Annotated in this window: 42 protein-coding genes and 2 pseudogenes (1 of these 44 running past the window's edge); 24 read left to right on the top strand and 20 right to left on the bottom strand. The window is 70.6% G+C overall.

What is annotated here, in order from left to right:
* The first annotated feature begins 12 nt into the window (after window positions 1-12).
* The 9 genes from CW362_RS20010 to htpG all read left to right on the top strand — a co-directional run bounded on the left by CW362_RS20010 (window position 13) and on the right by htpG (window position 20,665).
* On the top strand, window positions 13-4,884 hold the full coding sequence (locus CW362_RS20010) for an SDR family NAD(P)-dependent oxidoreductase (protein ID WP_276313684.1): 4,872 nt from the start codon (window positions 13-15) through the stop codon (window positions 4,882-4,884).
* A 92-nt stretch (window positions 4,885-4,976) separates the two neighbouring features.
* Window positions 4,977-10,640, top strand: a complete 5,664-nt coding sequence (locus tag CW362_RS20015; protein WP_103550875.1) for a type I polyketide synthase — start codon at window positions 4,977-4,979, stop codon at window positions 10,638-10,640.
* A gap of 160 nt (window positions 10,641-10,800) precedes the next feature.
* On the top strand, window positions 10,801-12,012 hold the full coding sequence (locus CW362_RS20020; RefSeq protein WP_103550876.1) for a hypothetical protein: 1,212 nt from the start codon (window positions 10,801-10,803) through the stop codon (window positions 12,010-12,012).
* Window positions 12,009-12,809, top strand: coding sequence for a DUF6182 family protein (locus CW362_RS43365; protein ID WP_162684151.1), 801 nt, complete (start codon window positions 12,009-12,011; stop codon window positions 12,807-12,809). The genes CW362_RS20020 and CW362_RS43365 overlap by 4 nt, the downstream gene beginning before the upstream one ends.
* The gene (locus tag CW362_RS20025; RefSeq protein ID WP_162684152.1) at window positions 12,788-14,404 is read left to right on the top strand and encodes a GH3 family acyl-acid amido synthetase; all 1,617 of its coding nucleotides are present in this window, start codon (window positions 12,788-12,790) and stop codon (window positions 14,402-14,404) included. Before CW362_RS43365 ends, CW362_RS20025 begins: the two co-directional genes overlap by 22 nt.
* Window positions 14,401-16,746 (top strand): phosphotransferase, encoded by a 2,346-nt coding sequence (locus CW362_RS44635; RefSeq protein ID WP_240657907.1) that lies wholly within the window; start codon window positions 14,401-14,403, stop codon window positions 16,744-16,746. Before CW362_RS20025 ends, CW362_RS44635 begins: the two co-directional genes overlap by 4 nt.
* A 1-nt stretch (window position 16,747) precedes the next feature.
* On the top strand, window positions 16,748-17,614 hold the full coding sequence (locus tag CW362_RS20035; RefSeq protein WP_103550878.1) for a hypothetical protein: 867 nt from the start codon (window positions 16,748-16,750) through the stop codon (window positions 17,612-17,614).
* A gap of 65 nt (window positions 17,615-17,679) precedes the next feature.
* Entirely contained in the window at window positions 17,680-18,456 is a 777-nt protein-coding gene (locus CW362_RS20040) for a thioesterase II family protein (protein ID WP_103550879.1), read from the top strand.
* Between the two features lie 307 nt (window positions 18,457-18,763).
* A complete protein-coding gene (htpG, locus tag CW362_RS20045) occupies window positions 18,764-20,665 on the top strand; it encodes a molecular chaperone HtpG (protein ID WP_103550880.1) in 1,902 nt (633 codons plus the stop codon).
* A 288-nt stretch (window positions 20,666-20,953) separates the two neighbouring features.
* On the opposite strand, the gene CW362_RS20050 is transcribed toward htpG, so the two are convergent.
* A complete protein-coding gene (locus CW362_RS20050; RefSeq protein WP_240657909.1) occupies window positions 20,954-21,484 on the bottom strand; it encodes a hypothetical protein in 531 nt (176 codons plus the stop codon).
* 400 nt (window positions 21,485-21,884) lie between these two features.
* On the opposite strand from CW362_RS20050, the gene CW362_RS20055 reads away from it, so the two are divergent.
* Window positions 21,885-25,661 (top strand): family 78 glycoside hydrolase catalytic domain, encoded by a 3,777-nt coding sequence (locus CW362_RS20055; protein WP_103550881.1) that lies wholly within the window; start codon window positions 21,885-21,887, stop codon window positions 25,659-25,661.
* Window positions 25,662-26,385: 724 nt separating this feature from the next.
* Window positions 26,386-26,856, top strand: coding sequence for a hypothetical protein (locus CW362_RS20065; RefSeq protein ID WP_240657911.1), 471 nt, complete (start codon window positions 26,386-26,388; stop codon window positions 26,854-26,856).
* A 930-nt stretch (window positions 26,857-27,786) separates the two neighbouring features.
* On the opposite strand, the gene CW362_RS20075 is transcribed toward CW362_RS20065, so the two are convergent.
* The 4 genes from CW362_RS20075 to CW362_RS20090 form a co-directional block, all read right to left on the bottom strand.
* Window positions 27,787-28,374 carry a DUF4383 domain-containing protein gene (locus CW362_RS20075; RefSeq protein WP_103550883.1) on the bottom strand — a complete coding sequence of 196 codons (588 nt, stop codon included), beginning with the start codon at window positions 28,372-28,374 and terminating at the stop codon, window positions 27,787-27,789.
* Window positions 28,375-28,633: 259 nt separating this feature from the next.
* On the bottom strand, window positions 28,634-29,254 hold the full coding sequence (locus tag CW362_RS20080; protein ID WP_103550884.1) for a sigma-70 family RNA polymerase sigma factor: 621 nt from the start codon (window positions 29,252-29,254) through the stop codon (window positions 28,634-28,636).
* Window positions 29,255-29,621: 367 nt separating this feature from the next.
* On the bottom strand, window positions 29,622-30,308 hold the full coding sequence (locus CW362_RS20085) for a YqjF family protein (RefSeq protein WP_103550885.1): 687 nt from the start codon (window positions 30,306-30,308) through the stop codon (window positions 29,622-29,624).
* A 112-nt stretch (window positions 30,309-30,420) separates the two neighbouring features.
* Entirely contained in the window at window positions 30,421-31,122 is a 702-nt protein-coding gene (locus tag CW362_RS20090; RefSeq protein WP_103550886.1) for an SDR family NAD(P)-dependent oxidoreductase, read from the bottom strand.
* Window positions 31,123-31,492: 370 nt separating this feature from the next.
* On the opposite strand from CW362_RS20090, the gene CW362_RS20095 reads away from it, so the two are divergent.
* Together CW362_RS20095 and CW362_RS44645 are read left to right on the top strand one after the other, a co-directional pair.
* Complete coding sequence (locus CW362_RS20095; RefSeq protein WP_103550887.1) at window positions 31,493-31,726, top strand: hypothetical protein; 234 nt, start codon at window positions 31,493-31,495, stop codon at window positions 31,724-31,726.
* Between the two features lie 19 nt (window positions 31,727-31,745).
* Window positions 31,746-32,096 carry a hypothetical protein gene (locus CW362_RS44645; protein ID WP_240657913.1) on the top strand — a complete coding sequence of 117 codons (351 nt, stop codon included), beginning with the start codon at window positions 31,746-31,748 and terminating at the stop codon, window positions 32,094-32,096.
* A 261-nt stretch (window positions 32,097-32,357) separates the two neighbouring features.
* On the opposite strand, the gene CW362_RS20110 is transcribed toward CW362_RS44645, so the two are convergent.
* Window positions 32,358-32,891, bottom strand: coding sequence for a COG4315 family predicted lipoprotein (locus CW362_RS20110; RefSeq protein WP_103550889.1), 534 nt, complete (start codon window positions 32,889-32,891; stop codon window positions 32,358-32,360).
* A 239-nt stretch (window positions 32,892-33,130) separates the two neighbouring features.
* Between CW362_RS20110 and CW362_RS45305 the strand changes: the two genes are divergently transcribed.
* Window positions 33,131-33,262 carry a hypothetical protein gene (locus CW362_RS45305; RefSeq protein ID WP_276313683.1) on the top strand — a complete coding sequence of 44 codons (132 nt, stop codon included), beginning with the start codon at window positions 33,131-33,133 and terminating at the stop codon, window positions 33,260-33,262.
* A gap of 152 nt (window positions 33,263-33,414) precedes the next feature.
* On the opposite strand, the gene CW362_RS44650 is transcribed toward CW362_RS45305, so the two are convergent.
* The 3 genes and pseudogenes from CW362_RS44650 to CW362_RS20120 form a co-directional block, all read right to left on the bottom strand.
* Window positions 33,415-33,624, bottom strand: a complete 210-nt coding sequence (locus tag CW362_RS44650; protein ID WP_240657928.1) for a hypothetical protein — start codon at window positions 33,622-33,624, stop codon at window positions 33,415-33,417.
* Window positions 33,573-33,851 (bottom strand): annotated as a pseudogene (locus CW362_RS44655) (transposase); the annotation flags it as partial. The pseudogene CW362_RS44655 and the gene CW362_RS44650, both read right to left, overlap by 52 nt.
* Window positions 33,852-33,884: 33 nt before the next feature.
* Window positions 33,885-34,274: a RidA family protein gene (locus CW362_RS20120; protein WP_103550891.1), complete on the bottom strand. Its 390-nt coding sequence runs from the start codon at window positions 34,272-34,274 to the stop codon at window positions 33,885-33,887.
* Between the two features lie 72 nt (window positions 34,275-34,346).
* Between CW362_RS20120 and CW362_RS20125 the strand changes: the two genes are divergently transcribed.
* Together CW362_RS20125 and CW362_RS20130 are read left to right on the top strand one after the other, a co-directional pair.
* Window positions 34,347-35,255 (top strand): LysR family transcriptional regulator, encoded by a 909-nt coding sequence (locus CW362_RS20125; protein ID WP_103550892.1) that lies wholly within the window; start codon window positions 34,347-34,349, stop codon window positions 35,253-35,255.
* Between the two features lie 198 nt (window positions 35,256-35,453).
* Window positions 35,454-36,371, top strand: a complete 918-nt coding sequence (locus tag CW362_RS20130; protein ID WP_103550893.1) for an NADP-dependent oxidoreductase — start codon at window positions 35,454-35,456, stop codon at window positions 36,369-36,371.
* A 358-nt stretch (window positions 36,372-36,729) separates the two neighbouring features.
* Here CW362_RS20130 and CW362_RS20135 read toward each other — a convergent pair whose 3' ends face one another.
* Both CW362_RS20135 and CW362_RS20140 read right to left on the bottom strand, forming a co-directional pair.
* Window positions 36,730-37,680, bottom strand: coding sequence for an SDR family NAD(P)-dependent oxidoreductase (locus CW362_RS20135; RefSeq protein WP_162684154.1), 951 nt, complete (start codon window positions 37,678-37,680; stop codon window positions 36,730-36,732).
* A gap of 155 nt (window positions 37,681-37,835) precedes the next feature.
* A complete protein-coding gene (locus tag CW362_RS20140) occupies window positions 37,836-39,032 on the bottom strand; it encodes a PucR family transcriptional regulator (RefSeq protein WP_103550895.1) in 1,197 nt (398 codons plus the stop codon).
* Window positions 39,033-39,138: 106 nt separating this feature from the next.
* On the opposite strand from CW362_RS20140, the gene lysA reads away from it, so the two are divergent.
* Together lysA and CW362_RS20150 are read left to right on the top strand one after the other, a co-directional pair.
* Window positions 39,139-40,392, top strand: a complete 1,254-nt coding sequence (lysA, locus tag CW362_RS20145) for a diaminopimelate decarboxylase (protein ID WP_240657915.1) — start codon at window positions 39,139-39,141, stop codon at window positions 40,390-40,392.
* Between the two features lie 42 nt (window positions 40,393-40,434).
* On the top strand, window positions 40,435-41,898 hold the full coding sequence (locus tag CW362_RS20150; RefSeq protein WP_103550897.1) for an amino acid permease: 1,464 nt from the start codon (window positions 40,435-40,437) through the stop codon (window positions 41,896-41,898).
* Between the two features lie 670 nt (window positions 41,899-42,568).
* Here the strand turns inward: CW362_RS20150 and CW362_RS20160 are convergent.
* Together CW362_RS20160 and CW362_RS20165 are read right to left on the bottom strand one after the other, a co-directional pair.
* Window positions 42,569-43,270 carry a hypothetical protein gene (locus tag CW362_RS20160; protein WP_162684155.1) on the bottom strand — a complete coding sequence of 234 codons (702 nt, stop codon included), beginning with the start codon at window positions 43,268-43,270 and terminating at the stop codon, window positions 42,569-42,571.
* A 146-nt stretch (window positions 43,271-43,416) separates the two neighbouring features.
* Window positions 43,417-43,647, bottom strand: coding sequence for a hypothetical protein (locus CW362_RS20165; protein WP_162684156.1), 231 nt, complete (start codon window positions 43,645-43,647; stop codon window positions 43,417-43,419).
* 54 nt (window positions 43,648-43,701) lie between these two features.
* On the opposite strand from CW362_RS20165, the gene CW362_RS20170 reads away from it, so the two are divergent.
* The gene (locus tag CW362_RS20170; RefSeq protein WP_240657917.1) at window positions 43,702-43,962 is read left to right on the top strand and encodes a transposase; all 261 of its coding nucleotides are present in this window, start codon (window positions 43,702-43,704) and stop codon (window positions 43,960-43,962) included.
* A gap of 98 nt (window positions 43,963-44,060) precedes the next feature.
* Here CW362_RS20170 and CW362_RS20175 read toward each other — a convergent pair whose 3' ends face one another.
* Together CW362_RS20175 and CW362_RS20180 are read right to left on the bottom strand one after the other, a co-directional pair.
* Window positions 44,061-46,883, bottom strand: a complete 2,823-nt coding sequence (locus CW362_RS20175; protein WP_103550900.1) for an FtsX-like permease family protein — start codon at window positions 46,881-46,883, stop codon at window positions 44,061-44,063.
* A 5-nt stretch (window positions 46,884-46,888) separates the two neighbouring features.
* Window positions 46,889-47,593, bottom strand: a complete 705-nt coding sequence (locus tag CW362_RS20180) for an ABC transporter ATP-binding protein (protein ID WP_225900152.1) — start codon at window positions 47,591-47,593, stop codon at window positions 46,889-46,891.
* An 87-nt stretch (window positions 47,594-47,680) separates the two neighbouring features.
* Between CW362_RS20180 and CW362_RS20185 the strand changes: the two genes are divergently transcribed.
* Complete coding sequence (locus tag CW362_RS20185; protein WP_103550902.1) at window positions 47,681-48,310, top strand: PadR family transcriptional regulator; 630 nt, start codon at window positions 47,681-47,683, stop codon at window positions 48,308-48,310.
* Between the two features lie 128 nt (window positions 48,311-48,438).
* Window positions 48,439-48,720 (top strand): annotated as a pseudogene (locus CW362_RS20190) (integrase core domain-containing protein); the annotation flags it as partial.
* Between the two features lie 90 nt (window positions 48,721-48,810).
* Here CW362_RS20190 and CW362_RS20195 read toward each other — a convergent pair.
* Window positions 48,811-49,629: a zinc-binding dehydrogenase gene (locus CW362_RS20195; protein WP_338069071.1), complete on the bottom strand. Its 819-nt coding sequence runs from the start codon at window positions 49,627-49,629 to the stop codon at window positions 48,811-48,813.
* Between the two features lie 149 nt (window positions 49,630-49,778).
* On the opposite strand from CW362_RS20195, the gene CW362_RS20200 reads away from it, so the two are divergent.
* Complete coding sequence (locus tag CW362_RS20200; protein ID WP_103550904.1) at window positions 49,779-50,177, top strand: winged helix-turn-helix transcriptional regulator; 399 nt, start codon at window positions 49,779-49,781, stop codon at window positions 50,175-50,177.
* 227 nt (window positions 50,178-50,404) lie between these two features.
* Here the strand turns inward: CW362_RS20200 and CW362_RS43370 are convergent, their stop codons facing one another.
* On the bottom strand, window positions 50,405-51,304 hold the full coding sequence (locus CW362_RS43370) for a DUF3396 domain-containing protein (RefSeq protein WP_162684157.1): 900 nt from the start codon (window positions 51,302-51,304) through the stop codon (window positions 50,405-50,407).
* Window positions 51,305-51,678: 374 nt separating this feature from the next.
* On the opposite strand from CW362_RS43370, the gene CW362_RS20210 reads away from it, so the two are divergent.
* The gene (locus tag CW362_RS20210) at window positions 51,679-52,614 is read left to right on the top strand and encodes an SMI1/KNR4 family protein (protein ID WP_103550905.1); all 936 of its coding nucleotides are present in this window, start codon (window positions 51,679-51,681) and stop codon (window positions 52,612-52,614) included.
* A 72-nt stretch (window positions 52,615-52,686) separates the two neighbouring features.
* Here CW362_RS20210 and CW362_RS20215 read toward each other — a convergent pair whose 3' ends face one another.
* The 3 genes from CW362_RS20215 to CW362_RS20230 form a co-directional block, all read right to left on the bottom strand.
* On the bottom strand, window positions 52,687-54,621 hold the full coding sequence (locus CW362_RS20215) for a hypothetical protein (protein ID WP_162684158.1): 1,935 nt from the start codon (window positions 54,619-54,621) through the stop codon (window positions 52,687-52,689).
* Between the two features lie 646 nt (window positions 54,622-55,267).
* Complete coding sequence (locus CW362_RS20220; protein WP_162684159.1) at window positions 55,268-55,732, bottom strand: hypothetical protein; 465 nt, start codon at window positions 55,730-55,732, stop codon at window positions 55,268-55,270.
* Between the two features lie 622 nt (window positions 55,733-56,354).
* Window positions 56,355-57,347 (bottom strand): LacI family DNA-binding transcriptional regulator, encoded by a 993-nt coding sequence (locus tag CW362_RS20230; RefSeq protein WP_103550909.1) that lies wholly within the window; start codon window positions 57,345-57,347, stop codon window positions 56,355-56,357.
* Between the two features lie 321 nt (window positions 57,348-57,668).
* Here CW362_RS20230 and CW362_RS20235 point away from each other — a divergent pair, with 321 nt between their 5' ends.
* A protein-coding gene (locus CW362_RS20235; protein WP_103550910.1) for a discoidin domain-containing protein crosses the window boundary here: on the top strand, window positions 57,669-57,671 show its 5' end (the start). 1,728 nt of this gene lie beyond the right edge of the window; only the first 3 of its 1,731 coding nucleotides appear in the window; it begins with the start codon at window positions 57,669-57,671; its stop codon lies off the right edge, out of view.

The raw sequence follows: 57,671 nt of genomic DNA on the forward strand, positions 1-57,671 counted from the left end.
GGGGCGGAACTGCTGAACCGGACCGCGTTCACGCAGCCGGCGTTGTTCACTTTGCACACCGCGTTGTTCCGGCTGCTGGAGTCGTTCGGTGTGCGGCCGGACCATCTGGTGGGGCATTCGATCGGTGAGCTGTCCGCGGCGCATGCCGCGGGGATGCTCTCCTTGGCGGATGCGGCCACGTTGGTCTTCCACCGGGCCCGTCTGATGCAGCAGATCACCACGCCCGGCACCATGCTCGCCCTCCAGGCCGGCGAGGAGATCGGGCAGGGTCTCGTGGCGGGGCGTGAGGACGTGGTCTCGCTCGCGGCGGTCAACGCGCCGGAGTCGACCGTCCTGTCCGGTGATCCCGAGGTCCTCGCGGACATCGCCGCACAGTTGGCGGAGCGGGGGATCAAGAGCAGGCGGCTCACCGTCAGCCACGCCTTCCACAGTCCGCACCAGAACCAGATCCTGGACGAGTTCCGCCGGATCGCGGCGAAGCTCACGTATCAGGCGCCGCGCATTCCCGTCGTCTCGACGCTCACCGGACTGCTCGCCGAGCAGGACCGGATCACGACCGCCGACTACTGGACCGAACAGCTGCGCCACACCGTCCGCCACGCCGATGCCGTCACCACCCTGCACGGGCTCGGCACCACCCGCTATCTCGAACTCACTCCCACTCCGACGCTGGCCACACTGGTCGCCGAGACCCTGGAGGAGAGCCCCGCGGCTCTGGTCCCGGTGCTGCGCCACGGACAGCCGGAGCACGGCGCCCTGCTGCGCGCCCTCGCGACCCTGCACACGAGCGGTGCCGACGTCGCCTGGTCGGCACTCCCCGGCCCTCGCTCCGCCGCTCTGCCCGAACTGCCCACGTACGCCTTCCAGCGCGAGCGTTACTGGCTCACGCCGCCCGCGCCGCGCGCCGATGTCACGCAGGCCGGGCTGGCGGGCACGCCGCATCCGCTGCTCGCGGCGGCCGTCGAACTGCCCGAGGGCGGCGGCTTCGTCCACACCGGGCGTATCGGCACGCTCACGCACCCCTGGCTCGCCGATCATGCGATCCACGGCACGACGCTGCTGCCCGGCACCGCCCTGCTCGATCTGGTGCTGCATGCCGCGCCGGACGGCGCGGGGGAGCACCCGGGCGTCGCGGAACTCGCGCTTCAGGCACCGCTGGTGCTGCCCGGCGAGCGCGGCGTCGACATCCGGGTGACCGTCCAGGAGGCGGACGAGTCCGGCCTGCGCGCCTTCGCCGTCCATTCGCGCCCGGCGCCCGTCGGCGACGACGCCTCCGGCCCGTCCTCCTGGACCCGGCACGCGAGCGGAGCCCTGGGACCCGCCGGGGCGCCCGACGCCGCGGACCGTGCACCGCAGTGGCCGCCCGCCGACGCGGCGCCGGTCGACCTGACGGACCTCTACCCCGCTCTGGCCCTGACCGGCTACGAGTACGGCCCCGACTTCCGGTTGCTGACCGCCGCGTGGCGCACGGACGACGACGTGTTCGCACAGGTCGAGCTGGGTGACGATGCCGCCGCCTCGGACGACGTGGACCGGTTCTCGGTGCACCCGGCGCTGCTCGACGCCTCGCTGCACGCCCTGCTGCGCAGCGGACTGCTCGCGGACGGGGTGTCCGGAACCGAGGCCTCGGGCACGCTGCTGCCCTTCTCCTGGGGCGACGTCGCCCTGCACGCGCTGGGCGCCACCGCGCTGCGGGTCCGGTTCACCCGGACCGGGCCGACCACCGTCCGCGTCGTCGCGAGCGATCCGTCCGGCGCCCTCATACTGACCGCAGGGGAACTGTCCCTGCGTCCCGTGGTGTTGGACCGGTTGAGCGACGGCTCCGGCACAGAGGCGGGCGGACCCCGGTCGCTGTACCACGTCGAGTGGTCCGCCACACCGGCAGCGGCACCGGTCGGCGCCGCGGCTCCGGACGCGCCGGAGCATTGGGCGCTCATCGGTCGGAGCCCCGTGCCCGATCCGGTCTCCACGCTGGCGGCTGAGGCGGTCGACATCCGCACGTACCCGAACCTCGACGCCCTGGTCCACGGCGTCGAGAACGGTGACCCGCACCCGTCCGTCGTGCTCGCCGATCTCGCTGCGCACGGAGCCGAACTTCCGGCGCACGAAGGAGAGCGGACGGGAGAGCACGAAGGAGGTGCGGCCGGCGCGCACGCCGTCGCCCGCCGCGCGCTCGCCCTCCTCACGTCCTGGCTCGACGCGCCCGCCCTCACCGTCGGCCGCCTGGTCCTCGTCACGCACGATGCGACGGCCGCGGCGACGGCGCCGGACGCACTCGGCCTGCCGCAGGCGACCGCGTGGGGCCTGGTGCGCAGCGCCCAGACCGAGAACCCGGGCTGCTTCACCCTCGTCGACATCGACGGCGACCCGTCCGACGGGTACGCCGCCCTGCCCGCCGCCCTGCGCACCGGCGAACCGCAACTCGCGGTGCGCGACGGCGAGGTGCTCGTACCGCGACTCGCTCGCACCGCGCAGGACGCCGACGTCCCGTGGCCCGCACCGGCCGACGTGGCCGAGCAGGCCGGGGCGGATCAGCGCGCCCCGCTCGGCACCGGTCAGGTGAGGATCGCGGTGCGCGCGGCCGGAGTCGATCTCCGCGCCCCGGTCCTCGCCCGCGACACACCGCCGGACCACGACATCCTCGGGCTCGAAGGCGCGGGTGTGGTGACCGAGACCGGCCCCGGCGTGTCCGATCTGGCCGTCGGCGACCGGGTGTTCGGCCTGCTCACCGGCAACTTCGGCCCCCAGGCCGTGGCGGAGCGGGACACCCTCGCCCGTATCCCGGCGGGCTGGACGTTCGCGCAGGCCGCGTCGGTGCCCGTCGCGTTCCTGACGGCCTATCACGCACTCGTCGAACTGGCCGCCGTCGTACCGGGCGAGCGGCTGCTGATCCACTCGGTGGCCGACGGCGTCGGCCTGGCGGCGGCGCAGCTCGCCCGGCACCGGGGCGCCGAGGTGTTCGGCACAGCGGGCCCCGGCGAATGGGCGGACCTCCGCGCACATGGGCTCGACGACACGCACCTCGCGCCGTCGCACACCCAGGAGTTCGCGGCCCGGTTCCGGGCCGCGACCGGCGGCGCCGGCGTGGACGTGGTACTCGACTGCCCGGCCGGAGACGCCGTGGACGCCTCGCTGCGGCTGCTGTCGTCCGGCGGCCGGTTCGTCGAGACGGGCAGGACCGACACCCCCGACTCCGAGGCGGTCGCCGCCCGGCACCCGGGCGTCGCCCACCGCTCGTTCGATCTGACGAAGCTGGAACCCGCGCACGTCGGCGCCATGCTGGGCGAGCTGACGGAGCTGTTCGAGCGCGGCGCGCTGCGTCCGCTCCCGGTCGCGGCGTGGGATGTGCGGCGCGCGCAGGACGCGTTCCGGCATCTGAGCCGGCCCCGGCACGTCGGCAAGGTCGTCCTCACCGTCCCGGCGCCGCTGGACCCCGAGGGGACCGTCCTGATCACCGGCGGCACGGGCGCGCTGGGCGGCAACGTGGCCCGCCACCTCGTCACCCGGCACGGCGTCAGACGACTGGTGCTCACCGGGCGGCGCGGCCCGGCCGCCGAGGGCGTGACCGAGATCGTCGCGGAACTGCGCGCGGCGGGCGCCGTCGAGGTGACCGTCGAGGCCTGCGACGCGGCGGACCGCACGGCGCTGGCGCGGGTCGTCGCCGCGGTCCCGGAGGCGCATCCACTGACCGCCGTGGTGCACGCCGCGGGCGTGCTCGACGACGCCCCGGTCGAAGCACTGACGCCGGAGCGGCTCGACACCGTGCTGCGGCCCAAGGCGGACGCGGCGTGGAATCTGCACGAACTCACCGCCCACGCCGACCTGTCGGCTTTCGTACTGTTCTCGTCCGTCGCCGGAGTGATCGGCCACGCGGGACAGGGCAACTACGCCGCCGCGAACGCCTTCCTGGACGGTCTGGCCGCATACCGCCGACACCGGTGCGGGCTGCCCGCGGTCGCCGCGGCGTGGGGCCCCTGGGAGCACGCCGCCGGCGGTATGACGCAGGCGTTGAGCACGACCGACCTGAACCGGATGGCACGCACCGGCGTACTGCCCCTATCCACCGACGAGGGCCTCGCCCTCTTCGACGCCACGCGCGACGCGGCGGTACCGGCCGTGGTGCCGGTACGGCTCGACCTCGCGGCCCTGGCCGAAAGCGCCGGTGGTGCCGGTGGTGCCGGGAGAGCGGGGGACGTCGCCGAGGTGCCGCTGCTGTTCCGGCACGTCGTACCGGCCCGGCCCGTGCGGCGTCTGCCGCAGGCCGCCGCAACGGCTGACGGCGCCCGCCTCCCGGCACCGCGGCGGGCCGCGGTGGACGCGGGACCGGACCTGGCCCGGCGCGTGGCCGAACTGCCGACCGAGGCCGCGCGACGAGGGATGCTGCTGGAACTGGTCCAGGACAGCGCCGCGGCGGTCCTGGGACACGCGACCGCGGCGACGGTGGACCCGGAGCGGAGATTCAAGGAGCTGAGCTTCGACTCGCTCACCGCGTTGGAGCTGCGCAACCGGCTCGGTGCCGTCAGCGGTCTGCGGCTCCCCGGCACACTGATCTTCGACCACCCGACGCCCTTGGCCGTGGCCGACTTCCTCTACACGCGGCTGGCCCCGCAGACCCCGCAGACCCCGCAGACGGCGACGTCCGACAGCCTGGCGGTCCTCGCCGAACTGGAACGGCTGGTGGACACGGCGATCGCCGCCGACGCGGACGAGGCGACACTCACCCGGTTCACCGTCCGCCTCGAGGACCTGCTCGTGTGGCTGCACGGCCGGCAGGAAGCGGGCCGGCCGGGCGCCGAGGACGCCGCCGGGGCCACCGACCGATTCGAGTCGGCCAGCGACGACGAGATCTTCGACTTCATCGACAACGAACTCGGACTGACCTGACGGTCCGCCCAGTCCGACTCCGCCACGCCGCGCGGTCGGTCCCACCGGACCGGCCGCGCGATGCAGAACACGCAGAAGGCGCAGGTTCCTCCATGCCAGCGAACGACGACAAGCTCCGCGACTACCTCAAGCGGGTCACCGCCGACCTGCACCAGACGCGCCTGCGCATCAGGGACATCGAGGCACGCAAGCGGGAACCGATCGCGATCGTCGGCATGGCATGCCGTTATCCGGGCGGCGTGACGGACCCGGAGCAGCTGTGGGAGCTGGCCGCCGGGGGAATCGACGCGGTGAGCGGATTCCCCTCGGGACGTGGCTGGGACCTGGAGGGGCTCTACGACCCGGACCCGGACGCCGAGGGCAAGGTGTACGTCCGGGAGGGAGGTTTCCTGCACGACGCCGGACAGTTCGACGCGCCGTTCTTCGGCATCAGCCGCCGTGAAGCCCTGGCGATCGACCCCCAGCAGCGCCTTGTGCTGGAGACCTCCTGGGAGGCGGTGGAGCGGGCCGGCATCGATCCGCTGAGCCTCGCCGGGAGCCGGGCGGGCGTGTTCGTCGGCGTGATGCCGCAGGAGTACGGGCCGCGCCTGTACGAGGCGACGGGGCAGGGAGTCAGCGGTCACCTGCTGACCGGCACCACGACCAGCGTCCTGTCCGGCCGGATCGCCTACACGCTGGGCCTGGAGGGCCCGGCGGTCACGCTCGACACCGCGTGCTCCTCCTCGCTGGTCGCCATGCATCTGGCGACGCAGGCGCTGCGCTCGGGCGAGTGCGAGGTGGCGCTGGCCGGCGGCGTGACGGTGATGGCGAACCCCGGCACCTTCGTGGAGTTCAGCCGGCAGCGGGGCCTGGCGCCGGACGGCCGCTGCAAGTCGTTCGCGGCGGCGGCGGACGGTACGGCGTGGGGCGAGGGTGTGGGCATGCTGGTGCTCGAGCGTCTCGGTGACGCGCGGCGCAACGGGCGTCGTGTGCTTGCGGTGATCCGTGGTTCGGCGGTCAATCAGGACGGTGCGAGCAATGGTCTGACCGCGCCGAACGGTCCGTCGCAGCAGCGGGTGATCCGGCAGGCCCTGGCCGATGCGGGGCTCGAGGCCGCCGATGTCGACGCCGTGGAGGCGCACGGGACGGGAACGGCGCTCGGTGACCCGATCGAGGCGCAGGCGTTGCTGGCCACCTACGGGCAGGAGCGGTCGGAGGGTCGTCCGTTGTGGCTCGGTTCGCTGAAGTCGAACATCGGGCACACGCAGGCGGCGGCGGGTGTGGGTGGTGTGATCAAGATGGTGATGGCGATGCGGGGCGGGGTGCTTCCCAGGACCCTGCATGTGGATGAGCCTTCGCCGCATGTGGACTGGGAGGCGGGTGAGGTCAGGCTGTTGACCGGTCCGGTCGTCTGGGAGGCGGGGGAGCGGCCGCGTCGTGCCGCCGTGTCGTCGTTCGGGATCAGTGGTACCAACGCGCACCTGATCCTCGAAGAGCCTCCGGTCAAGGAGCGGATCGCGTACGAGGCCGAAGCCGATTCCACAGACCCCGCCGTATGGCTGGTCTCCGCGAAAAGCCCCGACGCACTGCGCGCGCAGGCCGACCGCCTGACGGAGTTCCTCGCAGCCCGTCCGCGGACCGGCACCGGTCACCTCGCCCGCGCGCTCGCGACGACCCGGTCGCAGTTCGAGCAGCGCGCCGCCCTCATCGGCGCCGATCGTGCCGGACTGACCGAGGCGCTGTCGGCGCTCGCGTCGGGTGCCGGGCATCCCATGGTGGTGCGTGGTCGGGCCACGGCGGGCAGGACCGCGTTCCTGTTCTCCGGTCAGGGCAGTCAACGTCCGGGTGCGGGGCGGGAGTTGTATGCGGCGTATCCTGTGTTCGCCGCTGCCGTGGATGAGGCGTGTGCGGTCTTCGATCCGCTGCTGGGCCGCTCGCTGCGCGAGGTCATGTTCGCGGGGCCGGGGTCGGACGGGGCGGAACTGCTGAACCGGACCGCGTTCACGCAGCCGGCGTTGTTCACTTTGCACACCGCGTTGTTCCGGCTGCTGGAGTCGTTCGGTGTGCGGCCGGACCATCTGGTGGGGCATTCCATCGGTGAGCTGTCCGCGGCGCATGCCGCGGGGATGCTCTCCTTGGCGGATGCGGCCACGCTGGTCTTCCACCGGGCCCGTCTGATGCAGCAGATCACCACGCCCGGCACCATGCTCGCCCTCCAGGCCGGCGAGGAGATCGGGCAGGGTCTCGTGGCGGGGCGTGAGGACGTGGTCTCGCTCGCGGCGGTCAACGCGCCGGAGTCGACCGTCCTGTCCGGTGATCCCGAGGTCCTCGCGGACATCGCCGCACAGTTGGCGGAGCGGGGGATCAAGAGCAGGCGGCTCACCGTCAGCCACGCCTTCCACAGTCCGCACCAGGACCAGATCCTGGACGAGTTCCGCCGGATCGCGGCGGGACTTGCGTATCAGGCGCCGCGCATTCCCGTCGTCTCGACGCTCACCGGACTGCTCGCCGAGCAGGACCGGATCACGACCGCCGACTACTGGACCGAACAGCTGCGCCACACCGTCCGCCACGCCGACGCCGTCACCACCCTGCACGGGCTCGGCACCACCCGCTATCTCGAACTCACCGCGCACCCCACACTCGCGCCGCTGGTCGCCGAGACCCTGGAGGACGTGTCCGCCGCTCCCGCGGCGCTCGTGCCGGCGCTGCGTGCCGGGCAGCCCGAGCCCGACACATTCCTCAGGGCCCTTGCGACCCTGCACGTGACCGGGACGCCGGTCACCTGGTTCGCCGACCACGCCGAGGCGGACGCCGACCATGCCGATGCCGCCGACGGCCGCGGACACGAGCGCGGCAGGGCCACGGTCCCGCACCTCGACCTGCCCACCTACCCCTTCCAGCACGAGAACTACTGGCTGACGGCCCCGTCCTCGGGTACCGGCCCCGGCGCCGGGGCCGACGCGCTGCCGCACCCGATGCTGTCGCAGCGCACGGACCTCCCCGGCGGGGGCGGCGTCCTGTTCTCCGGCCGCCTCGCGCCTGGCACGGACCCGTGGCTGCCCGACCACGCCGTCATGGGCACCCTGCTGCTGCCCGGCACCGGATTCGTGGAACTGGCGCTGGAGGCCGCGCGCGCGGTCGGCGCGGGCCGCGTCGAAGAACTCGTCCTGCGCGCCCCGATGGTGTTCCCGGGCGGCCGGGCCCGCGACCTCCAGGTGTGGGTCGCACCCGACCAGGGCGGCGAGCGTGAACTGCTGATCCGCACGCGTACGCCGGGCGAGGAGTGGACGCTGCACGCCACCGGCGTCGTGACCGCCTCCCGCGTGGACACCGACGGCTTCACGCCCGACTGGACCGGCGCGGTGTGGCCGCCCGCGGGCGCGGAACGGATCCCCGGTGACACGCTCTACCCGGACCTCGCCGAGCGCGGCTACGAGTACGGCCCCGCCTTCCGGTCGGTCAAGGCGCTGTGGCGGCGCGGCGACGATCTGTTCGCGGAGGTCGTGCTGCCCGAGGACCAGCCCTACGGCTTCGGCGCCCACCCGGCTCTGCTGGACGCCTCGTTGCACGCCCTGCCCATCACCCGCAGCTTCTACGAGACCGACGACGAGGTGCGCCTGCCCTTCTCCTTCGGCGGCGTCAGCCTCTTCGCCACGGACGTGCGGCGCGTCCGCGTACGGCTGCGCCCGCGGCCGGAGGCGACCTCGGTGTGGATCACGGACGCCGCCGGAACCCCGGTCCTCGCCATGGAATCGCTGATCCTGCGCGCCGTGGAGCGCGCACAGCTCCAGGCGGCCGAAGGGGCCGTCGGACAGGCCGTGAGCTTCGCCGTGCGGTGGGAGCCGCTGAGCGAGGCGCGGATCGCCGAGCGCGTGCCCGGCACCTGGCTGCTCTTCGGCACCGCACGCCCCGGACTCGCCGAGCTGTTCGAGCACGTCCTCACGCCCACCGAATGGGATGCGTCGGCCTCGACACCGGTCGAAGGCGTGCTCGTCTGCCCCGCCGACGCCTCCGAACTGCTCGCCGCGCTGCGGGAGACCGAGCGGCTCGACGCGCCGGTCTGGTGCGTGACCAGCGGCGCGGTCGGCGTCGGTGTCGACGACCCGGCGACGGACGTGGCCGCGGCGGGCGCCTGGGGGCTCGGCCGGGTCGCCGCCCTCGAACTCCCTTCGCGCTGGGCCGGACTCGTCGACATTCCGGAGACGGCCGACCTCGGGACGGCCGCCCCCGGAACGGCTGACGACAACGCCGGGCGGACCACCGCACGTCTGCTTGCCGGCGTGCTCACCGGCGATGGCGCCGAGGACCAGCTCGCGGTGCGCGACGGGCGCCTGTGGGCCCGCCGGCTCGGCACCGCACCCGCGGCCGACGCGGGAACCTGGCAGCCCAAGGGCACCGTCCTGATCACCGGCGGAACCGGCGGCCTGGGCGCGCACGTGGCCCGCCGCCTGGCCGCCCTCGGCACGGCCGACCGCCTGGTGCTGCTCTCCCGCCGCGGCGCCGAGTCACCCGGTGCCGCCGAACTCCTGGCAGAACTCGGCGAATCGGGCGTCCGGGCCGAAGCCGTGGCGATCGACATCACCGACCGCACGGCCGTCACGCAACTGCTCTCCCGTCTCGATGCCGAGGACAACCCGGTGCGTACGGTCGTCCACGCCGCCGGCGTGATCCGGTACGCGCGCATCGCGGACGTCGACCCCGAGGCTTTCGAGACCGACATGGCGGCGAAGGTGAACGGCGCGCTGTTGCTCGACGAACTGCTGCCCGACGCCGACGAGTTCGTCATGTTCTCCTCCATCGCCGGGATCTGGGGCGCCGCGGACCAGGCCGCCTACGCCGCAGGCAACGCCTGCCTCGACGCGCTCGCCCGCCGACGCCGCGAGCGGGGCGCGTCCGCCGTCTCCATCGCCTGGGGGCCCTGGTCGGGCGGCGGCATGGTCACCGAGTACGAGGACCGGGAACTGCGCAAGCGCGGGCTGCTCCCGCTCGCCGTGCCCAGCGCCATCGAAGCGCTCGAGCGCGCCGTGCCGGGCGACACCGACCCGGTCGTGGTGGACGTGGCCTGGTCGCGCTTCCTGCCCGCGTTCACCGTCCTTCGCCCCAGCCCGCTGCTCAGCGGCTTCGCGCCCGCGGACACGGCGGGCGGCGGCCGGGACGCCGCACCCGCCGCCCTCCCCGGCGCGGGCACGACCGCGGGCGCGCTGAAGAACCGGGTGGGCGCGCTGCCCGAGGACGAGCGGCTGCCCGTACTGCTCGACGTCGTGCGCACCCACGTGGCGCAGCTCATCGGGCAGGGCGACCCGCAGCAGGTGCAGGCCGACCGGGCGCTGCGGGAACTCGGCTTCGACTCGATGATGTCCGTGGAGCTGCGGAACAGGCTCGGCGAACTCGTCGGCGCCCGGCTGCCGGCCACGCTGGCGTTCGACCACCCCACGCCCGAGTCGCTCGCCGAGCGACTGCTCACGGAACTGGACCTCGACGAAGCCCCCGCCGACGACGGTCCGGTCCTCGAGGACTTCGACCGCCTTGAGGCCAAGGTGCTCTCGCCGTTCACACCGGCAGACACCCGGGCCGCGCTCGCCACCCGTCTCTCCGCGCTCCTGGACCGGCTCTCCGGCACGGGCACCGGAGCCGGGGGAGTCGGCAGGAGCGCCGGCACCGATGCCGACGACCTGGAGACGGCGAGCGCGAGCGACCTCATGCAGTTCCTCGACGCCGAATACGGGGCCTCCGACGGGACGGCGTCCGACTCGTCCCGGCCGACCACGTCGTGACCGCTGTCGATTCGAACACGGCGCGCGCCACGGCCCACGCGGCGCGCGCCGCGACCGGCACATCCTGCGCCGCGACCGGCACGTCGCGCGCCGCGCACGACCTCGTCCGCCCGACCGCCCGGCCGCGGCAGGCATCGACAGGAGTCGACAGGAGCCACCCATGAGCACCACCCTGCGCACCTCGAGCACCGTACGCACCCCGAGCACTGCACGAACCGCGACGACCGGCCCGCGCACACCCGCGAGCCGCGCACACCGCGCGCATCCCGACGCCCGCCGCGCCGCGAGGGAGTTCGTGATCGCCCCGGTGACGATCACCCCCACCAAGCCGCTGACCCCCACCCACGTCAAAGGCCTGCTGTGGGCCGACGCCCTGTTCAAGGCGACGGCCACCCTCGGCCCCACCACCCTGGTCTGGAATCCGCGGATGTCCACGCTGACGACCCAGACCACGGCGTTCTGGAACCACCTGGACCGCACGGAACCGGACACCGACTGGTCCGGCGAGGACGAGACCGCGATCGGCCGGCGCTACGTCGAGTTCCACCGCGGCCGCCCGACGATCGACGCGCGCGCACTCGACCCCTACTTCGCCCGGATCGAGCGGGACGGCTGGATCCATCCGGCCTCCCACCGCCTGCTGGAGCTGTGGCGCACCGAACTCGACCTGCTGCACGTGCGCGACCCCGGCCTGACCGACACCCGCCCGCTGACCTGGTCGGAGCGGCGTGCCCTGGCGGCCCTCGCGGACCGCGGGCTGCTCATCGACCACAGGCCGCACGGCGGGCCCGTCTACCTGGACGGCGCCCGCTGGGGCGTGCCGATCCGGCAGATCGTCTCGGCGGACGGCCACGCGAACTACCTGCTGCCGATCCTGCGCTCGCTGCTGCCCGCCGTCGCGCCGGGCAGGCTCTTCCTCCTGCTCTTCGACGAAGGGCTCGCCGTCGACTACCTGCTCCTTGACCGGATCCTGGCCGAGTTCGGCGCCGACACCACCAGGCTCCCGCTCAGCCGGGTGCCGATCGGCGGCAAGGTCGTCTCCAGCAAGTACGGCGGGTGGACCGGGTCGACGCTCTCGGACCTGTCGGCCATCTCCGGGTCGGCGGACGCGGACGCCTACCGGCTCGGCATGCGCCTCTACTTCGTCGGTCTGCTCGACCGGCAGTGCAGCCAGTCCTTCCGGGTCGACCTGCTGCGCCGCTGCGTCGGGCGCGCGGCCCGGATCCTGGCCCTGGGGCCGCCGGACGAACGGGAGGACCCGGTGCTGCCGCTCAGCCCGCACGGCTATGCCGACCCGCACCGCCTGGCCTGCTCGCTGCTCGGACGGCGCCCGGCGCCGCTGCCCGCCCTGTTGCGCGAGGTGCTCGTATGACCGGACGGACCGCACCCCGCGTGAGCGACCCCGCACTCACGGACATCGACGTCCAGGACATCGACGTCCCGGACGTCGAAGACCCGGATGGTTCGCTCCAGACGTTGCTGCAAGCCTCCGCGGCGGCCCGCCTGGCCCGCCTCGACGACCAACCGGGACACCACTTCCACACCGTGGCGGTCGTGGTGGACACCCTGACCCCGCAGTCGTTCGTCCGCGGCGTCCTCGACTTCGCGCTCTCGCTCCCCGAGCAGCCGGCCGACGCATGGCTGCGGACGTTCACCCGCACGATCTTCCTGGCGGGCCGGCCCGCCACGGTGGCGGCCCGGTTCCCGGACGGGTACGCGACCCCCGACAACGCGCTGAGCTGGTACGGCCCGGTGCCGACGGCGCAACTGAAGAACCTGGCACGGCTGTTGCGCGCCTTCACGGCTCCGGCTCCGGCCCCCGCGCCGGAGCCGTTCACCGTGCGGCTGCCCGGCCCCGACACCGGATTCCGGGCCGAGGCGGTGATGGCGACCGCGGACGTCACCGTCGTGGACTACCTCGTCCACACCCATCACCTCTTCGCCGAGGCCGCGCTGCGCGGTCTGGTCCGTCCCGGCGACACCGTGCACGTGACGCACCGCCCGGCGCTCGACGCACCGCGGCTGCGCGCCGCGCTCGACCCGGCCCGCGCCCACCGCGTCGAGAGCCGGATCACGCACGACACCGCCCACCCCGAGCGGCTCCGCCTGTACGGGGCCCTCTTCTCCGACCGCGCTGGAGGGAAAGCTTGCACACCGAACGCATTCTGACCGAACACCACAGGTTCCTCGCCACGCTCGACCATCCCGAGCAGACCCAGCAGACGGTCCTCGCGGAACTCCTCGCGGCGAACGGTGCGACGAGCTACCTGCGCGAGCACGGTCTGAACGAGCGAAGCGGCGCCGAGGAGTTCCGCAAGGCCCTGCCGATCCGCACGCAGAGCGCGTTCGGTCCCTGGATCGAGCGGGCGATTGCCGGCGAGGACGGGGTCCTGACCGCCGAGCGGCCGGTCGCGTTCTTCTCCTCCAGCGGCAGCACCGGCCGGGAGAAGCGCATCCCGGTCACGCCCACCTACATGAAACGCTGCTTCCTGCCCTTCTACCACGCCAGTTTCGCCGTCCTGCTCGGCGCGTTCCCCGACCTCGCCGCGGACCCCGGCGGCGTGCTGAACCTGTGGCGCGATCCGACCTCGCCGCACGCGCGCACCGCCGACGGCCGGCCGCATCTGGGCCCCAGCCAGATCGACCACCGGCTCTTCGGCGAGGGCGGCGGGCCGGAGGACGGCGCCGCCTGGGCCACGATCCCCGAGCAGCTCTCCGACGCCGACCCATGGGAGCGGGCGTACCTTCAGCTGCGGCTCGCCGCCGAACGGGACATCAAGGTCCTGATCGGCGTCAACCCGGCCCTGATCGCCGGGCTGCCCTACCAACTGGCCGCCCAGTGGCCCCGGATCGTCGAGGAGATCGCCCGCGGCACGGTCGGCGGAGTGCCGCACACCACGCCCGATCCGCGGCGCGCCGAGCAGATCGCGCGCCGCGCCGACGAGTACGGCGCCCTGGACCCGTACCACCTGTGGCCCAACCTCCGGGCCGCCGTCGCGTGGAACAGCGCCCTCGCCTCGCTCTACCTGCCGCGCGTGCGCGAACGCTACGGTCCCGGCGTACGCCTGTTCGCCGCGCCGATCGGATCCTCGGAGGGCCCGGTCGCCGTCCCCGTCGACGACCATCCCAACGCCGCCCCGCTCTATCTGCCCGGCTGCTACTTCGAGTTCGCCGACGCCGCCGAGCCGATCCGCGAGGACAGCCCGACCGTGACCGCCGCCGAACTCGAACCCGGCCGCGACTACCACCTCGTACTCAGCCACATCGGCGGCCTGTACCGGTGCGCCGTCAACGACGTCGTGCACGTCGTCGACCACGTCGGGCGTACGCCGCGCATCTCCTACACCGGACGTGACGTGCTGCGCACGGCCGGCGGCGTGGACCTGACGGAACGCGCGGTGGTCCGCGCCCTGGCCGGCGCCCTGGCCGACACCGGGGCGGAGCTGCGCAACGCGACGGTCGAGACCGGCACGGACCGGTTCCGCGCGGCGATCGCCTCCGCACTGCCGGGACCGCTGCCCGCCGGTTTCGCGACGCTGCTGGACAAGCACCTGGGCGAGACCGCCGACGGATACCGCGCGGCGCGCGACGCCGGAGCCCTGGCCCCCGTCGAGGTGCTCCAGGTGCACCAGGACGCCTTCCAGCGCGAGTGGGAGCACGCGATCCGCTCCGGCCAGCGCCGCACCCGCGTCAAGGACAGGATCTTCCAGCCCACGCCCGACAGCTGGGCGCGGATCACCGCCGACGAAAGGGCACACGCGTGACCGACGACGCGATACCGGGCCGTGGCCGGTACACCGAACAGGCCCGCGCAGCGCGGCTGGCATGGCTGCTCGCCCGGACCGGCGCGACCCTCGATTCCGCCGCACACACGGCGATCGAGGCCGCGTCGCTGACCGGGAACCTGGAGAACTTCGCCGGATCGGTCGAGGTCCCGGTGGGGCTGGCCGGACCGCTGCAATTCCGCGGCCAGGGCGTCCAGGAAGCCGTCGTCGCGCCGATGGCCACCACCGAGGGCGCGCTCGTCGCCTCCGCCTCGCGCGGCGCACGCGCCCTGAGCCTGGCCGGCGGAGTGTCCACCCGGGTGCTCTCCCAGCGGATGAGCCGCGCCCCCGCCTTCGAGTTCGACGACCTGGCCGGCGCCGCCCGTTTCAGCCGCTGGCTCGGCACCCGCCGCCCGCAGCTGGAGGACCAGGTCCGGCTGGTCTCGCAGCACGCCCGGCTGGTCGCGGTCGATCCGTACCAGATCGGCCGCTACCTGCACGTGCGGTTCGTCTTCGAGACCGCGGACGCGGCCGGACAGAACATGACCACCGCGGCCACCTGGCAGATCTGCACCTGGCTGAACGAGGTGCTCGCCGACGAGCCCGGGCTGCGACCGCGCAACACGCTGCTCGAAGGCAACCTGAGCAGCGACAAGAAGGTCAGCTCGGTCTCGCTGCTGGCCGGCCGCGGCACCCGGGTCACCGCCGAGTGCGTCATCCCGGGCGACGTGGTCGCCTCGGTCCTGAAGACCACCCCGGCGGCGATCGCCCGCGGACACCGGGTCGCCGTCATCGGAGCCCAGCAGGCCGGCATGACCGGGTACGGCATCAACGCGGCCAACGTGATCGCCGCGCTGTTCGTGGCCACCGGACAGGACATCGCCTGCGTGCACGAGTCCGCTGTGTCCGTGCTCTCCTTCGACTCCGACGGCGACGACCTGATCGCGACGCTCCTGCTGCCGAACCTCGTGATCGGCACCGTCGGCGGCGGCACCGGCCTGCCCGACCAGCGCGACTGGCTCGGCGTCCTCGGATGCCGTGGCGAAGGCGGCACGGCCCGGCTGGCCGAGATCATCGCCGGCTTCGCCCTGGCGCTCGACGTGTCGACCGCGTCGGCCCTGGTCAGCGGCCAGTTCGCCGATGCGCACCGGCGGCTGGGCCGGGCCCGGCGGGTGGACTGGCTGCGCGCCGACGACCTCGGCCCCGGCCTCCTCCAGCCGGCCATGGCCGAGCGGCTCGACAGCCCCCGGCTGCGCGTCACCGACGTCGTACGGGCGCCGGCGATGGTCGGCGACGGCATCTCCACCGAACTCGGCGCCCTCGGCGAACGGCGCAAGCTGACCGGCGTCATCCCCATGACCGTGAGCTGGACCGAGGACGACGGCCCGCGGACCACCGCCGAACTGGTGGCGAAGGCCAAACCGCGCGGCGAGGAGATCGCCGCCGGCATCGGCCGGATCGCCTCGCTGTGCGGCCCCGAGGTGTCCTCGGCCTGGGAGACCTGGGGCGGCGGCAGCGACTTCCCTGCCGCCCACCGGCGCGAACTGGCCGTCTTCCGGCGGCCCGAAGGCGTACTGACCAGCCTGCTCCCGGTCTGCTACGGCATCATCGAGGACGAGGCGCGCGAAGCGTACGTGATCCTCATGGAACGCCTGGACATCACGACCGGGCCGTGGAGCCGCACCGACGTGGACCGCGCGCTGCGCGCCATCGCCCCCGTGCACGGGCACTGGCTCGGACGCGACCAGCAGATCCTGGCCGAGGGCTGGCTGTACCGCGACGGCACGACCGCCCACCTCGTCAAGGCACGCGAACTGTGGGAGGCGCTGGTCCGCCACAACGCCGCGGAACTGCCCGAACTGATGACGCCGCAGCGCACCAGGACGGCGCTCGCGGCGGCGGCCGAGGCGGAGTTCTGGGTGCAGGAGATGGACGCGATGCCCCGCACACTCGTCCACAACGACTTCAACCCCCGCAACATCAGCCGACAGGGCGAGCGCGTCACCGCCTACGACTGGGAACTGGCCACCGTCGCAGTGCCCCAGCGCGACCTGGCCGAACTGCTGGCCTTCACCCTCACCCCGCACAGCACCACCGACGAGGTCGACCACCACCTGGAGGTGCACCGCGCCGCGGTCGCCGCCGCGGCCGGACCGGACGCGACCGTGCCGCAGCCGGAACAGTGGCGGCGCGGCTACGGGCTCGCGCTGCGTGAGATGCTCCTGAGCCGCCTCCAGCTGTACACCGCCGCGCACAGCCACCGGGAACTGCCGTTCCTCCCGGCCGTGCTGGACACCACGTTCCACCTGTGGAACCTGGAAGCCGCCCGGGACGGTGAGTGAGATGCGGGCCGCCTTGGTGGGCATCGACGGCACCGGCAAGACGACGGTGGCGCGGCTGCTGAGCACCGTGCCCGGCGTTTCCGTCGTCCACGCGATCCGCGCGCACGACGACCCGGACAGCCCCGAGGCGACGCGCTCCCTGCACCTGGCGCGGGCGTCCGCCGCCGCGGACCTGATCGGCAGTTCGCCGCTGAAGGTCGCGGTGCTCTATCTGCAACTGTGCCAGTACGCCCCGGCCGAGCGCCGCGCCACGCAGCGTGGCGCGATCGTCCTGGCGGACAGGCACCCGCTGGTCGACCCCCTCGTCTATCTGCCGATGTTCGCGCGGATCGCGGGCGATCCCGATCCCGGCGACGCCGTCCGGCGCTGGTGGGCGGAGCAGGGTCCGGAGACCGCGCGCGAGGTGCGGGACTGGCTGGAAGCCTGCTCGGGCGGTACGGATCCGTGGGCGCTCGGCCTGGACCTGCTGCGGCTCGCCGCCGCGCCCCGCGAGGAACTGGCGCAGCGCCTGGCCGACATGTTCTCGACCGCCCCGCCGGACGTCGTGGTACGGCTCCACCTTCCGGTCGACGAGGCACTGCGGCGCACCCGCAGCCGCCGGAACGGCACCGAACTGCACGAGGACGCCCGGCTGCTCACCGGGCTCGCCCACGCCTACGACGACGTGCTCGACCGGCTCTCCGGCCGCGTCACGGTGCACCGGGTCGACTGCGTCGGCCGCGACGCGACGTCCGTCGCCGACGAGGTGGCCGGCCTGCTGGGAGTGGACACACAGGCTCGGGCGCCGGTGACAGGGCCGGCGCGTCCGAGCCGGGTCGTGGAGCAGCACACCGCGGTCACCGAACCGGGGGCCGCGGTCGCCCACTGACGCACCCACCGCCGCGGGCGACCTCCGCCTCGGCGCTTCGCCTTCCGCACTCTGGAGAAACCTTGATGTACGCCCCGACCCCGAAACCGTCCACGGACCGGCAGGCGTGGCTGCGCCGTTACGCGAACGCCCCGGACGCCCGCCACCGGCTCGTCTGCCTGCCGCACGCGGGCGGTTCCGCCAGCTTCTACATGCCGCTCGCGCGTGCCCTGGCCCCGGAGATCGACATCGTCGCCGTCCAGTACCCGGGGCGGCAGGACCGCAGGGCCGACCCGTTCCCCGCCACGCTGCAAGACCTCGCCGCCCATGTCGCCGAGGCGCTGTGCGGGGAACCGGCCGTACCGACGGCGTTCTTCGGGCACAGCATGGGGGCGGCGGTGGCCTTCGAGGTCATCCGCCTCCTCGAAGACTCCCCGACGCCCGTGACGGCGCTCTTCGCGTCTGGCCGCGGCGCTCCGCCGGTCAACCGCGGCGAGCGGGTGCACGCCATGTCGCAGGAAGACGTGCTGGCCGAACTGCGCGGCCTGGAGGGCACGGACAGCCGGATGTTCGACGATCCCGAGATCATCGAGATGATCATGCCCCCGCTGCGCAACGACTACCGCCTCATCGAGACCTACCGCTACGTGCCCGGCCCGCCCGTGGCCTGTCCGATCCGCGGATTCCTCGGCGCGCAGGACCCGAAGGTCGACGAGGGCGAGATGAAGCTGTGGGCCGACCACACCGCCGGTTCGTTCGACCTGACACTGCTGCCGGGCGGCCACTTCTACCTGGTGCAGCACCAGCCTGAGATCGTCGAGGCGATCCGCAACACCTTGCTGGTCGCCCCTCCGTACGTGTGATGGGGCGGTGGGCGGGTGCCGGCGGGACTTCGCGGCGCCAGGAGCGGCCGAAGCGGGAGTGCGGGCGGGCCCGGTGGACGAGACGCTCCTGCTCCAGTTTGCCGACGCCGGGGCCGCGACCGCGCGGGGCACCTGCCCCACGTCCTGGCGGGACGGCCGGGGCGGGCGCGCCCACGGTGAGGTCCGTCTGACGCAGACACAGATGCGGGCGCCGCGCGGCGAACGGCGGTGACAATGCGTCGACTTGGTGTCTTACAGTGGCTGTCGCCCGATTCGGCCACCCAGGAACCTGTGAGGAATACGAAGCATGGCGACCGAAACGTTCGAGTTCCAGGTAGAAGCACGCCAGCTGCTCCAGCTGATGATCCACTCGGTCTACTCGAACAAGGACGTCTTCCTGCGCGAGCTCGTCTCCAACGCCTCCGACGCGCTCGACAAGCTGCGTCTTGCCGCGTTGCGGGAGGACGGGCTCGACGCCGACACGTCCGACCCGCACATCGAGATCGAGCTAGACCAGAAGGCCCGTACGCTCACCGTGCGGGACAACGGCATCGGGATGTCGTACGACGAGGTCGGCAAGCTCATCGGCACCATCGCCAATTCGGGCACGGCCGCCTTCCTCCAGGAGCTGAAGGAGGCACAGGACGCGGCCGGGGCCGAGGGGCTCATCGGACAGTTCGGCGTCGGTTTCTACTCCGGCTTCATGGTGGCCGACGAGATGACCCTGGTGACCCGGCGTGCCGGGGAGCGCAGCGGCACGCGGTGGTCGTCGCGAGGTGAGGGCACGTACACCCTGGAGACGGTCGACGACGTGCCGCAGGGCAGTGCCGTCACGCTCCACCTCAAGCCTGCCGACACCGACGACCAGCTGCACGACTACACCTCCGCCTGGAAGATCAAGGAGATCGTCAAGCGGTACTCCGACTTCATCACCTGGCCGGTCCGGCTCCTCCCGCAGGCGACCGACGGCGAGGAAACGCCCGAACCCGAGACACTGAACTCGATGAAGGCGCTGTGGGCACGCTCGCGCGACGAGGTCTCCGACGACGAGTACCACGAGCTGTACAAGCACGTCAGCCACGACTGGCGCGATCCCCTGGAGACGATCCGCCTCCAGGCCGAGGGCACCTTCGAGTACCAGGCGCTGCTGTTCCTTCCGGCTCACGCGCCCCACGACTTGTTCACCCGGGACTTCCGCCGCGGTCTGCAGCTGTACGTCAAGCGCGTACTGATCATGGACGACTGCGAGGCGCTGCTGCCGCCCCACCTCCGCTTCGTCAAGGGTGTCGTCGACGCGCAGGACCTCTCGCTCAACGTCTCCCGGGAGATCCTCCAGCAGGACCGGCACATCCGGATGATCCAGCGCCGGCTGACCAAGAAGGTCCTGTCCTCGGTCAAGGAGATGAAGGCGAACGACGCCGACAAGTACGCCGCGTTCTGGCGGGAGTTCGGTGCCGTGCTGAAGGAGGGCCTGCTCGGCGACACCGACGACCGCGACGCCCTGCTGGCCGTGGCGTCCTTCGCCAGCACCCACGACGAGGAGGCGCCGACCACGCTCCAGCAGTACGTGGAGCGGATGAAGGACGGTCAGGACGACATCTATTACATGACCGGCACGTCCCGGCAGACCATCGAGAACTCCCCGCACATGGAGGCGTTCCGGGACCGGGGTGTCGAGGTCCTGCTGCTCACCGACCCCGTCGACGAGGTGTGGGTCGACGTCGTGGGCGAGTTCGAGGGCAAGCGGCTGAGGTCCGTCGCCAAGGGCGAGATCGATCTCGACGTCCAGGGCGGCGAACAGGCCGACGGCGGGCGGGAGAAGCAGGCCGAGACGTACGCCGCCCTGCTGGGCTGGATGAAGGAACACCTCGGGGAGGAGATGAAGGACGTCCGCCTGTCGACCCGGCTGACGGTCTCCCCGGCCTGTGTGGTCTCCGATGCCCATGACCTCACTCCGGCGCTGGAGAGCATGTACCGGGCCATGGGCCAGGAGATTCCGTCCGCCCGGCGGATCCTCGAACTCAACCCCGCTCACCCCCTGGTCCAGGGTCTGAACCAGGCGTACCAGGAGGGTGAGGACCGCTCCGGGCTCTCCGAGACCGCCGACCTGCTGTACGGACTCGCGGTGCTCGCGGAGGGCGGGCGGCCGACGGACCCGGGGCGTTTCGTGAAGCTGGTGGCGGAGCGACTGGAGCGCACGCTTCGCTGAACCGGACAGCGCCGCCGTCCGCCGAGCCGGACGGCGGCGTCCACCGGACCGGTGGCGTCGACGCGTATCCGGCTCTCGGCCCGAAGGGGCCCGGGTACGCGTCGCCGCCGCCCATGACGGTCGGCCGACTGCGTCACGGCACCGAACCGCACGGAACGCGTGGGTCCGCGCCGAACGGCACCGCACCGCCCGCGACGGCCGGATCGCAGAGTTCTGCGGCGTCCTGGCCTTGACCGGTGCGGCCCGCTCCCGTACGACGCGGACCACCGTCCGCGACGGCCGTCCGGCTCAGTGCCCTGGCCCCGCGGGTCCGTCGCCGCACTCGGAGCGGAGGGCGTCGCGGAGCCTGCGCAGGTCGTCGGCGGGCCTTCCCAGGCCGTTGAGGTGGAGCCGGGCCGCCTCGACGCTCGGACGCGGGTTCGAGGGGAAGGCGAGGTCCATGGCCTCGCGCATCATCCACTGGCCGTAGGAGAGCAGGCGTCCCGCGTACTCCTGGGCCCGGACGAGATCGGCCTCCGTCAGCGGCAGATCGCGCACGCGCGCGTGCAGCCGGTGCAGGACCCTGTACTGTCGTCCGGCTTCCCGGGCGGTCTGCCCGGCGAGGGGGCCCGGTTCGCCGCAGGCCGCCACCGTCCGGTCCGCCGGTGCCTGCGCCGCCACCGCCTCGTCCAGCAGGGCGGTGAGCGCCCGCAGCTGGGCGGAGCGCGGGGGAGGAGCCGGTGCGGGGAGGCGTCGCGGCTTCGCCAGGAGGCGCACGGCACGCCGACGCAGTGCGCCCCACTGTCGTCCGGGTATACCTGGTGTCGTACCTGGTGTCATGGCCCTCCCGGTCCGTGCCGCAGGGGTCCGTGCCGCAGGATCCCGGCCGCCGACGGTTCCCTCAACGATCTCGGAGCACCTCGACGGGGTGCCTTTCCAGTGTGCGTCACCGCGCTCCGCAGCCGGTGTCGCCGGATCCTGCCGATCGCGCGGGCTTCCTCGCCGGGTGTTCGAGGCCGAGTGTGCGTGGCGAGTGCGCCGAGGTGCGCGCGAGGCGGGCGTGGGGCCGTCCCGAACGGTGTGCCGAACCCCTTGACCCCCCTTGGTGACTCTCGTACGGTACGACCGCACCAGCTTGTTGAAACGTTTCAATCCCACTTCGGAACCGGCCGCTCCCGTCCGTGTCCGCCGTACAACCGAGCCGTCCTGCCTCGCCCGACGTGTGTGAAGGAGTACTCCGTTGGCCAGTCAGACCACCCCCCACGGCCCCGACTCGCCCACCCCTCACGGCCCCGACTCGCCCACCCCCCGCGCCCGTTCCGCCTTCAGCCGGCGCGGCTTCCTCGGCGCAGGATCGGCGCTGGCCGTGGGCGCGCTCGCCGCGGGGGCCGTCGGTGCGCTCCCCGCCCGCGCGCGGGCGGCCACCGATGCACCGCGGGCACTGCCCGTCGGCCTCTCCCCGGCGCACTGGATCTGGTACCCGGAAGGTGATCCGGGCACCGACGCCCCCGTCGGACACCGTTACTTCCGCACCCGGTTCACCGTCGCCCAGGGCGAGGTGACCGACGCGCAGCTCGTCGTCACGGGCGACGACACGGTCGACGTCTGGCTCAACGGAACACCCCTGGCAGGCTCTCCCAGAGGCGCGGATTCCTGGCGCAGGGCCCTCTACGTGGACCTGCGGCCCGCCGTGACGACCGGTGTCAACACCCTCGCTCTGGCAGTCCGCAACCAGGGCGGCCCCGCCGGCGTCATCGGGCGGGTCCGTGTCCTGTCCGCGGGCGGCACGACCGACGTCGTCACCGGCAGCGGCTGGTCGGCGGGCAAGGACGTGCCCGAGGGGTGGGAGCAGCCCGGCTTCGGTGACGGAGGCTGGCCCGCCGCCCGGGACCTGGGCGCCTACGGAGTCGCCCCCTGGTACACCGCCGTCGTCGCTCCCGACCTCGCGGCCCCGTCGCCGCTGAGCGTGGCCGGCCGCACCGTGGAGCGCCGTGACAACCCACTGGGGGTGGACACCGCGCGGCCGCGGTTCGGCTGGCGGCTCGATTCGACGGAGCGCCAGCAGCGGCAGGCCGGCTATCAGATCCAGGTCTCCTCCACGGCCGCCGGCGGTGGTGACCTGTGGGACAGCGGGCGTGTCCCGTCCGGCCGGCAGATCGACATCGCCTACGCCGGCCGGCCCCTGGCGAGTCTGACCCGCTACTTCTGGCGCGTACGCGTATGGGACTCCCAGGGCCGTTCGGGCACGTGGAGCGAGCCGGAGTGGTTCGAGACCGGGTTACTGGCACCGGCCGACGAATGGCGTGCCGCGTTCATCGGACGGCCGGCGGGCCCGGACCTGTCGGGGGCGGGCTGGATCTGGTACCCCGAGGGCGATCCCGCGGCGGGGCGTCCCGCCGAGACCCGGTACTTCCGCCGCGCCTTCACGCTGACGGACGCGCCCACCGCCGCGACGCTGGTCGTCACCGGGGACGACACCGCCGACGTATGGGTCAACGGAACGCTGGTGAGTTCCTCGCCTCGCGTCACCGACTCGTGGAAGAGCGCCGCCCTCGTCGATGTCACCGCCCGCCTCACGAGCGGCCGCAACGTGATCGCGGTCGCCGCCCGCAACACGAGTCAGTCTCCCGCCGCGATCATCGCCAAGCTGACGGTGACCGGGGGCCCGACCATCGTCACCGACGCGTCGTGGAAGTCGTTCCAGAGCGGGCCCTCCGGCTGGCAGACCCCCGGGTACGACGACGGCGGCTGGCCGGCGGCCCGGGCGGTCGCGGCGTACGGCGCCGGTCCGTGGGGATCCGGTGTGCGGGTCGTCAGCCCCGCGCCGCTGCTGCGCAAGAGCTTCACCGTGGACAAGGAGGTGGCCGCCGCCCGGCTGCTGACCACCGCGCTGGGTCTTCACGAGACCCGGCTCAACGGGGCGAAGGTGGGCCACGACGTGCTGGCCCCCGGATGGACCGACTACGGCAAACGCCTTCAGTACAAGGTTTTTGACGTGACACCAGACATCCGGCAAGGGGCCAACGTGCTCGGCGCCTGGCTGGGCAACGGCTGGTACTCCGGCAGTCTGGGCTTCGCCGGAAGCCGGCACTACGGCACCCGGCCGTGGTACGCGGCGCAGCTGCTCATCACCTTCACCGACGGCAGTACCCAGTGGGTGACGACGGACGGCACCTGGAAGACGAGCACGGGCGCGATCACGGTGGACGACCTCTACGACGGCGAGTCCTACGACGCTCGTCTGCACGTCGACGGATGGGACGCCGCCGGCTTCGACGACAAGGACTGGGCCGGTGCCACCGTCCACGACGGGACCACGCCCCGTCTCGTCGCGCAGGTCGACAATGGTGTCACCGTCCAGCACGAGTTCAGTCCCGTGTCGATCACCCAGCCCCTGCCAGGGGTGTGGATCTTCGACCTGGGGCAGAACTTCACCGGCTGGAACCGGATCGCGCTCAGCGGTGACGCGGGAACCACGGTCACCGTCCGGCACGGCGAGGTCCTCAACCCCGACGGCACGCTCTACACCACCAACCTGCGCGCCGCCCAGGCCACCGACCGGTTCACCCTCGCCGGTACCGGGGAAGTGGAGACGTACGAACCCCGGTTCACCGTCCACGGCTACCGCTACGTCGAACTCAGCGGAGCGCCGGCCGGGTTCAGCCCGGACGGCAGCACCGTCACGGGTCGCGCGGTGTGGACCGACGCGGCACAGCCGGGCACGTTCAGCACCTCCGACGCGCTGATCAACCAGCTCCAGCACAACATCGTCTGGGGCGAACGCGGCAACATGCTCTCCATCCCCACCGACTGCCCTCAGCGCGACGAGCGCCTGGGGTGGACGGGCGACATCGCCGCCTTCTGCGCCACCTCCACCTTCAACCTGCACAGCCACGGCCTCCTCGCCAAGTTCGCCGACGACCTGACGGACGCCCAGCAGTCCGACGGCGCCTTCACCGACGTGGCGCCCGCGGTGATCGGTGGTTCCGGCACGGCCGGCTGGGGTGACGCCGGCGTGATCATCCCGTACACGCTGTGGCAGCGTTTCGGCGATCTCAGCGTCGTCGACCGGCACTTCCCGGCGATGGCGCGCTGGGTCGACTATCTGCGCGGCACCGCCGGGAGCGACCTGATACGCGACCGGCAGACCTTCGGCGACTGGCTCAACGTCGACGACAACACGGCGCAGGACGTCATCTGCACGGCCTACTTCTCCTGGTCGGCGCGCCTGGTCTCACGGATGGCGGCGGCCACCGGCCGCACGGCCGAGGCCACCTCCTACGGACGGCTCGCCGACCAGGTGGCGGCGGCCTTCACCGCGCGCTTCGTCACCGCCGACGGGACCGTCCGCGGCAACACCCAGACCGGCTACGTGCTGGCCCTGGCCTTCGAGTTGCTGCCCGCGTCCCTGGTCCAGCCGGCCGCGGACAAGCTGGCCGCCAAGGTCACCGCGACGAACGGGCACCTCAGCGTCGGCTTCCTCGGCGTCGAGAACCTGCTGCCCGTACTGGCGGACCACGGGCACCTCGACACCGCGTACCGGATCCTGCTCCAGCGGGGCTTTCCCGGCTGGGGCTACATGATCGATCACGGTGCCACCACGATCTGGGAGCGCTGGGACGGCATCCGGACCGACGGATCGTTCAACGATCCGGGCATGAACTCGTTCAACCACTACGGTCTCGGATCGGTCGGCGACTTCCTCTACCGCCAGATCGGCGGCCTCGGTCCGGCGAGCCCCGGCTACGCCTCCCTGCGCGTCGCACCGCGGCCCGGCGGCGGACTGACCTCCGCCGACACCACGTACGACACGCCCTTCGGCAGCGCGTCGAGCGGCTGGTCGGTCTCCGGCGGGCGACTGGAACTGCGGGTCACCGTGCCCGTCAACACCTACGCGGCCGTGACCGTACCCACCTCACGGCCGCAGTCGATCGTGGCGCCCGCCCAGGCCGTTCCGGCAGGGCCGGCGAGCTTCCACCTGCCGGCGGGAAGCTACACCTTCACCGCGGCGAGCTGACAACGGCGCGGCAGGTCCCGGGGGCGGGGTCCTCGACGGGGTTTGTGCTGTGCCGGCCAGGGCGTTGGCGTCGTATGTGCGCATCCACGTTGTGCCCGGTTCGACAGGGGGACCGCTCACGCCGGGTCTGGAGGCCGGCGGTCCCCTTGCCGGACCGCGGAAAACATGACGGGGGCCGTGACGTGCCTCTGGTGAGACGGAAGACGGCCGGTTCGCCCTTGGTCGCGAAGCCTCAGACCCGGCCCCGGTGCGTGTCGCTGCCTGCGGCTGACGCGCGCGTCCGCGTGTCTGAGGCGTCGGTCTCCTGCCAGTCCGCGATGCTCGGCTCGGTCCAGGTCAGCCACGTGGTCCCGTGCACGTCGCGGGGGCCGCCACAGCCTGCGAACTCACCTCGCAGCCCGTCCGAGGCGTCATCCGGAAAGCCACGGCCTTCCGCCGGCAGCGGCGGCAGCCGCCGACCGCTGCCGCTGAGGGCCGTGACGGGCGACCCTTCGCAAGCCGAGAAAGTGATCTGCCCGCGCAACCGGACCTGTGTGCTGCCAGGCCGGCAGCGCAGCCGACCTCCCACCCGGAAGGCATGGTTGAGGCAAAGCCTCTCGCGAGTTGTTGATCCCTCGCCGCCGCGCGCCCGACACTGTGACTTCTGCGTCCATATCGGGGCGTGTGACAGGGGGGGGGCTGTAGGGACGTGAACCGACCGATACCAGGCACTGTGGAAGTCTCGGTGCGCCACATCCTCAGCGACCGGACCACCGGCGTCCTCACCCGAACCCGCAGGATCACATGGCGGGACAGCCTGTACCGCGTGCGCCGACCGGCATCCGGCAGGCAGAGCGTCGAGTTGACCTGCCCCGTGTGCGACGCATCCCTGCTGGCCGAGGTCCGAACCGAGGGGCGCACCCGCCGAACCCGCGCACTTCTGCTGGTTCTGGCTGTCCTCAGTCTCGTGGTCTTCTTTGCCGCATTCGCCTATGCCGTCCACGAGGGCGGCCGCACGCTTCCCGAGGGACAGTCGCTCCCGACCCTGTTCCCCGTCAGTGTCGTCTCGATCGCCGTCACGTTCGTCGCCGCTCCGGTGCTCTTCTTCCGCAGCCGCCGCTACAACGGCGTCACCATGCTGGACGCCCCCAAACCCCGTCGGCTCCACGGGATCATGCCCGTACGTGGCCCGGTGCCCGGAACCGCGACGCGTTGACACCCTCCCCGGCGCAAAGGCCCGCACCCGAGCATGCGACGGCCGCGTCGACGAGGGTCGCCTCCCGGCTGGCGAGGGTCAGCGTGGTGATCACGCGGTCCGGACCGCGGAGGACGACGCCCGGCCGCTGCTGATCCGGGCGAGCTGCAAGAACATCACAGCGAGCAGAGCCCATTCCTGCCTGACGTCGCCGGGAGCGCCGGCGACTGTGCTGCCGGACGTTGCCGAAGAAGGGAAACGAATCGAGGCGCTGGATCGCCTGCGCGGGGGTACACGCACCGGCATGGCATCCAAGACTGATCGCTTCCTGTCCCTTCGGGCCATGCGGCAGTTGCGCAGGGTCCGTGCCTTCTATGCGGCGGGCGTCGTTCTGTGGGCGGTGTCGGCCCTCTGGACGGGCTGGCAGTCTCCTGGGGGCCGGCAGATGTGGATATCCGTCATGCTGTTGGCCATCTTCACCGGCCTCCTCCTTACGGCGTCCCTGTGGCTGCGGCGCCTGCGGACGGTGGCTGTGGCCTCTGCCGGCCCCGGCCGCCGTGCGGTGCCGCAGCGAACGGCAGCGCCCTCTCGCCACGCACACGCCTGACGTCTCTCTCGGAGGCGGGCGGCGAGGGGTGGACGAGCCGGCAGAAGTGGAGGACGGAAGGCCTGGCGAGGCTCGCGGACACGGGTCGGCGAGCCAGGCGTCCCGACGCTCACCGGCAAGAGCCCGCGCCTGTGTTCCGGCCGTCCCCGCTCCCGTGCCCACCCCGGTCCCGGTCGTCGTGCCGCTTCGTCCGTGGCAGCCCGAAAGCGCCGCCACTCCCACCGCTGACCGGACCTGAACCACCGTCACCGTGCCCTGTGTCTGCCCGGCCCGCTGCCTCGTCCGGCCGGAGGGGTGTGCGGGACACTGCGGTGCCGAACGGGTCGTGGCCGGGCCCGGACGGCTCAGCGGCCGTGTCGCGAGCCGGGAGACCTGGCGGCTCCCGGCGGCAGGGCCGACCGGTCCGTGCCGGTCGGCAGCGCCGCCGCGGGGGCCGGCTGCCGGCGCCGGGCGAGGGACTCCCGGGCGGCCTCGCGCGGATGGCGGCGCTGCCAGTACGGGTTGTCGTGGGGCAGCTTGCTCGACACGCGCCCGTACATGCCGAACGTCAGGATCACCAGCCCCATGACGAAGCTGAAGATGACGTTGGTCATGCCGAAGTCGAGGATGTTGGCGGGCCGGTCCAGGATGAAGATGTGGACGAATCCGCTGAGCAGGAACAGTGTGCCCACCGTCATGTTGAGCGTGGAGGCGACGTTCCCGCCGATGACGGCACCGGCGATCAGGACCAGGCCGACGGCCACGGAGATCAGGCTGAGGGTCCCGTTCGTCGACATGCCCGCGATGCTGTCCCCGTCCGTGTTGAACGGGCTGAGCTCGTCGGCGAAGCCGAGGGCGCCGAAGACGAGCAGGACCACGCCGCAGAAGGCGGCCCCCCACCTGTAGACGGTGGCCAGGTGGTGGTCGAGGGGGAGTTCGTCCTGGAGATTCATCGCCCGTCCCTTCTCTTACCGGAGTCAGGCCCGCGAGAGCGGAACCTTTTGTTGCCTTTCGTCCCTTCATTCCCTGGGAAGTCGCCGAGTGGTTGCACCGTTTTCCCGAGGTGGCGCGATCAGTCGGCCGAGCCCCGGAGCCGAAGCGGCCGGCAGGGAGCGCGAGCAGACGTTCCGCGCGGGCGACGCCGTGCGCACGGCGGACGTTTCCCGGCCCGGGGTTCGGTACGTCGGCGAGGCGGTCCGTCTGCCTGAAGGGTCACGGCCGGAGGCTGTTCTCCGCCACATCCCGGAGGTGACGGTTCAGCCCGTGCAGTCCGCGACGGGTGTGGCTCTTGACCGTTCCCAACGGCAAGCCGGTGACCTCAGCGATCTGGGTCTGCGTCAGGTCGTTGTAGTAGGCGAGGCTGAGCACGCGCCTCTGAGTCGCAGGGAGCTTCGACAACTCGTGGCTGATCAGCACGCGGTCCAGCACCGCATCGGGCTCACCGGAACGATCCTGCGTGCGTACGACAGCCCCCGCCGCCGCCACCAGATCGGCCCGGCGTGTCCGGGCGTGCAACGCGTCGGCGATCTTGCGCCGGGTGATTCCGACGATCCACGCCGCCAGGGCGCCCCGCTCGGGTGCGAAGCCGGCCCGCCCCCGCCAGGCGGCGAGGAACACCACCTGGGTGACGTCCTCTGCCTCGGCCGCATCGCCCAGAGAGCGCAGGGCCAGGGTGTACACCAGCCGGCCCCATCGGCGGTATACCTCGGAAAGGGCCTGCTCGTCGCCTCCGGCGAACGCGGTGGCCAGTTCCTCCTCGCGGAGGGACTCCTGAACGGGAGCCGTGAGCGGAGCACCCCTGAGGGGCTGCCCGGTCGGATGCTGTGCGGTCATGGCGACTGCTCCTCGAACAGGGCGGGCTGCGCCATGTCCGCGAAGGGGGCGACCGCTGTAGGGCCGTACCGTCCGCGATGTCTGGCGCATCGGTTCGTGCGGTGCGATTCCGGCTCTGCCACCCTCCGCAATATCGATGCAGCGGGCAACTTGCATCGACTGTGCGTCGTATTGGGGACCGCTTCGCGGGCGGTCCGCATGCCCCTCGCCCGCGCCCTCGAGCCCTTGCCGGTCATGCCCGTCCCACGGGTCGCCGAGCCGGCCGGCAAGGTCCGTGAGCACGGGCCCGGGGGAGCCGGACCCCTGCCCGCGGTCATGGGGGAGCGGGCACCGGCACGCAGAACCGACGGCCCCGTGCGCACGGGCATCAGGTGCCGGGCAACGACACCGGCGTTCCGAACCGCACCGGCACACCGGGCGCGTACAACACGCTGACCGGCGCCTCCCTCGGCCGGGACAGGCCCGCGGCTGCGACGAGCGAGTCGTCCCAGCCGAGCAGGGAGCAGCGGCAAAAGGACCACTGCGGGTGAGTGTTCGGAAGGTAGTAGGAGCGCCCGAACGCGTGTCCGTGCAGTCCCCAGCGGTTCGTGAGGAACTCCTCGAGCGGATCCGGGGCCAGGGGTGCGCCGGATACCTCGAGCCACACGTGAGCCTCGGCGTCCGGTGTTCCGCGGCGGCTGCTCCGGTACAGCAGGCGGTTGTCGAACCACTGGCTGTGGATACGGGACCACCGGTACGGGAGCCGGAAGGATGCGTCTGCGGCCAGGACGGGCACCAGGCGATCGCATTCCAGCGAGCGGAACACCACGCCGCGGCGCCCCAGCGCGTCCCGGCTGTAGAGACGCACGTTGACCTCGTGGAAGGACCCGAAGTACGGGATCGCCGGGGCGGCGCCGATGGCGAGATCGCGCATACGGAAGAAGACCAGGCCGACGTACGTACGGCCGTTGTGAAGGTCGGGGACGGTTCCGGCCGGCAGGAGCCCGGCCACCTGGAACGGGTCCGCGGGCCAGTGCAGGAACACCAGATCGTGCCAGTTCTGCCGGAGCAGCATCCGCCGCAATTCCCGCGGCGCGCGAGGGGTGACCGGCTCCACGGGATGCAGAATCCGGTGGGACCGGCGGGGCGCCCTGCCGTCGGGCACGGTGGCTCCTCGGCCGCCCGCTCTATCGCTCGGCGTCGAGCGGCGCGTCACGGCCCGGCTTCACCACGCGGGCACCGGCCGAGAGCGCGGCGACGATGGCGTCCACCGCCTCGGCGACGGGCAGCCCCGCCGGCAGCGCAGGAGGTGTTCCCAGAACGGCGCGGCCGGCGAATCCCGTCTCCACATGGGGCAGACGGATCTCCAGCACCGTGACCCCGGACGCCCGCTGCTCGCGCCGGACCGCCCGCAGCCACGTCGCGAGTCCCGCCTTCGACGCGGAGTAGTCGGCCATGCCGGCCGAGGGCGAGTCGGCGACGACGCCCGTGATCGCCGCGATCACGCCGCCCGGCTCGACGACGGCAAGGGCGGCTCGCAAGAACGCCAGGGGAGCCAGCGTGTTGACGGTGAACAGATGCTCGGCCACCGCGTCGCTCACCGACTCGGCCGGTCCGAAGGCGGCGACGCCGACGCAGACGACGACCGCGTCCAGGCCGCCGAGTTCCCCGGCGGCCCAGGCCACCGTGCGTGCGCACTGCTCGAGGTCGTACGCATCGAAGGCGCGGGCGGGGGCGTCTCCGCAGGCCCGGGACACGCGGGCGAGCCCTTCGCGGTCGCGGCCGGCCACGGCCAGGGCGGCTCCCTGCTCGTGCAGGCGCACAGCCAGGGCAGAGCCGAGGACTCCCGTCGCGCCGGGAACCAGGATCCCCGCACGGCTGATGACCATGCCACACCTCCCGTGTCCCGGACGGCCCGGGGCGTCGGACGACTCACCCCCTTTTCGGCAGGGGATCGATCCCTGGATGCGGCCAGGACCGGCCGCGGGCAGCCCGGGCCGCTCTCCATCCGGCCCACGAGCGCTGATCCGTGAGCCGTGCCCGCCGACCACGGCGCCCGGCCGTCACACGCCGCCCTGGACCGCGCGGGCGCGCGGGGCCGCGGCAGGCGGCAGCCCGCCCGGTCCTCCGCGACGGGGCCGAGCTCCGTCACGGAGAAGTGTGCGGGTGCTCAGCCCTCGCATCCGTGGACGCCACGAAACCGGAAAGGGTTGAAAGCATCCCAAAACGGATGCCTGGTCCGTGACGAGAGGGAAAGCAATGATCGTGAAGAAGTTGCACGATGCGGGCATCCAGAGTGAACACGCCTACGCCGCGGCCTTCGGCTCCATCGGCCTTTCGCTCGTCTCCTGGCTGGCGTCCAACAAGCAGGAGAACCTGGAGCGGGCCGACCGCTGGGGCATCTTCGTGGGGGAGTGGGCGCCCACCTTCTTCGCCCTCGGGCTGGCGCTGGCCAATTACGAGCACAGCGACGACGCGGCGGCCGACCGCTGATCGACTGGGCCGCATCGTCATGACCCTGCGGCAAGAGCGCTCCCCGGCCGGCCGCGGCCATCCGGGTAGCGCCAAGCCGTGTCAGACGACTGGCCGAAGGTCGATCGACCATGCTGAGCGCATCAACACGCTGTCCGGCGACGAGGAGTACGGCATGCCGATGGATTCGGTGTCTAGATTTCTGGCAGCTTTGAACCCGGAGGACCGCCGGACCGTCGACGCCGAACCGCGCGACGAGCAGGAGCGCCTCGCCGCGGCCTGGGAAAGAGAGCTGGAGGCGGACGCCGAACTCGACACACTCGACGAGCTGTCGCCCGCCGAGGCAGAGGCGGAAGCGGCCCGTCGCGTCCTGGGCCGCAAAGACGGCTGACCCCCGGCGCCCGTACGGGCACGGTCCCGGCCGCACCGCCAGGTCCACCTCACCCTTCTGCCGGGGAGCGCCGAACGAGACGTGTGACCGAGGCAGTCGAGGCAACCTGCGGGCCGGAGCAGCCGACGGTCCGGAGCAACCGGAGGGCCGAGGAAGCCGGCGGGCCGCTGAAGGCGGCCGTCGAGGTGATGCCGAGGGCGTTCAGCGCCGTTTTCCAGCACAGGCGCCAGATCCCGCCGCAGGCCACCCCGGGCGGCCCGGTCAGTAGCCGCCGCTCGGTGACGACGGCGACGCCTTGGTGATCTGCTTGCCGTCGGTGCCCAGCACGTACCACTTGGCACCGAAGGCATCGAGCCCCTGCCCGTTGGTCTGCCCGGCCTTGGTGTCGTCGGCGAACGTGTAGAGCGGGTGCCCGTTGTAGGTGACCTGCTTCGAGCCGTCGCTGCGCGTGATGGTCGACAGCAGCTTGGCGTTGACGCCGTCTCCGGCGGTCGGCTTGCCGTTCGTCTTCAGCGGAGGCCAGGCCTTGGCGCATTCTCCGTTGCAGGTGGACTTGTTGTTCTTGTCGGACTGGAACAGGTAGAGAGTGTGCCCCTTGCTGTTGACCAGGATCTTGCCGAGCGGACCGGACCGGGCGGACACCGTCGCAGAGGACGAGGTGCTCACCGCCGATCGCGCTTGGTCGGAGCCGTCTGCCGGACCGTGGCTGCTGCCACCGGCGTAGGCCACAGAGGCCGTGGACAGGAAGAGCGCCGTTCCGGCGGCTGCGATGAATGCTCGGCTGCGGTACTTCATGAGAAGTCCTCCGGCTGCGATCGCCTCGGAGCGTGGCGCGGCCGTCGTACCCCGGCGCCCGCCCCGTACCTCCATTACACGCCAGAGCCGACCACCCGGCCACAGGACCACCCCGCAGCACGCCCTGGCTGATTCGACAAGCGGTCCGCTTTCCCGACAGGTTCGCTTGCCGGGGCAGTAGCGGCTTGACCGGCCCAAATGCCTTGCCCGCAGTGATGAAGGCAGCCGATCATTCGCCTATGAGACCCGAAGTGCAGACGTTCGTCGCCGACGGCCCGAACCCCGTTCTGGTCACCGACCCCGGGCCGGACGCCAACGAGTGGCACCAGCGGCTCTTCCTCCGCGCCGTAAACGGAGGACTCGTCCTTTGAACCTGACGGCGCAGCAACGTGAGGTGCCACCCGGGTGTCCCGCTCGACGGCGGCGAGCCGGTTCTTGAGCCGGTGGCTGGAGTCGTCGATCACGCCGAAGACCTCGTCTCCGCAGGCCAGGCCGCCGAGCAGACCGAACAGATCACCCTCGATCAGACATGCGGAGCCCGCTGGCGCTTGAGGCGGTTGATCCCGCACTCGACCGCGTGCCGCTGCTTGTAGTCGTCCTTGCCGAACGTCGGCGGCCGCCCACCGCGGGAGCCGAGCTTGAGGCGGTTGCGGACCCGGTCCGCCGGGACCGGGACGGTGGCCTTGAACCCGCGTCGGCGTGCGCCAGGAGCGAGCGCAGGGTCTTGTCCCAAGTGCCGTCTGCCGACCAGCGTCGGTGACGTTCGTAGACGGTTTTCCGCGGCCCGCATTGCGACGGCACGTCACGCCAAGGCGCACCTGTGCGCAGACGGAAGAGGATTCCGTTGATCACCGTGCGGTGGTCGCTCCACCGTCCGCCCGGCCGTCCGTCGCCGGGTAGCAGTGGCGCGAGCCGTGCCCACTCGGAATGCGTCAGATCGCCCCGCCCGACCTCGGGCACGGTGCCCCCGTTCCCCGAGATCGGATCGGACGGTTACGCGGTGATCCGCCGGGCGTACACCTCGATCTCGATCTTCATGCGGGGATCGGCGAGGCCGCACATGAGCATGGTGGCGGCCGGCCGGACCTCGCCGAACGCGCGACGCAGCGTCGGCCAGCAGGGCTCGAAGTCGGTACGGTCGGGCAGCAGGTAGCGCACCCGTACTACGTCGGCGAAGGTGCACTTCGCTTCGCTCAGGGCGGCCTCGATGTTGTGCAGGCACTGTTCGGCCTGCTCCACCACGTCCTCGGAGATCGTCATGGTGGTGTAGTCGAATCCGGTCGTCCCGGACACATGGACCCAGTCGCCGTCGATCACCGCGCGGGCATAACCGATCTGTTCCTCGAACGTCGAGCCGCTGAGGATGGAACGTCGCTCTGTCATGCGCCGAACGCTAAGTGACCAGCACTGATACGTCTAATACGCCTTTCGGTGCGGAGTGATATCTCTAAGCGTATGGAGCGTCCTGAACTTCCCCTGCAGCAGCTGCACGCCTTCGTCGTGCTCGCCGAGGAACTCCACTTCGGCCGCGCCGCTGCTCGCCTGGGCATTGCCCAGCCGCCGCTGAGCCAGCAGATCCGCCGCCTGGAGGGCAAGGTCGGCTACGCACTGTTCAGTCGCGAACCCGGGCGCATCGGCCTCACCGCGGCAGGCCGAGAACTCCTCCCTGCCGCCCGGCACGCCCTCACTCACCTCGCACAAGGCCTGACCGCAGCCCGAGAAGTCGGCAGCGGCAGGGCCGGCCACCTGCGGATCGGCTTCGCTGCCTCCCTCGCTCTCACCGTCCTCCCCAGCTTGCTGCGAACGTTCCGGGAACGGTTTCCCGCCGTGGATCTGGACATCCAGGAGATGACCACCACGCCGCAACTGGCCGCTCTGCGCGAACGGACGATCGACATCGGCCTATTGCGAGAGCCGCCTGCCCGCGACGCGGAGCTCGGGTTCGAGACTGTGCTGACCGAACCCTTCGTGGCTGTCCTGCCCGCCTCGCACCCCCTCGCGGCACAACGAGCCGTCCAGGTCGAGCAGTTGGCGGACTGCCCCTTCGTGCTCCTGCCTCGTGCCGTCGGCCCGCCGCTGTACGATCAGATCGCCGGGCTGTGCATTGCTGCGGGCTTCACCCCCCAGGTGGCTCAACACGCAGTGGAATGGCAGACCGTCTGCGCCTTGGTGGGAACCGGCCTCGGCGTGTCACTGGCCCCGGAAAGCATCCGCCGGATCCGCCTCGAAGGCGTCGCCTTCCGCAGGATCGAGCCCGACACCGTGCGCACACGAGTCGCCGTCGCGTGGCGCAAGAACGACCCGAACCCCCTGGTCCCCGGCATCTTGGCCGCACTCAACCAAGATCCGCCGGGCACGCCCTAGCCAAAGCCGCATAACCCGTGTTCAAGACTCGGGGTCAAGGCCCCTCAGCCCGTTGCGCAGGCCTGGCCCGGTCGTCGACTAACAGGTCGAATCCCGGAGTGGCCCAAGGTTTTGCCATGAAAATGGACCATACCCATGGGCTGTTCTGTTCCTAAGGTCGGAGACATAAAGAGACAAATGGCCGAGGAGGCAATTTCCATGAAGGCGATCGTGGTGACGGACCAGGCCGCGGGAACGGCAGGGATGACGCTGGTGGAGCGGCCGGAGCCGCAGGCATCGATCAACGACGTCATCGTTCAGATTCACGCATCGGGCTTCGTCCCGACCGAGATGGAGTGGCCATCGACCTGGACCGATCGCGCCGGCCGTGACAAGACGCCGTCGATCCCCGGCCATGAGCTGGCCGGAGTGGTCACCGCTCTCGGCTACGGCACGACGGGGCTGTCGGTCGGGCAGCGGGTGTTCGGCCTCGCCGACTGGCACCGTGACGGCACCCTGGCGGAGTACGTGGCGATCGAAGCACGCAACCTCGCGCCGCTGCCCGGCGACGTCGACTTCACGGTAGGCGCGTCCCTGCCCATCTCAGGTCTGACCGCGTGGCAGGGGCTGTTCCAGCACGGTCGCCTCCAGTCGGGCCAGACGGTCCTCGCCCATGGCGCGGCCGGGGCGGTCGGGACGATGGTGACCCAGCTCGCACGTGAGGCCGGCGCTTACGTCATCGGCACCGGCCGCGCCGGCGACCGAGAGAAGGCGCTCGACTTCGGCGCGCATGAGTTCGTCGACCTCGAGAAGGACGCGCTGGAAGAGGTCGGCGACGTCGATCTGGTCTTCGATGTCATCGGTGGTGACGTTCAGAAGCGGTCCGCTGCCCTGATCAAGGCTGGAGGAACGCTGGTGTCCATCGTCGGCCCGGTCGAGGCGCGACCGGCTGAGGGTCTGGCGGTGGACTTCGTTGTCGAGGCCGATCGTGCCGAACTGGGTGAGATCGTGCAGCGGGTGCGGGACGGACGGCTGCGGACGAACATCGGTGACGTCTCGGCCCTCGACGATGCCGTCGCCGCCCTCAACCCGACCGGGCGACGCAAGGGAAAGACGATCATCCGCGTTCGTCCGTGAGGACTCGGGGACAGCGACAGGCTCGCCCCGCGCAGGTGCCGGTTCCCGGTCCGTGACCACTGCGAATCATGAGCGTCGGCAGGCAGGGGCTGGGCGGTTGACAGTGAACCACTGCTGCCCGCCCGGGGCCGCTCCTCGCTGGGCGGGATGCTGCCGGAACGCTGATCACACAGCCCCCAGAGTGCTGGCGCAGGCGATGAGGTCAAACTGCGCGTACTCGTGGGAGTGGACCCGCGCAGTTCCCGCCCTTACGTCATGCCGCTGCCGTCGGCTCAGGGCAAGGTGAGCGGGTGGCCGGTGTGCCGGGGTGCCGGGCGTGGACGTACGGCCCAAGGCTGCGTTGCTGCGGTCGGCCGGATCATCGGGCGGCGAGACTGCTCACGTGTTGCCACAGCTGGGCGTGGGTGATGTCGTCGTCTTTGCCAGGGCCTGCCGCGTAGGTGGTGGGGCGGGGCCGGCGGTCGTGCCAGAACGAGCCGGAGTTGCCGAGCGGCTCGTCCGAGGAGCCCAGCCAGACGATGGTGTCCGCTCCTTGGTCAGGGGTGCGGATGACGGGGCGGGTCAGCATGCGGAACACGGGCAACCACGTCCGCACGCCTTTGGTGTCCGCCCAGCCCGGGTGCATCGCGTAGACGTGGATGCCCTGGTCGCGCAGCCGGTCGGCCCATTGTTCGGTGATGACGAGTTCGGCACGTTTGGTGCGTGCGTAGATCTTCTTCGGGCTGTAGGAGTCCCGCTCGGACTGCGGGTCGCCGGCCGGGAGCGCCTGGCCGTACTGGCCGCCGGAAACCACGTTGATGACGCGGGACGGCGCGGCGCGGCGCAAGGGTCCGGTCAGTTCGTCGATGAGTGCCCAGGGGGCCAGGACGTGGGTGGCGAAGGTGAGCTCCACCCCGTCGGGGCTGTACTCGCGGCTGTCGGGCATCACTCCGGCGTTGTTGACCAGGACGTCCAGAGCATCGTGGCGTTCGCGGAAAGTGCGGGTGAAGTCGCGCAGTGAGGCGAGGCTGCTCACGTCGCACACCTCGGGATGCACCCGGTGCGCCGCGTCGGGCAGGCGATGTCGGGTCTGACGAGCGGCGTCTTCGGCACGTTCTCGGTTGCGGGCCAGGACGTGGACCTGGGCACCCAGACGTGCGAAGCCGACCGCGGCCGCCAGCCCGATGCCGGACGCCGCGCCGGTCACGATTACGACCCTGCCGTCCATTCGGCGACCGTCGGCGGGCCATCCCGGCATCCGGCGCCGCAGGCGCAGGCCCGGACTGCCGTAGCCGAGCGCGATCGACCTGTCCAGGACGGTATCGACCACTTGCGTGAGGTTCATACCCCGGCGGGTGTCCACGGCGCTCGATGCCACACCCGATAGGGCCGGTGCAAAAGCGAGGTGCTGAGTCCTGTCGACCGCCCGTCGATGGACTCGCTCTTCGGCCTCGAGGACCGGCCACAGCCGGCCCGTCGGCTGGATCATGTACTCAGACGGAGTTGGAGCCAGCAGGACAGGCGGTCATCTGGGTGATCCAGGTCGAGTCCGAACAGTTGGCGCGCACGTTTGAGCCGGTACTTGAGTGTGTTGGGGTGGATGCCCAGAGCGTCTGCGGCCTGACCGATGTTGCCGATCGCGTTGAGCCAGGCCAGTAGCGACTGTGCGTAGAACGTCTCGTGCTGCTGGTCGTGTTCGAGCATCAAGGCGATACCAGGGTGCTGCAGTGCGTGTTCGCGGGTCAGGACATCACCGATGTGGTTGAGCAGCACCCGGGCGTGGGTGTCCTTCAGCCCGGCAACAGGTGGAGCTGCCGGATCGCTTGTGGTCACTCGGAGGATGCCATCGACGTCTGTGCGCAGTGTGGACAGCCGGTCCAGGTCGACGTCGCTCTGGCTGACGGCACAGCGTACGGGGACGGTGCGCGGCCGGGACAGTGCGGTGACGGCTTGTTCGGCCAGGCGCCGTACCGCGGCGGTCGACAGGTGAGGCACCAGCACGTAAACGGTTCGGCCCAGCGTGGTGACAGCCCCTTCCGGATGTACAGCGGCGAAGTGCCCCACAGCTGACATGCCGAGGCGGATGACGGGCAGGGGCTCGTGGCCGGCCACGTGCAGGGGAGCGAGCCCCAGCAGACTGAATCGAGGTCGCTCGGACAGGCCGAGGTGGAAGCGGGCTTCGGGTATGCCGGTACCGCACAGCGCACTGCGCAGAGCGTCCTGGCGTGCCTGCAGTTGCAGTTCGGCGGCGCTGCGGCGGCGCAGCATGTGCAGGGCGGCGAGTTTCGCGCCTTCCGTCAGCGCGCGCTCGACCGTTTCGTCGAGGCCGCGCGGACCTTCGATCGCCCACAGGGTGCCGAGGGAAAGGTCACCGGCCCGGATGGCGACAGCGAGGCGGGGAAGCTCGTCGTCGGCCAGGGGCGGCAGGGGTACCACGCCGGTGGCGTCGAGCACGGTGCGGTACTGACGCAGCTGCCGCGGCTCATCGGGGACCTGCCGGTCCAGGATGCCCCGCCGGCGCAGGTCGTCGATCCGCTGGCCGGGAAGCGACGAGTAGGCCAGGACCCGGCGGTCCAGGTCCTCCACGGCCACCGAGCCGCCGGTCACGGCGGCGAGAGCCGTACACAGGGTGAACAGTTCCTCGCTCGTTCCGTCGCCGATGGGCGCTTCTGTGTAAGACATGGCCGAAGCTTAGGCGGATTCGCCAAAGACCAGGGAGCGGGTTCGCCTCAGCATGGTGCGTACCGCTGGACAGCGGAATTCATGCCACCGTTCGAAAGGCACCCTGGTGAACGACCCGCTCAGCCTCTTCCCGCCCGGGACCCGCCTCGCTCCGGACGGGCAGATCGTGCTCGGCGGGTGCCTCGTCGAGGAACTGGCCGACCAGTACGGCACGCCGGCCCTGCTCGTGGACGAGGGCGCCCTGCGAATGCGAGCCCGCCGTTACCGCGAGGGCCTGTCAGCGCGGTGGCCCGACTCGCGCGTCGCCTTCGCGTCCAAGGCGTTCCCCTGCACCGCCGTGTACCGGCTGCTGGTGGAGGAGGGCCTGGGCGTCGACGTGGCGAGCGGTGGTGAACTGACTCTGGCGCTGGCAGCTGGAGCCGATCCCGCCGACATCGTGATGCATGGAAACGCCAAGACCGAGGAGGAACTGCTCCTCGCCGTCGATGCCGGGGTCGGACTGATCGTCATCGACAACTTCGACGACATCGACCGTCTTGAGCGCCTCGTGCCGGCCGGAGGCGTACAGGGTGTACTGGTCCGGTTCACCCCTGGCATCCAGCCCGACACTCACGCGGCAGTATCGACCGGCCAGGCCGGAAGCAAGTTCGGCCTCCTGGAGCCGGAGGCCCGTCAGGCCATCGCCCGGCTGCGGGGAAGCGACCGCCTGCGTCTCGACGGCGTCCATGTGCACGTCGGGTCGCAGATCATGGACACGAAGCCCTTCCTGCAGGCCGTGGAAGCCGTCGCGGACCTCGGTGAGTTCGCCGTGTACGACCTGGGCGGAGGACTCGGAGCCCGTTACACCTACACCGACGTACCACCCAGCATCGACGACTATCTGGACACCCTGGTGACAGCGGCCCGGCAGCTACTGCCCGCAACCGCCCGGCTCCTGATCGAACCAGGCCGTTCCATGGTCGCCGAGACCGGCGTCTCCCTCTACCGGGTGGTCACCGTCAAACACGGGACACCGACGTTCGTCGCGGTGGACGGAGGTATGGGAGACAACCTGGAGGTCTCGCTGTACGGGCAGCGCTTCGAAGCCACCGTCGCCACACGTGTGGGAGCCGGAGATCCCTGCATCCTGGTGGGCCGCCACTGCGAGTCGGGCGACACCCTCAGCACCCACGTCCCCCTCGCGGACCCGCAGCCCGGAGACCTGATCGCCGTCCCCGCCACCGGCGCCTACACCTATTCCCTCAGCAACAACTACAACGGTGCCCGGCGTCCGCCCGTCGTCTTCTGCCGCGACGGCCGATCCCGTGCAGTGGTCCGCCGGGAAACCTACGCCGACCTGATGCGCCGAGACCTGCCCTGACCCTTCCTTGCACGGCTCCGTCCCGCCCATGAGAGGTACGTCATGTCCCCTGCCGCCCCACCCCTGCGCAGACAACTCCTCCGGCGCAAGCCCCTGGCATCGTTCCAGCACGACTCGGAGCAGGGCCGACTCAAGCGCACCGTCGGCCTGTTCCAGCTCACCATGATCGGAATCGGTGCGACGATCGGCACCGGCATCTTCTTCGTGCTGAACTCCGCCGTCCCCGAAGCAGGACCGGCTGTCGTCGTCTCCTTCGTCATCGGCGCCGTCACCGCCGCGCTGACAGCCTTCTGCTACGCCGAACTCGCCTCCGCCGTTCCGGTGTCCGGCTCTTCGTACTCCTATGCCTACGCCACCCTGGGCGAGTTCGCGGCGTATGCGGTCGGCTGGTGCCTGCTGCTGGAGTACGCCGTCTCCGGTGCGGCGATCGCCGTCAGTTGGGGGCAGTACCTCAACGACTTCACCGAGCGTGTGTTCGGCTTCCAGATACCCGCCGCGGTCGCGGCACCGCCCGGCGCCGGCGGCTACGTCAACCTGCCCGGTGCCGTCCTGGTCGCGCTCTGCTGTCTCCTGCTGATCCGCGGCGCCAAGGAGTCGGCCACGGTCAACACCGTGATGGTCCTGGTGAAACTCGGCATATTGATGCTGTTCGTCGCAGTTGCCGTGACCGGCTTCCGGTCCTCGAACCTGCATCCCTTCGCCCCCATGGGCATGGCAGGAATCGGGGCCGCGGCCTCCACGGTGTTCTTCTCCTTCATCGGCCTCGACGCCGTCTCCACCGCCGGAGAAGAGGTCAAGAATCCCCGCCGCACTCTGCCCCTGGCCATCATCTACTCGCTCAGCGTGATCACCGCGATGTACATGCTCGTCGCGCTCGTCGGAGTCGGCTCACAGCCGTGGACCGCGTTCGCCGACCAACAAGCAGGCCTCTCCGCGATCCTGGCAGACGTCACCGGTTCAAGCCGGCCCGCAACCCTGCTGTCCGCAGGCGCAGTCCTGTCCATCGTCAGCGTGGTCCTCGTCGTCCTGTACGGGCAGACCCGCATCCTCTACACCATGGGCCGTGACGGTATGCTCCCCGCCCTCTTCCACCGGGTCCATCCCGGCTCGGGCACGCCGGTGGCCAGCACCATGGCTGTCGGTGTGCTGGTCGCCGTACTGGCCGCGGTCGTTCCCCTGGACGAGCTCGCCGACCTCACCAGCATGGGCACCCTGGTGGCGTTCACGGTGGTGTCAGTCGGGGTTCTGGTCCTTCGGCGCACCGCCCCCGACCTGCAACGCGGCTTCACGGTGCCCGGGTACCCGGCCACACCTGTGCTCTCCGTCGCCTGCTGCGGCTACCTCATCCACAAGCTTCCCGCCCATACGTATTTGCTGTTCACCGTCTGGATGGTCCTCGCGACCGTCGTGTATCTGACCTACAGCCGGCATCACTCCCGCCTCCAGACCGCCGACGGCGTCGGAGGCGATCTTCACCCTGTCACCCAGCTCGACCCGGCTCCCTGACAGATGGCCAGGCAAAGACGCGGACCCTGTGACTCCGACTCGGAGAGGGCTCCCGCCGCGTCATGACCCACGGCCACCGCTGATCACCCATCTCCCCACTGGTGATCGGCGGTGGCCAGACTGAGTGACCCAACCGGACTCGTCACCGAGTCCACCGAACCCGGCGGCGGAAACGTCGAAGTCAAGCAGTGCCCGCCATTCTGCAGTGCCGACGGGCACCTCACGGCCCCAGCGTCAGCAACGGATCCACCAGCAGGAACTCCGACGGAACTCCGGGGGGAGAGGGAGAAGCGTCTGCCCCTGCGGGGGCGGCCACAGACGTACCCCTCGACGGTACTTGGCGTCTCAATGCCGACCGGCCTGCTCGGACGCGGCACAGGCGCTTGCCGCCTTTCCGGCCACCGGGGTGAAGGCCTGCCGGCCGGCAGACGTGACTCCTCAGCGGGGCTGGTCGGTGGCGAGGTCGGTGGCGTAAGCGATGTCGTCGCGGTTGGCGAATGACCGGCCGGCGAGGGCGGCCTTGCGGAAGATGCGCCACCAGGCTTCCTGAAGGTTGAGCCGGCAGGCGCCGACGGGGATGAACGCGTGGTGGATGCGGGGATGGTCCTCGAGCCGGGTCCGGGTGGACAGGCTGTTTCACGGAGGCCGTTGTCGCCGCGGCTCGAGACGGTCAGCGGGGGGTGAGGCAGGCTTCGAGGGCGGCTCGCTGTTGCGGGGGCAGGTGGTCGCCGAGAGGGGTCTTGCGGGGGCTGTGATCGCCCTCGCAGAGCCAGCTCTGCTCGTCATCGTCGAACCACCAGTCCTCGACACCCCACATGGGGTGCCCCTGGAGCAGGTGCCTGGCCAACGCCTCGCTCGCCTCGGGCGCACCCTGAGCGGCCAGAGCCTCGACCACTGCCGTCACGGCCTCCTCCGGAACCGCCGTGTCGCCGAGAACGGGCAGCAGAAGGAGAAGACGGGTGTGAGAGTCCATCACGCCTGCCGCACCCGGTGGTGCCTCCAGCAGGGCGGCGAGCTCGGGCCAGCACAGCCCGGGGCCGATGCGGTCCTGGTCGTCGCTGGCCAGGACGAGATCCTGGCTCCAGTCGGGATGGGTGAGGAAGTAGTCCCTGGTCGTGAACTCCTCGCCGCTGTCGAAGTGCACGACGATCGCGAAGCCGCCGGCCAGCGGCACCGTGAACACGGGCCATGCCGACGGGTCGTGGAGCGTGTCCAGCATGGCGTCCGCGTCGCCCGCGTCCGACCCGAAGGCCTCCGGCGCGAACCCGTCAGCCAGGTCTGCCAAGTACGCCGGCCAGAAGCCCGGCTCATCCAGGAGCGGGTGCCCGTCCACGACGGGCGACGAGGAGTACCAGTGCCGTGCCATCACCATGCCGGGATTCTCTCCAAGCCCGATCAGCATTGTTCGACGACCCCAGGCCCTCACGGCCGACCGGCTTGACGGCACGGCAACGTGAGATGTCTCAGCCTTCATCCGGCTGGCTCGGACGGCCGGCTCAGACTGCGAATGGAAGTCGCTCAGCCCGGCTTCGGGCGGGTTCGCAGGCGCCGCATCCGGGCGTGGCTGAGGTGGTGTGCCCCTCGCGTGTGCCGGGTGATCACATCGATCTCGTCCTCGGTGTGGTCGTCGAGAAGTGCCCGCCAGGACTGACCGAGCTCGTCCCATGCTGCTGTCACGCGGGCGATGCCCTCCGGCACCGGGGTGATCAGCACGCGGCGACGGTCCTGCTGATCGATGGAGCGAACCACGGAGCCGTCACATTCGAGCCGGTCGGCCAGGCGCGTGGCTGAGCCCGCGGCCTCTTGACCGACCTACGCAGACTGGACCGCCAGGCCAAGGACAACGAAGCCGGGATGCGCGACGCCCTCGCGGTGACGCGCACCGGACTGACAACTCTGCCTGGCCTCGGCACCGTGCCGGCCGCCAAGGTCATCGGCCGCGTCGGCGATGTCAGCCGCTTCCCGACCGAGCACCACTTCGCCGGCTACACCGGCAGCGCACCCCTGGACGCCTCCAGCGGCGCCATGAAGTCACAAGCGCCCGTCCGGCCGCGTGCGTGGTGACACCCGATGGGCCGACAAATCCCCAACGGGACAGTCGAAACGTCAGTCAGTCGGAGGGGCAGACCCACCAGCAGCGTCACCACGTCACATCCTCACTGTCAGTCGGCGGCGAGCAGGTGGGCGGGGGCGATCCGGGACAGCCCCCGGATCGGGACCGTCAGAGCCGCGCTCACCAGGGCGGTCGCGGCGAGCGTGGCCAGCAGTGCGGCGCCGGCGACCGCAAGGAGGTGCCCGTGCAGCACACCCTGACCGAGCGACAGCACCACGAGCAGGCCGGCCACCGCGCCGGTCAGGCCGCCCAGCAGAGCCAGTCCGATCCCCTCGTACAGGGTCAGCATCGCCAGTTCGCGGTTGGTCCAGCCGGTCGCCCGCAGCACCGCGAGATCGGCGGCGCGCTCGCGCTGCGAGATGATCAGTACGTCGATGGCGCCGGCGGCACCCAGCAGCAGGGAGAGGGCGACGCTGAGGTAGTCGGCCCCGCGTGCCTGCGCCACCACGGCATTGCCGAGCAGCGAGCCGGCCGCCTCGCCGCGGAAGGCCAGTGTCAGGGCGAGCAGCACGGTGAAGGCGGCCACTCCCAGCGCCAGCCCTGCCGCGCCCAGCAGCGTGCGGCCCCGCACCCGCAGCAGGTTGAGCACGGCCAGTCCGGCCACCGAACCCACCGGGCGGGAGCGGCGGGCCGCGGTCACAGGGGGTCGGACGGCTGCCATGGGCCCCAGCCGGGCGGCGAGCCAGGCGGGGATCAATCCTGCCGCCAGGGCCACGAGGAGCGCCACCGGCAGGACGAGGAGTGACTTGGCGCCGGCGTCGGGCTGTCCCAAGATGCGGCCGAGGGCGTAGGCGAGGACCGTGCCCGCGGCTCCGGCGGCGAGGCCGATGACCGCCAGTTCGCCGAGGACCAGGCGGAGTACTTCACCGCCGCTCCAGCCCAGGCAGCGCAGCGTGCCGATCTCGGTGCGGCGTGAGCGCACCGAGGCCAGCGCCGCCTGTCCGAGGAAGAGCGCGCACACGACGAGGACCAGTACGAAGAGCACCGCGCTCTTGGTGTCCACCGCCCTGAGGATCCGCAGCGCCACGCCCTTGGCGACCCAGCGCTCCGTCACGTGCGCCGAGGGACTCAGCGCCACCGTCTGCGGGGCGGGGGAACTGCCGACGGTGACGTCGACCTGGAGCCGGGGGTAGGCGGCCCGGATCGCCCCGGCCACGGCGTTCACCCGCGCACGGGAGGCGGTGTCGACGCCGCTCACGCCGGCCACCCGGATCCTGATCGCGCTGACCGGCGCCTTGTCCTGCAGGCTCGGGACCCGGCGGCTCTTGGTGAGCGCGGTGATGGAGTCCATCGTCGTCAGCATGGTGGGCGGCGGGCTGGCGTAACCGCCCAGGTTGCGGTCGGGCCGCAGCGGCCTGTCATGGAGCACCGCGCGCGTGGCGGGGTCCGCGCCGGTGACCTGTGGCGACTGGTAGGTCTCCAACGGGACGTCGGACAGTGCCGAGAAGCCGTGCAGTTTGCCGGTGTCGTAGCGGCCGACCAGGCGGACGAAGGGATTGGGCAGGCGCCCGAAGTCGACTTGGTCGCAGTGTCCCAGGCCGAGGCAGTCCGTGGAGGCATGGCTGATCACCTTCCGGTACTGCTTGCCCTGGTTCTCCTCGGGAACGTAGGGGACGGGCTGCTGTTGTTGGTTGGTCACCCACAGGCCGGGCTTCTGCCGCGGCTGCGCCTGCACGGCGAGGCCGCCGTCGGATGTCCGGCGGTAGGTGACAGGACCCACCGTCCAGTAGGCGCCGGTGTCGAAGGAATCCTCCTCCAGCGCCTTCCGGTAGCCCTTGCTCAGATCGACGCCGACCTTGCCCACACGGGTCCCGTGCAGGCCGCGGACGAAACTGGCGGCTGTCGGATTGCCCAGTTTGGAGGGCAGCTCGGCCGGGTCGCCGACATCGAGCCGTTCGACGGCGGCGTCGAGCGTTCCGGCGGTCAGCGGGCTGCTGCTGAGCAGCGCCGGGATGTACGAGTCGTGCTGCCCGTGGGTGCTCTTGGAGGACGGCAGCGTCCACGGCTTGTCCCGCTCGGTGAGCATGCGGCCCGAGGTGATCGCGCCGCCCAGGCCCACCAGGCGGTTCTCGGCCTCAGGATCGACGGCGGACAGCAGCACGGGGTAACTGACCGGAACGTCGATGGTGGCCTTGCCCCGCCCGGACTGACAGTTCATCCACGAATTCAGGTCCCGGTCGAAGGCCGACCTGTCGCTGAGGTCCTCGGCGATGAGGTTCGGCCTCATCGGCAGTTGCAGGTTGAAGTCCTTCTGCTCGGTCTTGTCCCGGTTGAAGTAGAAGCAGACGTCGTACTTGCCCTTCAGCTGATAGCGCCGGGTGCTCTTGTCGACCGCGCCCTTCTCCAGGGTGTCGGACTGGAAGATCTGATCCGACGACGACCCCGACGTCAGGGGGGAGCGGGTGAGGTAGACGTACTCGTCGGAGGTCCGATAGGTGCCCAGTCCGGCCGTGAGCGTCGGGCTGATGCGCAGGATCTGCCGGGACGCCTTGCTGTCCAGGAAGCGGGAGACGTCCACGGTGACGGTGCTCATCACCATGAGGTACCCGATGTTGGCGACCGGTGCGGCCACGTCGATCCCGGCCATGCCGCGGATGCGCCGATACTGGTCCACGGTGATGCCGCCGAACGTGCCGGACAGGAAGTTCGGCTCGACCAGTCCGCTCTGCCGTTCCACGTCCGTCTGCGAGTTCGGCGGGCGCACCAGGACGTCGTAGGCGGACCGTGCGTTCTTGCGGACCGTGCCCACGGTGGTCGCCCTGCTGGTGCTCACCGTCGCGGTCAGCAGGGTGAAGCTGGTCGCCGCCACCAGGATGCCGGCGGCCAGGGCCAGCGCCCGCCCGCGCCGCCGCCGGAGCTGATCGAGGATCATCGTTATCACGGGCGCAGGCCCCCCAACCGGTTCAGCACGTCGCCGGACGGCGTGACCCGCTGGTCGGAGGTGATCCTGCCGTCCTGCAACCGCACCACCCGGTCGCCGTTGGCGGCGACCTCCGCGTCGTGGGTGGCGATCAGCATCGTCATCGCGTACCGCTCGCGCAGCGACATCAGCAGATCGATGATCTCCCGCCCGATGACGCTGTCCAGGTTGCCGGTCGGCTCGTCGGCCAGCAGCAGTCCCGGCCGGTTGACCAACGCGCGGGCGACGGCGACGCGTTGCTGCTGACCGCCCGACAACTGCGAGGGCAGGGCGTCGGACCGGTCTCCCAGGCCGACCGCTTCGAGCAGTTCCATACCGCGCTCGCGCCGGTCGAAGTCCACTCTGCGGGGCAGGACGGGGGCGAGCACGTTGTCCAGCGCGGTCAGCGCGGGCAGCAGATGGAAGCGCTGGAAGACGAAGCCGATACGCCGCCGGTGGCGGTCGAGGTTCCGGGGCACCAGCTCCGTGCCGTCGATCTCGACATGCCCCTCGTCGGGCTGGTCCATACCGCCCGTCACATGCAGCACGGTGGACTTGCCGGCACCGGAGGCCCCGGTCAGCATCACCACCTCGCCGGCCGCGACCTCCAGGTCGATCCCGTCCAGTGCGGTCAGCCCGGGATACCGGCGGCTCACCCCGCGCAACGCCACGCTCACAGCCATAGATGCAGCCTCACCCTCATACATTGTCGCAATTCAAGGGTATGTTGTCACAATGCAGGAGGGAGCCAATGCCGAAGGGAGAGGTGGATGCCGCTCCAACACGCAGTACTCGCGCTGCTGACCCAGCGGCCGAACCACGGATACGAACTCAAAGCCCGGTTCGAGGAGGCCATCGGCCCGCAGTGGGGCGGCCTGAACATCGGCCACCTCTACCAGATCCTCGAACGGCTGGTCCGTGACGGCTATGTCTCGCGCTCGCAGGTCACGCAGACCGACCGGCCCGACAAGAACCTCTACACGCTCACCGAGGCCGGCAGGACCGAGCTGAACACGTGGGCGACCAGCGCCTGGGTACGTGTCGGCGGCTTCCGCGACGAGCTGTTCCTGAAACTCCTCGGCGCCGTCGCCCTGGGCCCGCACGCCCTGACCACACTGATCGAGGCACAGCGGCAGACATACCTGTCCGAACTCGCCGGCCTGGCACAGCAGCGCCGGGCCCACGCCGCCGAGCCGCTGGTCGCGGTCCTGATCGACGCCGCCATCGCGCACACCAAGGCCGACCTCGGGCTGCTGGACAGCGCCTCGGCACACCTGGCGCCGCTCGCCGCGGCCCAAGACGCACAGGCGCCACAGCGTTCGCAGCCCCAAGGATCCGGCGGTACGGACACCATCAGCGACGACAGCGGCAGGAGAGGACGCCGGCCGGAGTCCGCATAGCCGACGCCACGCACGTTCAAAGCCGAGTTCACCCTGGGCACGGGCATCCGGGTCTGCTCCAGGACCGTGTCGGCGCTGATGACGCAGGCCGGGATCCTCGGCCTGCCCGGACCGGCGCGCGTCAAGCGGCTGCCGGCCTCCTGCCGTCGTTCGGCACCGTCGGGGACGGCCTGGACAACGCGATGACGGAGTGGTTCCGGTCCTCGACGCAGCTCGAGCTGCTCAACCGCAAGCGCTGGAAGACCCGGGGCGAACCGGCCGACGCGATCTTCGAGTTCATCGAGATCTTCTGCAACCGCCAGAGACGACACTCGGCACTGGGCCGCCGCACCCCCACCGAGTACGAACCACTCTCCGAGAACGACACCATCCCGGCTGCCGGTCAGCCACCGAGCCTGGAACCCAAATGATGGGGCGGGTCATGATCGTCCTCGGCGTCCTGGCCCTGCGGAGGCAGTGCCGACGCATCCCGCTCACGGTGTGACCTGCAGGACTGCTTTTCAGGAGACGCGGCGGCCGCGGAGGGCCTCGGCGGCCTCGGCAAAGCGGTCCCAGGATCCCTGCCAGCCGATCTCGACAGTGATGGCCCCCTCGGCGGTCAGCCCGGTGAGAACGGTCAGGTCCGGGCCGGCATCGCCCTCGATGACGAAGGACGTCAGCGACCTGGGCGGGCCCACGGTCGCATACGGGGGGAAGACCGCCGGCTCCCCGGAAGTCCAGCCGACGCTCTGCACGTTGCCCCCGGGAGCGAGCAGGCTCCATGCCGCCACCAGTTGGGGACCGCCGACGCTGTCGATGACCACGTCGACGGCTCGCTCGAGTCCCTCCAGGCCGACCAGCACCTCGTCGGCGCCGAGGCCGACCAGCCCCTCCCCGCGGGCTGTCGAGCCCACGGACGCGATCACGTGGGCACCCGCCTTCGCCGCCAACTGGACGGCGAACCGGCCGACCCCGCCGGAGGCACCGGTGACCAGCACCCTCTTGTCCCGTCCGAGCCCGGCGGCCCGCAGCGAGCGCAGTGCGGCCACTCCGGCGACCGGAAGGGCGACCGCCTCCGCCGGGTCCAAGTTCTTGGGCACCTCGGCAAGCGTACCCACATCGATCGCGACGCGCTCGGCGAACGCCCCCGAGGTCAGGGCCACCACCCGGGTGCCCACCGCCGGGCCGGTTCCGTCGGCGGCCGCCCGAGCCACCACTCCGGCGGCGTCCGAACCGAGCACCGCACCCATGGGCACCCGACCGGAGCGAGCGTCGTTGAGGTCGCCGTAGTTCAAGGAGACATGGGAGACGTCCACCAGGACCTGGCCCGGTCCGGGCACGGGGTCGGGAACCTCGGCGAGGCGGACGGCGGCGGGTGCGGACGGATCGACGACGAGAGCACGAACAGGCAGGTCTTCCCCCTTGGTTCATGACTTGTAACAGCAGTCATCATCAGTAACCTTGCGGTCCAGCGGAAGGAGGCACATTTATGTCACGCAGTCACACCCGCGTTGCGGAAGCGGTGAGGGACGAAGCCTGCCCGGTCACCGAGGTGCTCGACCGCGTGGCGGGCAAGTGGAGCATCGGGATCCTGATCGCCGCCGCCCACGGCCCGGTCCGCTTCACCGAACTCGAACGCGCCATCAACGGCATCAGCCGGCGCATGCTCACCCTCAACCTGCGCCGACTGGAGCGGGACGGGCTGCTCATCCGTACCGTCTATCCGACCGTGCCGCCCAAGGTCGAGTACAGCCTCACGCCCATGGCCCAAGAACTCCACGCCTCACTGACCGGACTGGTGGGCTGGGCCGAGCGCCACCGGTCCACCATCGCCGAAGCCCGCGCCGCCTACGACAGCGCGGCGGAGCAGCGACCGGACACCGACTGAACCGGCCCGGACCGGCTCTCGAGCTCTGGCGATTCCACGACAGCCGGAGAGGGATGTCCGGCCCTGCGGAACGTCACGTAATTGCCCACCAGCGGCGTCAACTTCCCTGCCTACCTGTTCGAACGGCCACGTCTTAGGTCTCCGGGACCCATTCCACGGGAGGGGGTGCGACTGTGGTGAGGTCCCCGGGTGCCGTTGCGGCTGCTGCCGCTGTTCTTCCCTGCCAGTCAGTCGTCGAGGACCACCAGGTTCGTGGGCGGCTGGTCCGGTACCGGTGACGGGCTGCGGAGATCGCCTTGGACGAGCGCTTCGCGAACGGCACGATGGACAGCGCGCACCGCTTCGTTGTCGTACTGCTGGAAGGTGGGCGTGGCTTGGAGGAGGAGTGAGCCGTTCGGAAGGGAGGACAGCGTCGAGAAGGCACCCGTGTCCGCCAGGCCTCCGTGCCCGCCCAAGCGCTCGGCGATTCCCGCGGGCACGACCATGAGCCAGGAATAGCCCCTGAGCAGGATGCGCCACTGAAGGGCGTTGCTCACCGGGTCGCCCGGTCGGCCTCGCAGTCGGCTTTCCCATTCGGTGACCCCGCCGCTGCGGCGGTACGAGACATGACCGAACACCACGTTGTACCGGTTGCAGGCCCGGCGGACGACGGCGAGCAGGCGCTCGTGTTCGGCAGCCGTCGTCCCTGGAGCCACCAGAGCCGTGGTGTCCAGGTGGAATCCGAGCTTGACCTGGTCCGGTAGGTCTTCCTCGAAGACGACGGTGAAGGAGATGTCCGAATTACCGACTTCTCCTTTCTCGGAGAAGCGGCCGATCGTCACGCCCGCCGATTCGGGCTGCTCGGTGAGGTGCTGATCCAGCCAGGGGAGCGTGGCGGGAGTGTAGGGGTTGTACAGGACGTCGAAAGTCCCCTGAGGAGAGACGTGAACGTATCCCCAGAGGCCTTTTCGGTTTTTCCCGGGAACGCTCTGGACGATCCGTGTGAATCCTTTCGCGGAGACCTTCACGTTTTGCGGGAGTGCGTCGATCGTTTCTTGCCTGCCGTATTCTCGTACGCTGTCGGTGAGCCAGCCGAGAGCCGCACTCCGAAGTTGTTCCGGTTCTTCCGCGTGAATCGTCAGTTCCACGAAAAGACCATGACTGGCGTCGAAACCGACCGGGTGAAGTGCGCCCACTGTGAACCGCCCAGGGAACTGACTGGCTGTTGGGCGCACTCTACCCGTCCGTGTCACCCCGGTCCGAAGGGACTGGTGAGCATCTTCCCGCGTATTCGTCCGAACGGTCGGCATCGCCTCGGCCAGGGTCTGTGCCTGGGCGGCCGCCACTTCGGCAGCCTCGCGTATGTAGCGGTGGACAGTTGCGATGCCGAGTTGGAAAGGGCTCAGTGGATATGTGCGAAGTGGACCGGTCACGGGCGGCGTTGGCGATGTTGGGGAGCAGTGAGAGGGCCTAGTGTGTGAGAGGTACCGTCCTTCATCCGACCACCTAGGAGCACAGGGCTGTGAAGGTCGAAATCCAGTCGGACGTTCGTGATGTCGCCGCTCGGCTCGGGACGGGCGTTCCCTACGCGCTGAAGGTCCTGGCAGGCCGACTGGCCGACGATCCGGACATGGGTGAGCCTTCGAACCTGCCCGGGATCCTGACCGTGATGATCGACGGCGGCATGTTCGAGGACTGCCCCGATCTGTCAGTCGGGTACATCCGCGAGCCGGACCGGATCGAGATACGGTTCCTGAGAGCCGTCCAAGTCGGCGTGCCCTCCGGGGACGCCCAGGAGCAGCGGGAGGAGCAGCTTGCTGATCCCGCTGCCGCCGCGAGCGGTGTGAGGGAAGTCGCCGACGCCTGGCATCGCATCACCGCTTGGCTCAAGGCCAATGCTCCCGATTCGTACGCAGCGCTTCACACGGGTGCCTCTCCTGCTGAGATCGCTTCTCTGGAAGGTGATCTGGGTATTCAGATCCCCATCGAGCTGCGTGCCCTGTGGTTGCTGGTGGCGGGGGACGACGGGGGAAACGGCTGGGGATGTCTTCCGGGGAACAGAGCGCTGATGACGCTGGAGGCCGTGGCTGGCGTCTACCGGCTGAAGATGGATGCACAGGCCTATGAGGACACCCTCAATGCTGAACGCAGTGAGGACGAACGGATCACCGTGTGGACGGCAACTCGGATTCCAGTGGTCGCTTTGGGCCCTGCCGACATCAGTTCGGGCCTGTATGTGGATGTCGAGAGCGGCTACTTGGGTCGCTGGTCCCGCTACAACGAAGGCTCCGGTGAAGTACTCGACACGTTGGTCACCTACTTGGAGGGGGCTGCCGACATGCTCGAATCTCCGGCCTTGGCCACGGGAGACAAGCCGGGCCTGATCGGTGGGGCGTTGGTGTGGCAGAGCAGTATCGACCCGGTACAGCAGGATGACTGGCGGCCCTGGAGAGGCTGACGGCGTGGGGCAGGGGCCAGCCCCGGTAGGTGGGCTGGCCCCGGCCGGCCTTGGGTACTGGGTTCGGTACCTTCAGCCGATCTTGCTCCAAGCGCAGGTTGTTGCGGTCGACGTGCAGTGCTCGAATCCCGGAAGGGTCAAGAAGAACCCGTCACCGTCCAGCATTCGCCATGCTGGAGCGGGGAACCCGCTGAAGGCGCGTTGGTTTTGTGCGCTTGAGACGGCCGCGCGCCCGCATCGTTCTGTACCGCTTGGTCCGTTCGTCGCCGTGCGGGTGTCGGCGAGGAGGCCGAAGTTCGACGAGCCGTCGCCCAGCTTGTCGGTGAACAACTGTGCGCACTTGGTTCCCGAGGCCACCAGGTTGACGCTCTTCGGGTAGCCGCCGGATTCGTGGGTGGAGGCCATCGCGTACTCGTCGCAGTCGACCGATCCCACGGATGTATCGGATGGGTGCACGCTCCAAGCGGAACCAGAGCCGCATATGACGTTGCGACTGTTGTCCGAGGTCCACGTACTGCCCGTGCTGGTCTTCACCGGGGTGTCTGGTCCCAGGTAGTGCATCAGCGAGTCCCACCGCTTCGATCCGGCGTGATCGGGCATCACCTGCTGCATGTACCAGTAATACCCGCCCGCGGCGGGGTACTTGTTGGTGTCCAGTGTGTAGATGGGCTTGAAGAACGGCAGCACACAGCCTGGGGCCGAGCCTCCCACGATGTCGTCGCAGCGTGGTGCGAGCTCTTGTACCTGCGCGATTCCGGAGGATCCGAAGTCCGCGGTGGCGGTGGCGGTGGTGCTGGCGTCCACGGTTGCGGTTATGGACCAGCTCAGGTCGATTCGTTCCTTGCCCGTGCCGTTCCAGGTCGTCGCGCGGGTGCCCCACCTGCCGTCCGTGTAGGCGTTCCAGTCGTTCGCGTTCCAGTAGGCGTTGTTGCCGGCTGCATTGTCGAAGTCGTCAGCCCATCGAATCACCGAGGTCACGCAGGCCGCGCAGGTCGATTGAGTGTTCCACCGCAGCGTGACGCCCTTCAACTCCGGGGAGATGAGCACCGGCATGATACGGATCTGCTGGTCGAACTCCGCGAAGTCGCTGCCACCGGAGCTCTTGTTCGGGTAGGTCTTGATGCGCTGTTCGAAATCGAACTTGGCGGAGCCGATCGTCGCATCGTTCGTGTCGATGAAGATCAGGGTCCCCGACCCGATACTCTTCACGCAGGCATCGGTGCGGTTCATGTAGTCCTTGCCGGCCGGTTCGTCGGAGCACCAGGGAACCAGGTCGGCCAACGGTGCGTCGGCTGCGGTGGCAGCCGCCTCGGCGGAAGACTCGCCGGCCTTGCGCGCTCTCGTCCGTGCCGCGTCGCGCAGTGCCTCTTCGCGCTTTTGCGCACGTGCCTCGGATGCGGCGGTGGGAGGGGACAGTGCGATGCAGATCTTGCGGCCTTCGGCATCCGGCTTGCCGCAGGTACGTTCCTGGGTGGCTTCTCGCTTCACTGCACCGTTGGCGTCCAGTGTCGGTAGGGCAGGCCCCGGATTCGTTCGGGTGAACTCGCGGTTCTCCTGCGCCGTTGTGTCGATCGTTGACGATGCTTGCGGGGCAGGAAACGTCACGTACGGTTCGATGCGGAAGTCCGCCCACGCTGACCATGTCGTCTCGTAAAGACTGCCGTCGAAGGCGGAGGTGCGGAACTTGTACAGCACCCCGGGCTTGAGGATGCCGTACGGCACCGTTACCTTCGCTGTTCCGCCAGAGGCTACGTACGGTGACACGAGCACCCCGTACGAGCCCGAACCGTCAAGATCGACCTGTGATTTCGGCGTACCGTCCGCGTTCGTGGTGTACACCTGGAATGTCAGATTTGCTGTGTCGCCATCCGCGTCGGTCACCGTGTTGCGCAGTACGACTTCCGGAGCGATGACCCGCCAGACGGTTCCCGACTTGGAGAACTTGGGTCCAGCCGACGGGGTCTTGCCCGACACCGGCCGTGCGCCCCCAGCGGCGATGGCTGCCAAGTCCTGAGGTCCGGCCGCCGCCAACTTCGCCGGGGAAGGGCCCGGACCGGTTGTGGGCGCAGCAGGTGCTGCGGCGGCAGTTCCTGTCCCTGCGAGCAACGCGAATGCTGCACCCGCGGCAACACGCCGCCAGCCCGATAAATGTATGCGTCTCACTTCTTCGAGCCCCCATGCGATTGGTGAGGTTGACACGACAGCTCGCAACACCACCACACGCACCCATGGGGCACCGTTATCAACGTCATGGTTTGTCAGGCGGGAATGTATTCAGGCCAGGCCGTCGTTCCAGGGGCAGGGATACACGGCTGGTGCTCTCGGTGACCAGACATCTGCGCCATTGATCTAACACTCTGCTCTTTCAGCCGGTTGATTCTGGTGTGCGGGAATTGTGACCGCATTTCTCTCCACTGGGTGCATGTCCAAGCGCCCTGACGGTTGAGGGAGTTCGAGGTGCTGGGCGATGATCCTTTATGTAGGAGTCGGGACGATCGCACGCAATGGACCAGCCCCCTATGGACCTCAATGCTTGAAGCGGCCGACTCGCAGAAGATCCGCATGGAGGCCGGCATCGGCGTTGCCGTGTATCCGAACTGCCGTGTGCGAGATCCGGGACATCGTTTAGGAGGAGGCATGGGCCCCTGGTACGTCATTGCCGCAGTTGAGGGCGGTCGCTGCCGAGCCCGCTCCTGGCCGCCTCGACGAAGGCGAGGCGGCACTCGCGCTTGGTGGGTGCTTGGCCGATTGCCGCCACGTCGCGGACGATCTGGTGGAGTGCCTCGGTGTAACGACGCGCGGCTTGAGCGACCTCATGCAAGCAGACCAGTTCAACGGCCTTTTCTGCGAGCCACAACGAGTGGAGGAGCTGGTCTTCGGGCTCATCCGCAGTCGGCAGACCCAAGCTCCTGCGGTCCAGCACCAGTTCGACCTTCTGCGCGGCGGCCAGGAATACCAGGATGACTTCCTTGCACTCCGCCCGCTCGGCCTCCACTCGGCGTTGTAGGTCGCGTCGCATCTCAACGCGAGTCGCCAGGTGCTGCCCGACGAGTGTGCCCGTGGTTCCCAGAAGGACACCGACCAGGGTAAGTACCGTTCCCACGCTGACTCCGTCCACGGTATCCAGGCTGACTCGCTCCGGCGGGCACCGTCCAGACCTTGCACTTGGCAGGCACATTGAGGCCGTACGTGACTCGGTCTGAGGCGGGTGTGGTGCAGATGGCGGCGCGGGATGCGCGTCCGTTCATGTTTCGCGAGGAACTTGACCCGGTGGACGCGGCGTTCGGTGATCCCCGAAGTTCGGCGTCCTCCGTACCCAGCGCCCCGGCTGGCCCTCGTCCGGTCTCCCTGATCTCGCCGCCTGGATCGACGCGGAGCAGGTGAGACGTCGTCTTGAAGCTGTAGTCATCCCAGGTGTCGCGGACCCGGAAGGCCTGTCCCGGCACGGGGGAGCCGGGCCGCCCGCGGCCAGGCAGGACGGTGAACTGCACGTCCAAGCGCCCGGGGTTAGCGGCCGCGTCGTCGCTCGACGAGGTGGACACCGGCGTGTCCGACGCGCCCGCCGGGCGCCCGGCGGCCTTGAAGTCGACCACCACGCACTGACGTTCAGCGAGACGGATGCACGCCCGCCCCGGCGTCGTGCTGACCGGAGCGCGGCGTCGGCCGCCCGCGTCCGGAGCACGACCTCGTGTGCGGCCAGGGCCGGGGGAGACGCGGGGAAACGGGCCCGGGCCCTCCGTTCAGCTGGACTCGCGGACCACGAGTTCGTTCGGCATGATCACCGGTTTCCTGGGGCCGCCCTCGATGAGCGCCAGCAGCAGGCGCACCGTCGCGGTGGCCTGGTCGGCCATGGAACTGCGCACCGAGGTGAGCGCGGGAGTGGTGTAGGCGGCGGCCTCGATGTCGTCGAACCCGACCACGGCCACGTCGTCGGGGACCCGGCGGCCCGCCTGGTGCAGGGTGCGCAGCGCCCCGATGGCCATGAGGTCGTTGGCCGCGAACACCGCGTCGACGTCCGGGTCGTCCTCCAGGAGCTGCCGCATGGCTTCCGCGCCCGACACCCGCGTGAAGTCGCCCAGCGCGACGATCGAGCGGCGGCCGGTGTCCCGCAGGGTCGCGCGGTACCCCTCGAGCCGTTCGCGGGACTCGTACAGGTCCAGCGGCCCGGTGATCGTGGCGATCCGGCGTCTGCCCCGCTCCAGCAGGTGCCGTACGGCCAGCTCCGCACCGCCCGCGTTGTCCAGCGCCACGTACGGGACGTCCGTCGCGGCGGTGCGGTTGAAGGACGCGACGGGCAGGCCCATGCGGGCGAGCGCGGCCGGCAGGGGATCGGCGCCGTGCAGCGCCACGAGCATCACGCCGTCCACGTGGCCCCCCGCCACGTAGCGCTCCACCCGGGCCCGGCTCTCGTCGGACTCGGCGAGGATCAGTACCACGCGTCTGCCGACGGCCTCCAACTCCCGGCTGACGGTGCGCACCACGGTGGAGAACAGCGGGTCGTCGGACACCACGCCCTTGGGCGGGTCGGACACGACCACGGCCACGGCGTCCGTGCGGCGGGTGACCAGGTTGCGGGCGGCGGCGTTCGGCACGTAGCCGAGTTCCCGCACCGCCTGCATGACGACGTCCCGGATCTCCGGCGCGACGGTGGTCTCCCCGTTGACGACCCGGGAGACGCTCGACTTGGACACGCCGGCCCGGGCGGCGACCACCTCGAGCGTGGGTCGTTTCATCGCCTTCCGATCACCGGTGCCCGGTCGTCGAGTTCAGGGAGCGTTTCCCTCAGGATGACCTCGGCCCGATCCGCCTGTCAACGACGCCTTCCACGCACCTGGTTGACGGTCCCTCGCCTCAACCGGCCGGTCTCCGGCGCCGGTCGGCCGGCGCCGCGTGCACCGCCGCAGTGGATCTCAGGAACCGTTCCCTGACACGCAGCACGTGCGTCGGTGGTGTTACCGGCCTGTTGCCGAAAGCCTTGACAGGTCACCGACACCGGCCCATTCTCACCCCTCAGGGAGCGCTCCCTCATCCTTTCCCCCACTGAGGAGTCGCCCGTG

Source organism: Streptomyces populi, from assembly GCF_002911015.1.
GTDB lineage: Bacteria > Actinomycetota > Actinomycetes > Streptomycetales > Streptomycetaceae > Streptomyces > Streptomyces populi.

What these genes read in the sequence shown, in the direction of transcription:
- CW362_RS20095 (WP_103550887.1), top strand. Translation starts at nt 31,493, where the DNA reads ATGATCGTGAAGAAGTTGCACGATGCGGGCATCCAGAGTGAACACGCC.
- CW362_RS20180 (WP_225900152.1), bottom strand. Translation starts at nt 47,593, where the DNA reads ATGGCTGTGAGCGTGGCGTTGCGCGGGGTGAGCCGCCGGTATCCCGGG.
- CW362_RS20040 (WP_103550879.1), top strand. Translation starts at nt 17,680, where the DNA reads ATGTACGCCCCGACCCCGAAACCGTCCACGGACCGGCAGGCGTGGCTG.
- CW362_RS20120 (WP_103550891.1), bottom strand. Translation starts at nt 34,274, where the DNA reads ATGACAGAGCGACGTTCCATCCTCAGCGGCTCGACGTTCGAGGAACAG.
- CW362_RS20150 (WP_103550897.1), top strand. Translation starts at nt 40,435, where the DNA reads ATGTCCCCTGCCGCCCCACCCCTGCGCAGACAACTCCTCCGGCGCAAG.
- CW362_RS20230 (WP_103550909.1), bottom strand. Translation starts at nt 57,347, where the DNA reads ATGAAACGACCCACGCTCGAGGTGGTCGCCGCCCGGGCCGGCGTGTCC.
- CW362_RS20175 (WP_103550900.1), bottom strand. Translation starts at nt 46,883, where the DNA reads ATGATCCTCGATCAGCTCCGGCGGCGGCGCGGGCGGGCGCTGGCCCTG.
- CW362_RS20050 (WP_240657909.1), bottom strand. Translation starts at nt 21,484, where the DNA reads ATGACACCAGGTACGACACCAGGTATACCCGGACGACAGTGGGGCGCA.
- CW362_RS20185 (WP_103550902.1), top strand. Translation starts at nt 47,681, where the DNA reads ATGCCGCTCCAACACGCAGTACTCGCGCTGCTGACCCAGCGGCCGAAC.
- htpG (WP_103550880.1), top strand. Translation starts at nt 18,764, where the DNA reads ATGGCGACCGAAACGTTCGAGTTCCAGGTAGAAGCACGCCAGCTGCTC.
- CW362_RS20160 (WP_162684155.1), bottom strand. Translation starts at nt 43,270, where the DNA reads ATGGTGATGGCACGGCACTGGTACTCCTCGTCGCCCGTCGTGGACGGG.
- CW362_RS20020 (WP_103550876.1), top strand. Translation starts at nt 10,801, where the DNA reads ATGAGCACCACCCTGCGCACCTCGAGCACCGTACGCACCCCGAGCACT.
- CW362_RS20035 (WP_103550878.1), top strand. Translation starts at nt 16,748, where the DNA reads ATGCGGGCCGCCTTGGTGGGCATCGACGGCACCGGCAAGACGACGGTG.
- CW362_RS44645 (WP_240657913.1), top strand. Translation starts at nt 31,746, where the DNA reads ATGACCCTGCGGCAAGAGCGCTCCCCGGCCGGCCGCGGCCATCCGGGT.
- CW362_RS20080 (WP_103550884.1), bottom strand. Translation starts at nt 29,254, where the DNA reads ATGACCGCACAGCATCCGACCGGGCAGCCCCTCAGGGGTGCTCCGCTC.
- CW362_RS20090 (WP_103550886.1), bottom strand. Translation starts at nt 31,122, where the DNA reads ATGGTCATCAGCCGTGCGGGGATCCTGGTTCCCGGCGCGACGGGAGTC.
- CW362_RS20075 (WP_103550883.1), bottom strand. Translation starts at nt 28,374, where the DNA reads ATGAATCTCCAGGACGAACTCCCCCTCGACCACCACCTGGCCACCGTC.
- CW362_RS20015 (WP_103550875.1), top strand. Translation starts at nt 4,977, where the DNA reads ATGCCAGCGAACGACGACAAGCTCCGCGACTACCTCAAGCGGGTCACC.
- CW362_RS20130 (WP_103550893.1), top strand. Translation starts at nt 35,454, where the DNA reads ATGAAGGCGATCGTGGTGACGGACCAGGCCGCGGGAACGGCAGGGATG.
- CW362_RS20085 (WP_103550885.1), bottom strand. Translation starts at nt 30,308, where the DNA reads ATGCTGCTCCGGCAGAACTGGCACGATCTGGTGTTCCTGCACTGGCCC.
- CW362_RS20110 (WP_103550889.1), bottom strand. Translation starts at nt 32,891, where the DNA reads ATGAAGTACCGCAGCCGAGCATTCATCGCAGCCGCCGGAACGGCGCTC.
- CW362_RS43365 (WP_162684151.1), top strand. Translation starts at nt 12,009, where the DNA reads ATGACCGGACGGACCGCACCCCGCGTGAGCGACCCCGCACTCACGGAC.
- CW362_RS20140 (WP_103550895.1), bottom strand. Translation starts at nt 39,032, where the DNA reads ATGTCTTACACAGAAGCGCCCATCGGCGACGGAACGAGCGAGGAACTG.
- CW362_RS20200 (WP_103550904.1), top strand. Translation starts at nt 49,779, where the DNA reads ATGTCACGCAGTCACACCCGCGTTGCGGAAGCGGTGAGGGACGAAGCC.
- CW362_RS20125 (WP_103550892.1), top strand. Translation starts at nt 34,347, where the DNA reads ATGGAGCGTCCTGAACTTCCCCTGCAGCAGCTGCACGCCTTCGTCGTG.
- CW362_RS45305 (WP_276313683.1), top strand. Translation starts at nt 33,131, where the DNA reads ATGAGACCCGAAGTGCAGACGTTCGTCGCCGACGGCCCGAACCCCGTT.